Origin of the sequence: Microbacterium paludicola, from assembly GCF_015235415.1 — a bacterium.
Classification (GTDB): domain Bacteria; phylum Actinomycetota; class Actinomycetes; order Actinomycetales; family Microbacteriaceae; genus Microbacterium; species Microbacterium paludicola.
Genome location: NZ_JADGLL010000001.1, coordinates 1 through 55854, shown reverse-complemented (window position 1 = coordinate 55854; position 55854 = coordinate 1). Strand labels below are relative to the sequence as shown.

Annotated in this window: 54 protein-coding genes (1 of these 54 only partly in view); 29 read left to right on the top strand and 25 right to left on the bottom strand. The window is 71.4% G+C overall.

Annotation, left to right across the window (positions count from 1 at the left end; genetic code table 11):
* Positions 1–560, top strand: partial view of a lipoyl(octanoyl) transferase LipB gene (gene lipB, locus IR155_RS00265; protein ID WP_135111998.1) — the 3' portion only. 190 nt of this gene lie to the left of the window's left edge; 560 of the gene's 750 nt are visible here — the last part of the coding sequence; the start codon falls outside the window, past its left edge; its stop codon occupies positions 558–560.
* Positions 557–1576, top strand: a complete 1020-nt coding sequence (gene lipA, locus IR155_RS00260; protein ID WP_194210262.1) for a lipoyl synthase — start codon at positions 557–559, stop codon at positions 1574–1576. The genes lipB and lipA overlap by 4 nt, the downstream gene beginning before the upstream one ends.
* A gap of 103 nt (positions 1577–1679) precedes the next feature.
* Here lipA and IR155_RS00255 read toward each other — a convergent pair whose 3' ends face one another.
* Positions 1680–2240: a TetR/AcrR family transcriptional regulator gene (locus tag IR155_RS00255; RefSeq protein WP_233441042.1), complete on the bottom strand. Its 561-nt coding sequence runs from the start codon at positions 2238–2240 to the stop codon at positions 1680–1682.
* A gap of 159 nt (positions 2241–2399) precedes the next feature.
* Here IR155_RS00255 and IR155_RS00250 point away from each other — a divergent pair, with 159 nt between their 5' ends.
* The 3 genes from IR155_RS00250 to paaZ are packed head-to-tail and all read left to right on the top strand — an operon-like array spanning position 2400 to position 6039.
* Positions 2400–3137 carry an enoyl-CoA hydratase/isomerase family protein gene (locus IR155_RS00250; RefSeq protein ID WP_194210261.1) on the top strand — a complete coding sequence of 246 codons (738 nt, stop codon included), beginning with the start codon at positions 2400–2402 and terminating at the stop codon, positions 3135–3137.
* Positions 3134–3994 (top strand): 3-hydroxyacyl-CoA dehydrogenase family protein, encoded by an 861-nt coding sequence (locus IR155_RS00245; RefSeq protein ID WP_135111994.1) that lies wholly within the window; start codon positions 3134–3136, stop codon positions 3992–3994. The genes IR155_RS00250 and IR155_RS00245 overlap by 4 nt, the downstream gene beginning before the upstream one ends.
* The gene (gene paaZ / locus IR155_RS00240; protein WP_135111992.1) at positions 3991–6039 is read left to right on the top strand and encodes a phenylacetic acid degradation bifunctional protein PaaZ; all 2049 of its coding nucleotides are present in this window, start codon (positions 3991–3993) and stop codon (positions 6037–6039) included. The genes IR155_RS00245 and paaZ overlap by 4 nt, the downstream gene beginning before the upstream one ends.
* A gap of 17 nt (positions 6040–6056) precedes the next feature.
* On the opposite strand, the gene IR155_RS15825 is transcribed toward paaZ, so the two are convergent.
* Positions 6057–6701: an MmyB family transcriptional regulator gene (locus IR155_RS15825; protein WP_209306711.1), complete on the bottom strand. Its 645-nt coding sequence runs from the start codon at positions 6699–6701 to the stop codon at positions 6057–6059.
* Positions 6702–6744: 43 nt separating this feature from the next.
* Here IR155_RS15825 and IR155_RS15820 point away from each other — a divergent pair, with 43 nt between their 5' ends.
* Both IR155_RS15820 and IR155_RS00230 read left to right on the top strand, forming a co-directional pair.
* Complete coding sequence (locus tag IR155_RS15820) at positions 6745–6954, top strand: hypothetical protein (RefSeq protein WP_228066448.1); 210 nt, start codon at positions 6745–6747, stop codon at positions 6952–6954.
* 44 nt (positions 6955–6998) lie between these two features.
* Entirely contained in the window at positions 6999–8012 is a 1014-nt protein-coding gene (locus IR155_RS00230; RefSeq protein WP_135111990.1) for an aldo/keto reductase, read from the top strand.
* 233 nt (positions 8013–8245) lie between these two features.
* On the opposite strand, the gene IR155_RS00225 is transcribed toward IR155_RS00230, so the two are convergent.
* From IR155_RS00225 to paaI, 3 genes are read right to left on the bottom strand one after another with little or no spacing between them, the layout of a single operon-like run.
* Positions 8246–8869 carry a TetR/AcrR family transcriptional regulator gene (locus IR155_RS00225; protein ID WP_135111988.1) on the bottom strand — a complete coding sequence of 208 codons (624 nt, stop codon included), beginning with the start codon at positions 8867–8869 and terminating at the stop codon, positions 8246–8248.
* Positions 8870–8895: 26 nt separating this feature from the next.
* A complete protein-coding gene (gene paaK / locus IR155_RS00220) occupies positions 8896–10224 on the bottom strand; it encodes a phenylacetate--CoA ligase PaaK (protein WP_135111986.1) in 1329 nt (442 codons plus the stop codon).
* Positions 10221–10700 carry a hydroxyphenylacetyl-CoA thioesterase PaaI gene (paaI, locus tag IR155_RS00215; RefSeq protein WP_228066447.1) on the bottom strand — a complete coding sequence of 160 codons (480 nt, stop codon included), beginning with the start codon at positions 10698–10700 and terminating at the stop codon, positions 10221–10223. The genes paaK and paaI overlap by 4 nt, the downstream gene beginning before the upstream one ends.
* A gap of 121 nt (positions 10701–10821) precedes the next feature.
* On the opposite strand from paaI, the gene paaA reads away from it, so the two are divergent.
* From paaA to IR155_RS00160, 11 genes are all read left to right on the top strand, one after another.
* Complete coding sequence (gene paaA / locus IR155_RS00210; protein ID WP_135111984.1) at positions 10822–11796, top strand: 1,2-phenylacetyl-CoA epoxidase subunit PaaA; 975 nt, start codon at positions 10822–10824, stop codon at positions 11794–11796.
* A 30-nt stretch (positions 11797–11826) separates the two neighbouring features.
* A complete protein-coding gene (gene paaB, locus IR155_RS00205; protein WP_135111982.1) occupies positions 11827–12132 on the top strand; it encodes a 1,2-phenylacetyl-CoA epoxidase subunit PaaB in 306 nt (101 codons plus the stop codon).
* Positions 12129–12965 (top strand): 1,2-phenylacetyl-CoA epoxidase subunit PaaC, encoded by an 837-nt coding sequence (gene paaC / locus IR155_RS00200; RefSeq protein WP_135111980.1) that lies wholly within the window; start codon positions 12129–12131, stop codon positions 12963–12965. Before paaB ends, paaC begins: the two co-directional genes overlap by 4 nt.
* On the top strand, positions 12959–13480 hold the full coding sequence (gene paaD / locus IR155_RS00195) for a 1,2-phenylacetyl-CoA epoxidase subunit PaaD (protein ID WP_135111978.1): 522 nt from the start codon (positions 12959–12961) through the stop codon (positions 13478–13480). The genes paaC and paaD overlap by 7 nt, the downstream gene beginning before the upstream one ends.
* The gene (gene paaE / locus IR155_RS00190; RefSeq protein WP_135111976.1) at positions 13480–14598 is read left to right on the top strand and encodes a 1,2-phenylacetyl-CoA epoxidase subunit PaaE; all 1119 of its coding nucleotides are present in this window, start codon (positions 13480–13482) and stop codon (positions 14596–14598) included. Before paaD ends, paaE begins: the two co-directional genes overlap by 1 nt.
* Positions 14599–14618: 20 nt before the next feature.
* Positions 14619–15392, top strand: a complete 774-nt coding sequence (locus IR155_RS00185) for an enoyl-CoA hydratase/isomerase family protein (protein WP_135111974.1) — start codon at positions 14619–14621, stop codon at positions 15390–15392.
* A gap of 41 nt (positions 15393–15433) precedes the next feature.
* Entirely contained in the window at positions 15434–15799 is a 366-nt protein-coding gene (locus IR155_RS00180) for a PaaI family thioesterase (RefSeq protein WP_135112282.1), read from the top strand.
* Positions 15800–15899: 100 nt separating this feature from the next.
* Positions 15900–17537, top strand: coding sequence for an ABC transporter substrate-binding protein (locus IR155_RS00175; protein WP_135111972.1), 1638 nt, complete (start codon positions 15900–15902; stop codon positions 17535–17537).
* Positions 17518–18543, top strand: a complete 1026-nt coding sequence (locus IR155_RS00170) for an ABC transporter permease (RefSeq protein ID WP_135111970.1) — start codon at positions 17518–17520, stop codon at positions 18541–18543. The genes IR155_RS00175 and IR155_RS00170 overlap by 20 nt, the downstream gene beginning before the upstream one ends.
* On the top strand, positions 18540–19379 hold the full coding sequence (locus tag IR155_RS00165) for an ABC transporter permease (protein ID WP_135111968.1): 840 nt from the start codon (positions 18540–18542) through the stop codon (positions 19377–19379). Before IR155_RS00170 ends, IR155_RS00165 begins: the two co-directional genes overlap by 4 nt.
* On the top strand, positions 19376–20905 hold the full coding sequence (locus IR155_RS00160) for an ATP-binding cassette domain-containing protein (RefSeq protein ID WP_135111966.1): 1530 nt from the start codon (positions 19376–19378) through the stop codon (positions 20903–20905). The genes IR155_RS00165 and IR155_RS00160 overlap by 4 nt, the downstream gene beginning before the upstream one ends.
* Here the strand turns inward: IR155_RS00160 and IR155_RS00155 are convergent.
* A complete protein-coding gene (locus IR155_RS00155; protein WP_135111964.1) occupies positions 20889–21389 on the bottom strand; it encodes a DUF2004 domain-containing protein in 501 nt (166 codons plus the stop codon). The genes IR155_RS00160 and IR155_RS00155 overlap by 17 nt on opposite strands.
* A 210-nt stretch (positions 21390–21599) precedes the next feature.
* On the opposite strand from IR155_RS00155, the gene IR155_RS00150 reads away from it, so the two are divergent.
* Positions 21600–23540 carry a potassium transporter Kup gene (locus tag IR155_RS00150; RefSeq protein ID WP_135111962.1) on the top strand — a complete coding sequence of 647 codons (1941 nt, stop codon included), beginning with the start codon at positions 21600–21602 and terminating at the stop codon, positions 23538–23540.
* A gap of 123 nt (positions 23541–23663) precedes the next feature.
* On the opposite strand, the gene ftsY is transcribed toward IR155_RS00150, so the two are convergent.
* Positions 23664–24545 (bottom strand): signal recognition particle-docking protein FtsY, encoded by an 882-nt coding sequence (ftsY, locus tag IR155_RS00145; RefSeq protein ID WP_135111960.1) that lies wholly within the window; start codon positions 24543–24545, stop codon positions 23664–23666.
* Between the two features lie 60 nt (positions 24546–24605).
* Positions 24606–25856 (bottom strand): glucose-1-phosphate adenylyltransferase, encoded by a 1251-nt coding sequence (glgC, locus tag IR155_RS00140; RefSeq protein WP_135111958.1) that lies wholly within the window; start codon positions 25854–25856, stop codon positions 24606–24608.
* A gap of 93 nt (positions 25857–25949) precedes the next feature.
* Between glgC and glgA the strand changes: the two genes are divergently transcribed.
* On the top strand, positions 25950–27137 hold the full coding sequence (glgA, locus tag IR155_RS00135; protein WP_135111956.1) for a glycogen synthase: 1188 nt from the start codon (positions 25950–25952) through the stop codon (positions 27135–27137).
* A gap of 131 nt (positions 27138–27268) precedes the next feature.
* Here the strand turns inward: glgA and IR155_RS00130 are convergent, their stop codons facing one another.
* Entirely contained in the window at positions 27269–28393 is a 1125-nt protein-coding gene (locus IR155_RS00130; protein WP_135111954.1) for a class I SAM-dependent methyltransferase, read from the bottom strand.
* The gene (smc, locus tag IR155_RS00125) at positions 28390–31965 is read right to left on the bottom strand and encodes a chromosome segregation protein SMC (RefSeq protein WP_135111952.1); all 3576 of its coding nucleotides are present in this window, start codon (positions 31963–31965) and stop codon (positions 28390–28392) included. Before smc ends, IR155_RS00130 begins: the two co-directional genes overlap by 4 nt.
* A 573-nt stretch (positions 31966–32538) precedes the next feature.
* On the opposite strand from smc, the gene IR155_RS00120 reads away from it, so the two are divergent.
* The 4 genes from IR155_RS00120 to cofD all read left to right on the top strand — a co-directional run bounded on the left by IR155_RS00120 (position 32539) and on the right by cofD (position 36139).
* Positions 32539–32865, top strand: a complete 327-nt coding sequence (locus IR155_RS00120; protein WP_135111950.1) for a hypothetical protein — start codon at positions 32539–32541, stop codon at positions 32863–32865.
* A 78-nt stretch (positions 32866–32943) separates the two neighbouring features.
* The gene (locus IR155_RS00115) at positions 32944–34044 is read left to right on the top strand and encodes a GNAT family N-acetyltransferase (RefSeq protein WP_135111948.1); all 1101 of its coding nucleotides are present in this window, start codon (positions 32944–32946) and stop codon (positions 34042–34044) included.
* Positions 34044–35135: a GNAT family N-acetyltransferase gene (locus IR155_RS00110; RefSeq protein ID WP_135111946.1), complete on the top strand. Its 1092-nt coding sequence runs from the start codon at positions 34044–34046 to the stop codon at positions 35133–35135. Before IR155_RS00115 ends, IR155_RS00110 begins: the two co-directional genes overlap by 1 nt.
* Positions 35136–35170: 35 nt before the next feature.
* Positions 35171–36139: a 2-phospho-L-lactate transferase gene (cofD, locus tag IR155_RS00105; RefSeq protein WP_135111945.1), complete on the top strand. Its 969-nt coding sequence runs from the start codon at positions 35171–35173 to the stop codon at positions 36137–36139.
* A gap of 1 nt (position 36140) precedes the next feature.
* Here cofD and IR155_RS00100 read toward each other — a convergent pair whose 3' ends face one another.
* The 7 genes from IR155_RS00100 to IR155_RS00070 form a co-directional block, all read right to left on the bottom strand.
* A complete protein-coding gene (locus IR155_RS00100; RefSeq protein WP_135111944.1) occupies positions 36141–36788 on the bottom strand; it encodes a SatD family protein in 648 nt (215 codons plus the stop codon).
* 62 nt (positions 36789–36850) lie between these two features.
* Positions 36851–37795 (bottom strand): bifunctional DNA-formamidopyrimidine glycosylase/DNA-(apurinic or apyrimidinic site) lyase, encoded by a 945-nt coding sequence (mutM, locus tag IR155_RS00095; protein ID WP_135111943.1) that lies wholly within the window; start codon positions 37793–37795, stop codon positions 36851–36853.
* A gap of 6 nt (positions 37796–37801) precedes the next feature.
* Positions 37802–38500, bottom strand: coding sequence for a ribonuclease III (gene rnc / locus IR155_RS00090; RefSeq protein ID WP_135111942.1), 699 nt, complete (start codon positions 38498–38500; stop codon positions 37802–37804).
* A 10-nt stretch (positions 38501–38510) separates the two neighbouring features.
* Positions 38511–38720 carry a 50S ribosomal protein L32 gene (rpmF, locus tag IR155_RS00085; protein ID WP_050721097.1) on the bottom strand — a complete coding sequence of 70 codons (210 nt, stop codon included), beginning with the start codon at positions 38718–38720 and terminating at the stop codon, positions 38511–38513.
* A gap of 3 nt (positions 38721–38723) precedes the next feature.
* Positions 38724–39212 carry a YceD family protein gene (locus IR155_RS00080; RefSeq protein ID WP_135112280.1) on the bottom strand — a complete coding sequence of 163 codons (489 nt, stop codon included), beginning with the start codon at positions 39210–39212 and terminating at the stop codon, positions 38724–38726.
* A gap of 113 nt (positions 39213–39325) precedes the next feature.
* Positions 39326–39826 (bottom strand): pantetheine-phosphate adenylyltransferase, encoded by a 501-nt coding sequence (gene coaD, locus IR155_RS00075; protein ID WP_135111941.1) that lies wholly within the window; start codon positions 39824–39826, stop codon positions 39326–39328.
* Between the two features lie 35 nt (positions 39827–39861).
* Positions 39862–42042, bottom strand: a complete 2181-nt coding sequence (locus IR155_RS00070) for an ATP-dependent DNA helicase RecG (RefSeq protein WP_135111940.1) — start codon at positions 42040–42042, stop codon at positions 39862–39864.
* A gap of 92 nt (positions 42043–42134) precedes the next feature.
* On the opposite strand from IR155_RS00070, the gene rsmD reads away from it, so the two are divergent.
* The gene (gene rsmD / locus IR155_RS00065) at positions 42135–42731 is read left to right on the top strand and encodes a 16S rRNA (guanine(966)-N(2))-methyltransferase RsmD (RefSeq protein ID WP_135111939.1); all 597 of its coding nucleotides are present in this window, start codon (positions 42135–42137) and stop codon (positions 42729–42731) included.
* Here rsmD and thiL read toward each other — a convergent pair.
* Complete coding sequence (gene thiL / locus IR155_RS00060; RefSeq protein ID WP_135111938.1) at positions 42701–43696, bottom strand: thiamine-phosphate kinase; 996 nt, start codon at positions 43694–43696, stop codon at positions 42701–42703. The genes rsmD and thiL overlap by 31 nt on opposite strands.
* A gap of 57 nt (positions 43697–43753) precedes the next feature.
* On the opposite strand from thiL, the gene IR155_RS00055 reads away from it, so the two are divergent.
* On the top strand, positions 43754–44233 hold the full coding sequence (locus IR155_RS00055; protein ID WP_135111937.1) for a DUF3515 family protein: 480 nt from the start codon (positions 43754–43756) through the stop codon (positions 44231–44233).
* A 109-nt stretch (positions 44234–44342) separates the two neighbouring features.
* On the opposite strand, the gene IR155_RS00050 is transcribed toward IR155_RS00055, so the two are convergent.
* From IR155_RS00050 to IR155_RS00020, 7 genes are all read right to left on the bottom strand, one after another.
* Positions 44343–45431, bottom strand: coding sequence for a D-alanine--D-alanine ligase family protein (locus IR155_RS00050; RefSeq protein WP_135111936.1), 1089 nt, complete (start codon positions 45429–45431; stop codon positions 44343–44345).
* Positions 45331–46518: an NAD(P)H-dependent glycerol-3-phosphate dehydrogenase gene (locus IR155_RS00045; protein ID WP_135111935.1), complete on the bottom strand. Its 1188-nt coding sequence runs from the start codon at positions 46516–46518 to the stop codon at positions 45331–45333. Before IR155_RS00045 ends, IR155_RS00050 begins: the two co-directional genes overlap by 101 nt.
* Entirely contained in the window at positions 46473–47216 is a 744-nt protein-coding gene (locus tag IR155_RS00040) for a lysophospholipid acyltransferase family protein (protein WP_233441040.1), read from the bottom strand. Before IR155_RS00040 ends, IR155_RS00045 begins: the two co-directional genes overlap by 46 nt.
* 15 nt (positions 47217–47231) lie before the next feature.
* Positions 47232–48599 carry a UDP-N-acetylglucosamine 1-carboxyvinyltransferase gene (gene murA / locus IR155_RS00035; RefSeq protein ID WP_135111934.1) on the bottom strand — a complete coding sequence of 456 codons (1368 nt, stop codon included), beginning with the start codon at positions 48597–48599 and terminating at the stop codon, positions 47232–47234.
* Between the two features lie 87 nt (positions 48600–48686).
* Positions 48687–49283: a 3-isopropylmalate dehydratase small subunit gene (gene leuD / locus IR155_RS00030; protein WP_135111933.1), complete on the bottom strand. Its 597-nt coding sequence runs from the start codon at positions 49281–49283 to the stop codon at positions 48687–48689.
* 1 nt (position 49284) lies between these two features.
* On the bottom strand, positions 49285–50751 hold the full coding sequence (gene leuC / locus IR155_RS00025; protein WP_135111932.1) for a 3-isopropylmalate dehydratase large subunit: 1467 nt from the start codon (positions 50749–50751) through the stop codon (positions 49285–49287).
* A gap of 243 nt (positions 50752–50994) precedes the next feature.
* Positions 50995–51993, bottom strand: a complete 999-nt coding sequence (locus IR155_RS00020; RefSeq protein WP_135111931.1) for a TerC/Alx family metal homeostasis membrane protein — start codon at positions 51991–51993, stop codon at positions 50995–50997.
* Between the two features lie 293 nt (positions 51994–52286).
* Between IR155_RS00020 and IR155_RS00015 the strand changes: the two genes are divergently transcribed.
* The 3 genes from IR155_RS00015 (at position 52287) to IR155_RS00005 (ending at position 55685) form a co-directional block, all read left to right on the top strand.
* Positions 52287–52835, top strand: coding sequence for an RNA polymerase sigma factor (locus tag IR155_RS00015; protein ID WP_135111930.1), 549 nt, complete (start codon positions 52287–52289; stop codon positions 52833–52835).
* The gene (locus IR155_RS00010) at positions 52832–53908 is read left to right on the top strand and encodes a DUF4349 domain-containing protein (protein WP_135111929.1); all 1077 of its coding nucleotides are present in this window, start codon (positions 52832–52834) and stop codon (positions 53906–53908) included. Before IR155_RS00015 ends, IR155_RS00010 begins: the two co-directional genes overlap by 4 nt.
* Before the next feature lie 76 nt (positions 53909–53984).
* Complete coding sequence (locus IR155_RS00005; protein WP_135111928.1) at positions 53985–55685, top strand: long-chain-fatty-acid--CoA ligase; 1701 nt, start codon at positions 53985–53987, stop codon at positions 55683–55685.
* Positions 55686–55854 lie beyond the last annotated feature (169 nt).

Below are 55854 nucleotides of genomic sequence, written 5' to 3'. Positions count from 1 at the left end.
ACGTCCGCGCCGGCGACAGGCCCGACACACTGCTGCTGCTCGAGCATGAGGCGGTCTACACGGCGGGAGTGCGCACGCAGCCCGAGGACCTGCCGACCGACGGCACCCCCGTCATCGAGGTCGACCGCGGCGGGCGGATCACCTGGCACGGCCCCGGCCAGCTGGTCGGGTACCCCATCGTGAGGCTGCCGGATCCGAACGACGTCGTCGGCCACGTGCGTCGCCTCGAGCGCGCGCTGATCGCCGCCCTCGCCGAGCTCGGCGTCGACGGATCGCAGCTCGAGGGCCGCAGCGGCGTCTGGGTCGAGCGGTCTGGCGCCTCTCCCGCCAAGATCGCGGCGATCGGCGTCCGCGTCGCGGGAGGCGTCACCATGCACGGCTTCGCGATCAACTGCGACAACGCGCTCGACGGGTTCGGCGCGATCGTCCCGTGCGGGATCCGGGACGCCGGCGTGACCACGATCACCGAAGTGGGCGGCCAGCGCGTCTCCCCCGCCGACGTCGTCGACGCCGTCTCTGCCGCGATGACCGCCGAGTTCGCGAAGGAGGTCGCCGCATGAGCGCCTGCGGTGCACCGGGCCCCGCGCCCGCCACGTCCCCCGACGGACGCAGGATGCTGCGCCTAGAGGTGCGCAACGCCGAGACGCCGATCGAGCGCAAGCCCGAGTGGATCAGGACCCGCGCGAAGACCGGGCCCGAGTACACGGCGCTCAAGTCGCTCGTGAAGAGCGAGGACCTCCACACGGTCTGCCAGGAGGCCGGCTGCCCCAACATCTACGAGTGCTGGGAGGACCGCGAGGCGACGTTCCTCATCGGCGGCTCGCAGTGCACGCGGCGGTGCGACTTCTGCCAGATCGACACGGGAAAGCCTGCCGACTACGACACGGACGAGCCGCGCCGCGTGGCAGAGAGCGTGCAGCGGATGGGCCTGAGGTACGCGACCGTCACGTCGGTCGCGCGAGACGATCTGCCCGACACCGGCGCCTGGCTGAACGCGGAGACGGTGCGGAAGATCCACGAGCTCAACCCGAACACCGGCGTCGAGCTGCTCGCGAACGAGCACAACGCCGATCCGGCGTTCCTCGGCCAGATCTTCGACGCGCGGCCCGAGGTCTTCGCCCACAACGTCGAGACGGTGCCGCGGATCTTCAAGCGCATCCGTCCGGCGTTCCGCTACGAGCGCTCGCTCGACGTGATCACGCAGGCGCGGGACGCGGGCCTCATCACCAAGTCGAACCTGATCCTCGGGATGGGCGAGGCACCGGAAGAGGTCATCGCCGCCCTGCACGACCTTCACGAGGCCGGCTGCGACATCATCACGATCACGCAGTACCTGCGCCCGACGCCGCGCCATCTGCCGGTCGCGCGCTGGGTCAAGCCGCAGGAGTTCGTCGAGTTCAAGGCCGAGGCCGAGCGCATCGGGTTCCTCGGCGTGCTCGCGGGACCGCTCGTGCGCTCGTCCTACCGCGCCGGGCGCCTGTGGGCGCAGTCGATGCTGTCGAAGGGGCGCGAGATCCCGTCGCACCTCGCACACATCGCCGAGGGCGCGGACGCCGGCTTCCTGCAGGCGGTCTGACGGCGGGACCGAGAACCGGACGCGTGTGACAGGCGAGGCTGGTGGAGGCCACATGCGTACGGCCCGCATCACGCCTCCGGCGTGCGACGCGGGCGGGGCGCGGTCAGTCGACCGGGATCGTGGCGATCGCCTCGAGGGCCGCATCGAGGGTGGTGGCGAGCTCGACCCGGCCGGGCCCCGCCAGCGCCCAGCGCTCGAGGGCCGCGATCACCGCCCCGCCGTAGGCCGCGCCGGCGACGTCGGCAGCGAGCGGATCCAGTCCGCGACGCCGGAGCGCGCGGGCGACCGACCGGCCGATGCGCGCGCGACGAAGGGCCGCCTCGCGCTCGAGTTCGGCAGCGAGTCCCATCGCCTCGGCGTTCGCGAGGGCGAGGGCGAGGGCGTCGGGAGCGAGCCCGCGTGCGATCTCCCGCACCGCCTCCCGCGGCGTGCCGCGCTCGAGGTCCGAGTCGAGAGCGTCGAGGCGCTCGTCGAGCCCGCCCCACAGCAGGGCCCCCTTCGACGCGGCGTAGTTGAAGAAGCTCGAGCGGCTCACTCCCGCACGCGCCGCGATCTCGGCGATGGAGGTCGCCTCGTAGCCCTGCTCGAGGAACAGCTCACTCGCGGCCTCGGCCAGCATCTCGCGTGAGGACGCCTTCGGCCGGCCCGCGCGGGAGGTGGTCACGTCGCCTCGCTCCGCTCGCTCCATCCGGCCCATGGCTCAAGCGTACGGGCGCGGCGTTTGCGCCGCCGCGCGGCATCCGCCTATCCTGAATTCATCACTGACCGTTCGGTCAGGAATTAGCATTCAGCTCCGTTCCGGTTCGACGAGGAGGTCATCCGGGTGAGCAGGACACTGCGCGTCGAGGTGCACGAGACGCACGTGCGCGCCACGCTCGACCGCCCCGAGAAGCGCAACGCGATCGACCGCGACCTGGTCGACGCGCTCCACTCGCTGTGCGCCGAGCTTGAACGCGAACCCCGCACGCTGATCCTCACCGGCGCGGGCGGCATCTTCGCGGCGGGCGCGGACATCGCCCAGCTTCGCGAGCGCCGCGCGGCCGACGCGCTCGAGGGAATCAACACCCACTGCTTCGCGCGCATCCGGGCCCTCCCCATGCCTGTGATCGCGGTCGTCGACGGGTACGCGCTCGGCGGCGGCGCCGAGCTCGCCTACGCGGCCGACATCCGGATCGGCACACCGGCGCTGCGGATCGGCAACCCCGAGACCGGCCTCGGCATCATCGCCGCCGCCGGGGCGACCTGGCGGCTGCGCGAGATCGTCGGCGAGCCGCTGGCGGCGGAGATCCTGCTGACCGGGCGCGTGCTCGATGCGGCGGAGGCGCTCGCCGCGGGCCTCGTCACCCAGGTGCTCGAGCCCGACGAGGCGCGGGCCGAGGCCGAGCGGATCGCGGCGCGGATCGCGGCCCTGGATCACGCCGCGACGCAGGCGACCAAGCGCGCCCTGCTCGCCCCGCGGGATGCGCACCCGGCCATCGATCTGCACGAGCAGGCGGTGCTGTTCGAGAGCCCGGAGAAGGAGCGACGGATGACGGCCTTCCTTGAGAGGAAGCGGACGTGACCGACCGGACCCCCGCGCGCGTCGGCGTGCTGGGAGGCGGCCGGATGGGCGCCGGGATCGCGCACGCCTTCCTGCTCGCGGGATCGGACGTCACCGTCGTGGAGCGGGACCAGGATGCGGCGGACGCGGCGCGCGCCCGGATCGAGCAGAGCATCGACGCCTCGATCGCGCGCGGCTTCGACGGGAGCGCGGCCCAGCTGCGCCGGCGCCTGACCGTGGCGACGGATGCCGCCGCCTTCGGGCTCCACGGCCTCGTCGTCGAGGCGGTCCCCGAGGACCTCGACCTCAAGCTCGAGGCGCTGCCGCGCGTCGAGGCGCAGCTCGCCGCGGATGCCGTGATCGCCTCGAACACCTCCTCGATCCCGCTCGCGCGCCTGACCGAGACGCTCGAGCGGCCGGAGCAGCTGATCGGCCTCCACTTCTTCAACCCGGTGCCCGCATCGACCCTGGTCGAGATCGTCGTGGGCGCGGACACGGCCCCCGGCCTCGCGGAGACCGCCCGCGGCTGGGTGCGCGCCCTCGGCAAGACGCCCATCACGGTGAGCGACTCCCCCGGCTTCGCCTCCAGCCGGCTCGGCGTCGCGATCGCGCTCGAGGCCATCCGGATGGTGCAGGACGGCGTCGCGAGCGCGGAGGACATCGACCTCGCGATGGAGCTCGGCTACCGGCACCCGACCGGGCCGCTCAAGACCACCGACCTGGTCGGGCTCGACGTGCGCCTCGGCATCGCCGAGCAGCTCGAGCGCGAGCTGGGCCCGCGCTTCGCCCCGCCGCAGCTGCTGCACGACATGGTCGCCGACGGTCGGATCGGCCGGAAGGCGGGACGCGGCTTCTACGACTGGAAGGACGGATCATGACCCGCATGCTGCAGAGCTATGTGCAGGACGCCTGGTGGAGCCCCGCGGAGGGCGTCGACGGCACGGAGGTGCGCGATGCCTCCACGGGCGAGGCGGTGGCGGTCGTGTCGAGCGAGGGCCTCGACGTCGGCGCGGCGCTCGAGCACGGCCGCACGGTGGGCCAGCGGAGCCTCGCTGCGCTCACCTTCCATCAGCGCGCGGTGCTGCTGAAGAAGATGGCGCTCGCCCTGCAGGAGCGCAAGGACGAGCTGTACGCGCTGTCCGCGCGCACCGGCGCGACGAAGAACGACTCCTGGGTCGACATCGAGGGCGGCATCGGGGTGCTGTTCACGTACTCCGGGAAGGGTCGGCGCGAGCTTCCCAACGCCACGATCCAGCTCGACGGCCCCCTCGAGGTGCTTGCGAAGGACGGGTCGTTCCTCGGCCGCCACATCCGCACGACGCTGCCGGGCGTCGCCGTGCAGATCAACGCGTTCAACTTCCCGGTCTGGGGGCCGCTCGAGAAGCTCGCGCCCGCCTTCCTCGCCGGCATGCCGAGCGTGATCAAGCCCGCGACGCCGACGGCCTATGTCACCGAGCACCTCGTGCGCATCCTCGTCGAGTCCGGGCTGCTGCCGGACGGATCCGTGCAGCTGATCACCGGGTCGGTGCGCGAGCTGTTCGAACATGCCCGCCTCGGCGACGTCGTGTCGTTCACCGGGTCGGCCTCCACCGCCGACAGCCTGCGCCGCCACGATGCGGTGCAGCGCGGTGGAGTGATCTTCAACGCCGAGACCGACTCGATCAACGCCTCGGTGCTGGGGCCGGATGCGACGCCCGGAACGCCCGAGTTCGACGCCTACGTGCGCCAGCTGGTGACCGAGATGACGGCCAAGGCGGGACAGAAATGCACCGCCATCCGCAGGGCGATCGTGCCGGCCGCGCTCGCCGACGAGGTCGTCGCGGCCGTCGACGCCAGGATCGCCGAGAAGGTCGTCGTCGGCGACCCGCGCTCCGAGGGCGTCACGATGGGCGCCCTCGCCTCGCTCGAGCAGCGCGACGAGGTGCTGCGCCAGGTGCGCACCCTGGTGGACGGCGGCGGGGAGATCGTGGTGGGCTCCGCCGAGGCACCCGAGGGCGACGGCGCGTTCCTGTCGCCGATCCTGCTCCGCTTCGACGACCCGAGGGCCCCGCGCGCGCACGACACCGAGGCGTTCGGCCCCGTGTCGTCGCTGCTGACCTACGAGACCCCGGCGCAGGCCGCCGACCTCGTCGTCCGCGGCGGCGGGTCGCTCGTCACGAGCGTCGCATCCGCCGATCCGGCCTTCGTGTCGGCCATCACGCGTCGCGTCGCCTCGGCCAACGGGCGCATCCTGCTGCTCGACCGGGATGATGCACGCTCGTCCACCGGGCACGGGTCCCCCCTGCCGATGCTGGTGCACGGCGGCCCGGGCCGTGCCGGCGGCGGTGAGGAGCTCGGCGGCATCCGGAGCGTGTTCCATTACATGCAGCGGACCGCCATCCAGGGCTCCCCTGAGATGCTCACGGCGGTGACGGGCGTGTGGCACACGGGGGCGCGCGTCGTGTCGGACGGCGTCCACCCGTTCCGGAAGTCGCTCGAGGAGCTGCGGATCGGCGACCAGGTGGTGTCCGCGGAGCGCGAGATCACGCTCGCCGACATCGAGCACTTCGCCGAGTTCACGGGCGACACGTTCTACGCGCACATGGACGAGGAGGCCGCCGCCGCCAACCCGTTCTTCCCGGGGCGCGTGGCGCACGGCTACCTGCTCGTGTCGTTCGCCGCGGGGCTGTTCGTCTCGCCTGAGCCTGGTCCCGTGCTGGCGAACTACGGACTCGAGAACCTGCGGTTCCTCACCCCCGTCTCCCCCGGCGACCGGATCCGCGTGACGCTCACCGCGAAGCAGATCATCCCGCGCGAGACCGACGAGTACGGCGAGGTGCACTGGGACGCGGTGCTGACGAACCAGCGCGACGAGACCGTCGCGACCTACGACGTCCTGACCCTGGTGTCGAAGGCGCCGGCGGCGGTGCCGGCGGTCGCCTGACCCGCGGCACCCGTGGATCAGATGGTCGCGCGCAGGTCCTGCGTGCCGATCACGCGCAGCAGCTCGAGCTTGTCGGCGGCGTCCGTCCCCTCCGCGGGGAAGTACGCGAGCAGCTTGATGTCGGAGTCCTCGGCGAGCAGCACCTCGCACCGCACGTCAACCCTTCCCACCTGCGGGTGCAGGAAGGTCTTGCGGTCGGCGCGGCGCACGGCGACGTCGTGCCGCTCCCAGATCTCGCGGAACTCCGCGCTGTCCGCGAGCAGGTCGTCGACGAGGCGCGTGACGTCCTGATCCCCGGCTCGGCGGGCGTGCGTCGCCCGCAGGTCGCTCACGTGCGCGGCGCTCAGCCGCTCCCAGTCGTCCCGCGGCGCGCGGCGCGCCTCGGGATCCGCGAACCAGCGCCAGATGACGTTGTTCGCGCGGCCGGGTCCGTACGGCTCGCCCGCCATCAGCGCCGAGGCGAGGGCGTTGCGCCAGACGATCTCGCCGAGGTCGCTGAACAGGATCACGGGGATGTCGACGAGCCGGCTCGCGAGGCTGATCAGCCCCGGACGCACGTGATGGTCGCCGCCCCGGCGCCGCGGCGGGGCGAGGCCCGCAAGGTGGAAGAGGTGGTCGCGCTGGTCGCGGTCGCACTGCAGCGCCCGGGCGATCGCGTTCACGACCGACTCCGACGGGGCCGACCCGCGGGCCTGCTCGAGGCGCGTGGTCGGTCGAGATGCCGGCGAGCTGCGCGATCTCCTCGCGGCGCAGGCCCGGCGTGCGGCGCCGCGGCCCGGTGGGCACGCCCACGTCGGCCGGGCGCAGCTGTTCGCGGCGGCGGCGCAGGAAGTCGGCGAGGGCCGGTCGATCGATCACCGGGCAATTCTCGTCCCTCGCGGCACGCTCAGCCAGGGAGAGCCCGTCCCTGGATGAACTGCGCCTGCCACGCGGATGCGAGGCGCATGAGGCTCGACACCATGACGAACACACGAACTCAGCCCCAGCTCACCCCGGCGCTGCGGAACCTCGGGCGCACCGGTCCCGCCGTCACGTCCCCCGGCCTCGGCGCCATGGGCCTGTCGGGCGCGTATGGCGCGACCGACGACGACCAGAGCGTCGGCGTCATCCACCGCTACCTCGACGCGGGCGGCACGCTGCTCGACACCGGCGACTTCTACGGCGCCGGCCACAACGAGATGCTGATCGGCCGCGCCCTGCGCGAGCGCTCGCGCGACGACGTTGTGCTCTCGGTGAAGTTCGGGGCGAACCTCGTGCCCGGCGGGATGCCCATCGGCTTCGACGGCAGCCCCCGCTCGGTGCACCGCTCGCTCGCCTACACGCTCACCCGCCTCGGCACCGACCACGTCGATATCTACCGCCCGGCACGGCTCGACCCGACCGTTCCCATCGAGGACACCGTCGGGGCGATCGCCGAGATGGTCGAGAAGGGCTTCGTGCGCCACATCGGCCTCAGCGAGGTCGGCGCCGACACCATCCGTCGCGCCGCCGCGGTCGCGCCCATCAGCGACGTCCAGATCGAGTACTCCCTGCTCAGCCGCGACATCGAGCGCAACGGCATCCTCGACGCGTGCCGCGAGCTCGGGATCGGCATCACGGCGTACGGCGTGCTGTCGCGCGGCCTGATCGGCGGCAGCAGCCCGACCGACGGCCCGCGCAGCCGCTACCCGCGCTTCCAGGGCGAGAACCTCGCCCACAACACCGCGCTCGTCGAGCGCCCGCAGGAGATCGCCGATGCAAAGGGCGTCACGCGCGCGCAGCTCGCGATCGCCTGGGCCGCGGCGCAGCACCCGCACATCGTGCCGATCGTCGGCGCACGCCGGGACGACCAGGTCGACTCGATGCTGGGAAGCGTCGCGGTCGAGCTGGATGCGTCGGATCTCGCGCGGATCGACGAGCTGCTTCCCGTGGGCGCCGCGCGAGGCGAGCGCTACCCGGAGCAGTTCATGGCCGATCTCGACAGCGAGCGCTGACCCGCGCGTCAGCTCGCGGATGGCCCGACCTCCCGAGGGGGTTCGGGCCGTTCGCGGTTCTCGCCGACCCGCGGACCGGCGTCAGAAGGCCGCGCGACGGCGTGGGCCGAGTGCCGACCGGCGATCGGCCCACATGCGCTGGTGCTCGCGCGCCTCGGCGACGACGGCCGGGTCGATAACCGGTTGCTGAGCGAGCGAAGCGAGCCGAAGCGACCGTTCGAGGCAGGTCGCCGTCAGCGGAAGTCGCGGGTCTCGCTGACGCGCAGGCCGCTGCGCACGAACGCGACGACGGCATCCGCGAGCTGCTCGGGGCTCAGGGGGCCCTCGGGGCGGTACCACTCGACGATCGAGTTGACCATGCCGAAGGTGAGTCGCTCGGCGAGGCCCGGATCGATGTCGTCGCGCACCGAGTCGTCGTCGCGCGCGAGTTCGAACAGGCGGCGCAGGCGCTGGTCGAGCTCGCGCCGCCGCTGCATCGCGCGACGTTCGACGTCGGTGTTGCCGCGCAGGCGCAGCAGCAGGGTGAGGTAGGGAAGCTGCCCGCAGGCGACGGTCACGGCACCCCGCAGCACGTGCCGGATGCGCATGTCGATCGGCCCGGAGGCCGCCTCGGGCGCGTCGAACACCTCCTGCAGCGAGCCGAGCGCCTTCTCGAGCGCCAGCTCGAGCATCTCCTCCTTCGAGGAGAAGTGGTGGTAGACGGCCGACTTCGACAGCCCGAGGCGCTGCGCGATGATGCCGAGCGAGGTGGCGTCGTAGCCGTGGTCGTTGAAGGCCTCGACGATCACGGCGAGCATGCCGTCGCGGTCGTAGCCGGGGCGCCCGCGGCGTGCGGGCGCGGCCTCCGTAGTGCTCATCGCTCCATCCTGCCTCAGCGCCCGTGTCAGCCCTGCTCGCGCAGGTCGTAGACGCGCTTGTACTTTCCCTCCGAGCGCGGCAGCGACCCGGTCGGCACGATCTCGACGTCCACCGTGGTGCCGATCCGCTCCTTGATGCGCAGCTGCAGGATGAGCGCGGCCGACTCGCTCGTGTGCCGCTCGACACCCGGCGTGCACTCGATCTTGACCGTCAGCTCGTCCATCCGACCCCGCTTCGTGAGCTCCAGGATGAAGTGCGGCGTGAGGTGCTCGATCTCGAGCGCGATCTCCTCGATCTGCGTCGGGAACAGGTTCACCCCGCGCAGGATGATCATGTCGTCGTTGCGTCCGGTGATCTTCTCGATCCGGCGCATCGCGGGATGCGCCGACCCCGGCAGCAGCCGCGTCAGGTCGCGCGTGCGGTAGCGGATGACGGGGAAGGCCTCCTTGGTGAGGGTCGTGAAAACCAGCTCCCCGTGCTCGCCGTCGGGCAGCCGCTGCAGGTCGTCGCCGATGATCTCGGGGAGGAAGTGGTCCTCCCAGATGTGGGGGCCGTCCTGGGTCTCGACGCTCTCCATCCCGACGCCCGGTCCCATCACCTCGGACAGCCCGTAGATGTCGACGGCCTTCAGCCCCACGCGGTGCTCGAGCTCGCGGCGCATCTCGTTCGTCCAGGGTTCGGCACCGCAGATCGCGACCTTCAGCGTCGTCTGACGCGGGTCGAGCCCCTGCTCCTCGAACGCATCGGCGATCGTCAGCAGGTAGCTCGGCGTGCACATGATCACGTCGGGCTCGAAGTCGCGGATGAGCTGCACCTGACGCGCGGTCTGCCCGCCCGAGACGGGGATCACGACGCAGCCGAGGCGCTCGATGCCGCCGTGCACGCCGAGACCGCCCGTGAACAGGCCGTACCCGTAGGCGTTGTGCACCTTCCACCCGGGCTGCACACCGGCGGCACGCAGCGATCGGGCGATGATGTCGGCCCAGCGGTCGAGGTCGCCCGCGGTGTAGCCGACGACGGTGGGCCGTCCGGTCGTCCCCGAGGACGCGTGGATGCGACGCACCTGGTCCATCGGCACCGCGAACATCCCGAAGGGGTACGCGGATCGCAGATCCTCCTTGGTCGTGAACGGCAGCTTCTCGACGTCGGCGAGCGAGCGGATGTCGTCGGGGACGATCCCCGCCGCCTCGAACTTGGTGCGATAGAGCGGCACGTTGTCGTACGCGTGGCGGACGGTCCACTGCAGCCGCTCCAGCTGGAGGGCCTCGAGCGCGGCCCGATCCATCGCCTCGGGATCGGCCCCGGTCGTCGGCGGGACGGAGTGCTCCGAGCGGAGCGGCATGGTGTCGGTCATCGAGACTCCTTCGTCATCGAGGTGGTGTGGTGGGGCGCCGGGAGCGCACGGGACCGGCCGCGGAACTCCGCCACGACCTCCCCGGCGCCATCCGTCACGGCGATGTCGTAGATGCCGTTGCGGCCGCCTGCCCAGCGGCGCTCGGCGGTGGCGGTGAGCCGATCCCCCGCGTGCGTGGCGCGGAGGAACGTGATGTCCGCGGCCTGCGCCACGACCATGTCCTCGCCCTCGTTGCAGGCGTAGGCGAAGGCCGTGTCGGCGAGCGTGAACACCATTCCGCCGTGAGTGATGCCGAAGCCGTTCGCCATCCAGTCGAGCACGGTCATCGCCAGGACGGCGCGTCCCGGCGCGAGGTCGAGGATCTCGATGCCGAAGTGCTGCTTCGTGAAGTCGGTGGGCGCCATCGTGGTCGCGCGCCACGCGGGGTCGGGGACGATTCCGTCCTCGTAGGTCTGCACCTGCTGATCCGGCGTCATGCGCGCTCCCTTGCGTCGCGGATCGGGCTCCCATTGCGGGCCGATGTCAGCCGAGTATACTCACTGAATGTTCGGTCAGTAATTCCCTCGAGGGAATCCGGATCAGGCGAGGAGGCCACCGATGTCGACGACGACCACGGACGCGACGGCCGCAGACGAGCTCGACGCTCAGCAGCAGTTCGACGCGCTCATCGACGCGGATCAGCGGATCGAGCCTCGCGACTGGATGCCGGACGCCTACCGGCGCACGCTCATCCGCCAGATCTCGCAGCACGCGCACTCCGAGATCATCGGCATGCAGCCCGAGGCGAACTGGATCACGCGCGCCCCGAGCCTGAAGCGCAAGGCGATCCTGATGGCGAAGGTGCAGGATGAGGCCGGCCACGGGCTGTACCTGTACTCCGCCGCCCAGACCCTCGGCATCACGCGCGACGAGATGACCGAGCAGCTCATCGCGGGCCGCGCGCGGTACTCGTCGATCTTCAACTACCTCACCCCGACGTGGGCCGACATGGGCGCGATCGGCTGGCTGGTCGACGGCGCCGCGATCTGCAACCAGGTGCCGCTGTGCCGCGCGTCGTACGGGCCGTACGGCCGCGCGATGGTGCGCATCTGCAAGGAGGAGTCGTTCCACCAGCGGCAGGGCTTCGAGATCCTGCTCGAGCTGGCGCAGGGAACGCCCGCGCAGAAGCGGATGGCGCAGGACGCGGTGAACCGCTGGTACTGGCCGTCGATCATGATGTTCGGCCCACCCGACGACGACTCCCCCAACTCGGCGCAGTCGATGGCGTGGAAGATCAAGCGCTTCTCGAACGACGAGCTCCGCTCGCGCTTCGTGGGAATGCTCGTGCCGCAGTTCGAGGCGCTGGGCCTCGAGTGCCCCGACAAGGACCTGCGGTTCGACGAGGAGAGCGGGCGCTGGATCACCGGCCCGATCGACTGGGACGAGTTCCAGGCGGTGCTCGACGGCCGCGGCCCCATGAACAGCCAGCGCCTTCGCCACCGCCGCGAGGCCCACGAGAGCGGCGCCTGGGTGCGCGAGGCAGCGGCAGAGTACGCCCGCAAGCAGCAGGAGAAGGCGCGCTTCGCCGCCTGACCCGACCGATCCGAACCGCTGGAGACGAAGATGTCGACCCCCGGAGAATCCCCCGCCGAGACCTGGCCGCTGTGGGAGGTGTTCGTCCGCGCGAACCGCGGGCTGAGCCACGTGCACGTCGGTTCGCTTCACGCCCCCGACGAGCAGATGGCGCTGCGCAACGCGCGCGACCTCTACACGCGCCGCGGCGAGGGCGTGTCGATCTGGGTCGTGCCGGCCGCCGCCATCACCACCAGCGACCCGGATGCGAAGGGCGCGTTCTTCGAGTCGCCCGCGGGCAAGAACTACCGCCACGCCGTGTACTACACGCGCGCCGAGGGGGTGAAGCACCTGTGAGTGCCGACACCGCCCACGCCGCGGATCACCACGGAGACGTCGAGGTCGACGCGCTCGACCTCGCGGACGAGCTTCCCGGATCCGGCGGCGTCGCGACCCCGGACGTCGCCGAGTACGCGACGCGACTGGGCGACGACGCGCTCATCCTGTCGCAGCAGCTCGGCTGGTGGATCTCGCGCGCGCCGGAGCTCGAGGAGGATCTGGCGCTCGGCAACATCGCGCTCGATCTGCTGGGTCACGCCCGCGCGCTTCTCCGATACGCGGGAACGGCATCCGAGCGCTCGGAGGACGACCTCGCGTACTGGCGGGACGAGCCGGATTTCCGCTGCTGCTGGGTCGTGCAGCAGCCGAACGGCGACTTCGGCGACACGATCGCGCGGCAGCTGATCGTCTCGGCGTACCAGGTCGAGCTCTACGACGCGCTGACGGACAGCACGGACGCCGGCCTCCGCGCGATCGCCGAGAAGGCGGTGCGAGAGGTGAGCTACCACCGTGACCACGCCGTGCAGTGGACCCGGCGTCTCGCGGGCGGCACGGAGGAGTCTCGCCGGCGCATCACCCGCGCGCTCACGGATCTCTGGCCGTACGTCGAGGAGCTGTTCGTCGACGACGACCTGTCGGACCGGCTCGGCGACGCGGCGCCGCGGCCCTCCGCGCTGCGGGAGGGGTTCGACACCACGATCGACGCGGTCTTCGCCGAGGCGGAACTCGAGCGGCCGCAGGTGAAGCCCGCGATGGCGCAGGGCCGGCTCGGGCGGCACACCTCCCACCTCGGCTACATCCTCGCCGAGATGCAGTGGCTCGCCCGCCGGCACCCGGGGGCGACATGGTGACCGCGACCGCCGCTCGGCTGCGCCCGGCCGACCCCGCGTCGGCCGCCGCGTGGGACATCGCCGCGCGCGTTGCCGACCCCGAGGTGCCGGTGCTCACGATCGAGGATCTCGGCGTCCTGCGCGCCGTGCGCTCCGACGGGCGGCGGGCCGAGGTGATCCTCACTCCGACCTACTCGGGATGCCCCGCGATCGAGCAGATGCGCGACGACGTCATCCTGCAGCTCACGGCCGCGGGGTACGAGCAGGTCGATGTGTCGTTCACGCTCTCCCCCGCCTGGACGACCGACTGGATGAGCGACGAGGGAAAGGCGAAGCTCTCGCGCTACGGCATCGCGCCGCCGAACGGCGAGGCACCCGTCCGCCGCGGTCCCATCCCGGTCGCCCTCGGCGTCGCGTGCCCGCGCTGCCGGTCGCTGCGGACGCGCGAGGTGTCGCGGTACGGCTCGACCTCGTGCAAGGCGCTGTACGAGTGCCTCGCCTGCCAGGAGCCGTTCGACTTCTTCAAGGTGCACTGATGGCGGCCGTGAATCTGGGCGCGGCCGCGAAGAAGCGCGCGACGTTCCATCCGCTCCGGGTGCAGGACATCCGCCCCCTCACGCCCACCAGCGTCGAGGTGACCTTCGAGGTGCCCCCCGAGCTCGCCGACGAGTACCGCTACCTGCCCGGCCAGTACCTGGCGCTGCGCGCGCACATCGAGGGCGAGGAGGTGCGGCGGTCGTACTCGATCTGCCGGCCGCCGACGCCGGGGCGCATCTCCGTCGCGGTCAAGCGCGACGAGCACGGTCTGTTCTCCCCCTGGGTGCACACCACGCTGAAGCCCGGCGACGAGCTCGACGTGATGAGCCCGCAGGGAACCTTCACCTCCAACCTCGACGAGCTGGAGGGCCGGCACGTGGTCGGCATCGCGGCGGGGTCGGGCATCACGCCCGTCATCACGATGGCGCACCGCATCCTCGAGGGAAGCGCCACCGGGCGGTTCACGCTGCTGTACACGAACCGCTCGTCGCTCGACGTGATGTTCGTCGAGGAGCTGGCGGATCTGAAGGACCGCTTCCCCGACCGGCTCGCGCTTCACCACGTGCTCTCGCGCGAGCAGCGCACGGCGCCCCTGCTGTCGGGCCGCCTCGACGAGGCGAAGCTGCGCACGATCCTCGCGGCGCTCATCCCGCCGCACACCGTCGACGAGTGGGCCCTGTGCGGACCGTTCGAGCTCGTGCAGCTGTGCCGCGACCTGCTCGAGGAGCTCGGCGTCGACCCCGCGCACATCCGCTTCGAGCTGTTCACGACCGGCGAGCCGGCAGAGGCCGCGCCGCCCCGTGGGCGGCCCGTCCGGATCGAGGCCGGCGAGAAGACGTACCGCATCGACTTCACGCTCGACGGCACATCGGCATCGGTCGACAGCCCGGTCAGCGCGAACGAGTCGATCCTCAACGCCGCGCTGCGCGTGCGGCCGGATGTGCCGTTCGCGTGCGCGGGCGGCGTCTGCGGCACGTGCCGGGCGCGCGTGCTCGACGGCAGCGTGTCGATGCGCGAGAACTACGCCCTCGAGCCCGAGGAGCTCGAGCGCGGGTACGTGCTCACGTGCCAGTCCCACCCCACATCTGCCCGCGTCGTCGTCGACTACGACGTCTGACCCAACGAACGGAGCGCAGGATGATCGAGCTCACGATCACGGACGACGTCGCCGAAGTCGTGCTCAACGCTCCCGAGCGACTGAACGCGCTCGGGCCGGATGACCTGGAGGAGCTGGGCGACGCCTACGCGGAGGCGGAGCGCGCGGGGGTGCGCGCCCTCGTGCTGCGCGGCGAGGGTCGTGCGTTCTGCGCGGGACGGGACATCTCCGGCGTCGACCCGCGCGACGACGACGTGCTGCGGTACCTGCACGGACGGGTCGAGCCGGTGATGCGCAGGATCGCGGACTTCCCGGCGCCCACGTTCGCCGTCGCGCACGGCGCCTGTCTCGGGGTGGGACTCGGGCTGCTGATCGCCACCGACGTCGTGTACGTCGCCGAGTCGGCGAAGATCGGCAGCCCGTTCAAGAACCTCGGCGCGACGCTCGACTCGGGCGGGCACGCGCTGTTCTTCGAGCGGCTGGGCGCCCACCGCACGCTGGATCTGATCTACTCAGGGCGGCTCATGACCGGCGGTGAGGCGGTCTCGCTCGGGCTGTTCTCGCGCGCTCTGCCCGACGAGGACGTGCTCGAGGCGGCCCGGGCAGCGGCGCGGCAGGCCGCATCCGGCCCGACCGAGGCGTTCGTCGCCTCGAAGCGGCTCATCGCCTCGCTGCGCGACGACCGCGTCGGCTTCTGGCGGTCGATGTCCGACGAGAACCGCGCCCAGGCGGCCCTCTGCGACACCGCCGACTACCGCGAGGGGTTCGCCGCGTTCCAGCAGAAGCGCACGCCGAGCTTCACGGGCCGATCGTGAACCACGTCGCCCAGCAGGGCCCCGGCGAGCTCGCCGAGAAGATGGGAATCGAGTTCCTCGAGCTGACCGTCGATCGCGCCGTCGCGCGCATGCCGGTCCTCGGCAACCGCCAGTCGGTGGGCTTCGTGCACGGCGGCGCCTACGTGGTGCTCGGCGAGTCGCGGGGCTCGGTCGCCGCGAACCTCCACGCCGGCCCCGGCCGCCTCGCCGTCGGCGTGGACGTCAACGCGACGCACACGCGTTCCGCCACCACCGGTCATGTCACGGGCGTCTGCACTCCCCTGCACCTCGGCGCCTCCGTCGCGGTGCACGAGATCGTCATCACCGACGACGAGGGACGGCGGTGCTCGACCGTCCGCATCACCAACCACATCAAGGACATGCCCGCGCACGCGGCGACATCCTGATCGGCCCCGGGCCCGGAGCCGCAGCCCCTCGGCGGGCGTATTCTTGGACGCAGTCCGGTTAACGCCGGCGCCACAGCAGACTCCCCTCACAAAGGCTCCTATGCTTCGCCGCGCCCTTCCCGCCCTCGTCCTCGCCTCCTCGCTCGCGCTCATCGCGACCGCCTGCGCCCCCACCGCCGAACAGGCGGGGCCCAGCGCAGAGCCGCAGGACGGCGGCACGCTCGTCTACGCCACGGGCGACGCCGAGCCCACGTGCCTCGACCCGCACGTCGGCGGCAACTACCCCCAGGCGCTCATCAGCACGCAGTACCTCGAGCCGCTCGTCGGCCGCGACGCCGACGGATCCATCACGCCGTGGCTCGCCGAGGACTGGAAGGTGTCGCCCGACGGCCTCACCTGGGACTTCACGCTCAAGAGCGACGTCGAGTTCACCGACGGAACACCCCTCGACGCGACGGCCGTCAAGGTGAACATCGAGCACCTGCAGGACCCGGAGACCGCCTCGTCGACCGGCTACCTCGCGGTGTCGAAGGTCGCCGAGGTCGAGGTCGTGGACGACACCCACGCGCGCTTCCACCTCTCCGAGCCCGACTCGGCCCTGCTCGAGTCGCTCAGCATGCAGTGGACCGCGATCCAGTCGCCGGCCGGCATCGCGCGCGGCATGGAGGAGAACTGCGCCGCCCCCATCGGCACCGGGCCGTTCATCGTCGAGGAGTGGGTCCCGCAGCAGCAGATCACGCTCGTGCGCAACGACGACTACGCCACCCCCGGGCCGCAGACCGAGAACGACGGCCCCGCGCACATCGACGAGCTCGTGTGGCGCTTCATCCCCGACGCCGCGACCCGTCAGGCGGCGCTGGCCTCGGGCGAGGTCCACGTGATCGACAACCCGCAGCCCGACGCGATCGTCGCGGCCGAGCAGGGCGACGAGATCACGCACATCGACGCCCCGCGCCCCGGCTCGGTGAACCGCATCGAGCTCAACGCGGGCCAGGCGCCGTTCGACGACGAGCGCGTGCGCGAGGCGTTCATCCGGGCCGCCGACCCGAACCCCGGGATCGAGTCGCTCTACCTCGGCACCGTCACCCGCTCCTACTCGCCGCTCGGCAGCACCGAGCCCATGGGCGTCTCGGACGAGTCGCTCTTCGCGACCGATCCGGAGGAGGCCAACGCGCTGCTGGACGAGGCCGGCTGGACCGAGAAGGACGAGGACGGCATCCGGATGAAGGAGGGCAAGCGCCTGACCGTCCGCTTCCCGGTGAGCACGAACCAGTCGGTCGCCGCCGAGCAGTCGCTGTTCGAGCAGATCCAGGCGAACGTCTCCGAGGTCGGCTTCGACGTGCAGCTCTCGCCCGTCGACCTGTCCGCCTGGTACGAGGCGCTCGGCGCGAACGAGTACGAGGCCGTGAGCGCTCCGTACACGCGAGTGGGGGCCGAGGTGCTGCGCGTGCTGTACCACTCGGACGCGATCACCCCCGCGCCCTCAGGCTACTTCGCGAACCACGCGCAGCTGTCCGACCCCGAGCTCGACGCGCTGCTGGATCAGGCATCCGCCACGCAGGAGGAGGCCGCGCGCGCCGACCTGTACGCGCAGGCGCAGCAGCGCGTGCTCGAGAGCTTCACGGTCCTGCCGCTGTACGACCAGCAGAACCACTTCCTGACCCGCGGTGTGACCGGCGTCACGACGCTCGGCACCGTGGCCACGCCCACGTTCGTCGATGCCCGGATCGCCGGCTAGGAGGCGCCGGCTCGTCGCCGTCGCGCGCTGGCTGGCGGGCCGGGTCGGATCCGCGCTGCTGGTGGTCTGGATCGTCGCGACGGTCGTCTTCTTCGCCCTGCGCGCCTCGGGCGACCCGCTCGAGGCGATCCTCGGCGGGCCCGGTTCGCAGGCGGGCCCCGAGGCCGTGGCGCGGGCGCGGGAGACCTACGGGCTCGACCAGCCGCTCATCCTCCAGTACCTGACCCAGCTGTGGCGGGTGGCGACGTTCCAGCTCGGCGACTCGTACGCGCGCCGCCAGCCGGTCGCCGACCTCATCGCCGACCAGCTGCCCGGCACCCTGCTGCTCGCCGCCCTCGCGCTCCTTCTCGCGTGGGCGCTCGCGCTCGCGGGCTCGACGATCGCGGCGACCGCGCGCGGCAGGCTCGGACGCGCCGCCGTGGGCGTTCTGCGCGGCGTCGAGCTCGTGGCGACGGTCATGCCCCAGTTCTGGCTCGGGGCCGTGCTGATCCTCGTCTTCGCGGCGTCGCTGCGCATCCTTCCCGCCACGAGCGGCGGCGACGACCCGGCGGGGCTCATCCTGCCGGTGGTGACGCTGGCGATCCCGATCGCCGGGTTCCTCGCGCAGCTCTCGCGCGATGCGCTGCTCGAGGCCGACCGCGCGCCCTTCGCCACGACGGCCCGCTCGCGCGGCGCGAGCGAATCGCGGGTGCTGCTCCACCACACCCTCCGCCACGCGAGCCTGCCGGCGCTGTCCCTGTCGGGGTGGGCGTTCGGCCATCTGCTGAGCGGCGCGGTCGTCGTCGAGTCGCTGTTCGCCCGCCCGGGCCTCGGACGCCTGCTGCTGGACGCCGCCCTGAGCCGCGACGTGCCCGTCGTGATCGGCGCCGTGGTCGTCGTGGCGGTGATGTACGTGGTGGTCGTGACGGCCGTCGACGCGGTGGAGCTGATCGTGGATCCGCGTCTGCGCCGCCCCCGCGCGGCTCACGCCGCCGAGCGCACGCCCGAGCTGGCGGTGGGATCGTGACCGCCGCACGCGAGCCCCTCCGCCGGGCCCTCCGCACCCTCGGCCCCGGCGGCGTGATCGCCGGCGTCGGCCTGATCCTGATCCTGATCGCGGTGGTCAGCCCCGGCGTGATCGCGCCCCGCGATCCCCTCGCGATCGCGCCGTCCGAGGCCTTCTCGCCGCCCTCGTTCGCGCATCCGTTCGGCACGGACGAATCCGGGAGGGACCTGTTCACCCGGGTCGTGCACGGCGCGGCGGCCTCGGCCGGCATCGGCCTCGCCGCGACGGGCATCGGCATCGCCGCCGGCCTCGTCCTCGGCTTCGCCGGCGCGCTCGGCCCGCGGTGGCTCGACGCGGCGATCGCGCGCGTCGTCGAGGTGCTGTTCGCCCTCCCCACGCTCGTCCTGGCCCTGCTCCTGGTCGCGGTGATCGGCCCGGGCACCCAGGCCTCGATCCTCGCGATCGGCGTGGCGACGGCACCCGGCTACGCGCGCATCCTGCGCTCGCGTGTGCGGGGCGTGGCCCGCAGCGACTACGTCGGCTACGCGCGCCACGAGGGCGCGGGACCCGTGACGGTCTTCGTCCGCCACATCGCTCCGAACACCCTCTGGCCCCTCGTCGCCACCGCGACGCTCGGCGTCGGGCAGGCGATCGTCTGGGTGTCGGCGCTCAGCTTCCTGGGCCTCGGTGCGCTGCCGCCCTCGCCCGAGTGGGGCGCGATGCTGAACGCCGGGCGCGTGTACATCTCGACGGCGTGGTGGATGACCGTGCTGCCGGGTCTCGCCATCGTCGCGACCGCGACCGTGCTCACGGTGCTCGGGCGCCGCGCCTCGGGCGCCGGATCGGAGGCGACGTGAGCCTCCTGCGGATCCGGGATCTCCGCGTCGCCCTCGGCGGCGCCGAGGTGCTGCGCGGGATCGACCTCGACGTGGCGCCGGGCGAGGTGCTCGCCATCGTCGGCGAATCGGGGGCGGGGAAATCGGTCCTCGCCCGTACGATCCTCGGCCTCGTCCGCAGGGAACGCGCCCGCGTCACGGCCGACGCGTTCGAGATCGGCGACCGCGACATGCTGCGCGCGTCGGAGGCTTCCTGGCGCACCCTGCGCGGCGGCCAGGTGTCGCTCGTCCTGCAGGATGCCCTGCAATCGCTCGACCCGCTCCGCACGATCGGCGCCGAGGTCGGCGAGACGCTCGCGGTGCGCGGCATGCGACGCGCCGAGCGGCGAGGCAGGGTGCTGGATGCCCTCGACGCCGCCGGGCTCCCCCTCGGTGGCCCCGGGCGCCCGGAGGCCGCGGCCCGCCTGCGTCAGCGTCCCGGCGACCTCTCCGGGGGGATGCGACAGCGCAGTCTGATCGCCTCGGCGATCGTCGGCGGCGCGCCCCTCGTCATCGCCGACGAGCCCACCACGGCGCTGGATGCGACCACCGCGGTGCGCGTGCTCCACCTCCTCGGCCGCCTCCGGGACGAGGGCACGGGCCTCATCCTGATCAGCCACGACCTCACGGCCGTCGCCCGCATCGCCGACCGGATCGCGGTGCTCGCGGAGGGCCGCGTCGTCGAGCAGGGGCCGGCGGATCGGCTCCTCACCGCGCCCGAGCAGGAGGCGACGCGCGCTCTGCTCGCCGCGGCGCCGCGCGGGCCGAAGCAGGGGCACGCCACCGAGCCCGGCCCCGCGGTGCTCGACGGGCACGGCCTCGTCCGCCGCTACGCCGGGCCCGGCGGCGCGGTGCCGGCGGTCGACGAGGTCGACGTCACGGTGCGCGCCGGAGAGGTGCTCGGCGTGGTCGGCGAATCCGGATCGGGCAAGTCGACCCTCGCGCGGCTGCTCATCGGGCTCGAACGGCCCGATGCCGGCGCCGTCGAGCGCGCTGAGGACGTGCGCGTGCGGCTCGTGCCGCAGGATCCGCTGGGTGCATTCGATCCGCGCCACACGGTCGAGCGCATCCTGCGTCACGCGCGCCGCGACGACGCTCTGGCACCCGCCGAGCTGCTCGCCCGCGTCGGCCTCGACGCGTCGCTCCTGCGGCGGCGCCCCGCGTCGCTCTCCGGCGGCCAGCGCCAGCGCGTGGCGATCGCGCGCGCCCTCGCCGCCCGGCCCGATGTCCTCGTGTGCGACGAACCGGTGTCGGCCCTCGACGTGACGACCCAGGCGGGCATCCTCGACCTGCTGCTGGACCTGCAGCGCCGGGATGGCCTGACGATCGTGTTCATCTCGCACGACCTCGCCGTCGTGCGACGGGTCAGCGACCGCATCGTCGTGATGCGCCACGGCCGGATCGTCGAGCGGGGTGAGACCGAGGCCGTGTTCGCCGCCCCGGCTCACGCGTTCACGCGCGAGCTGATCGCCGCGGCGACGGCCTCGCGCGTCAGTCGGCGCTGGTGACCGACAGCACCGTGCCGTCCGAGCTGAGGTTGATAAGCAGCACGTCGTCGGCCGCGTCGGGGTCGAGGGCGTACTCGAGCACCGCGAACGGATCCTGCCCGCCGTGCTCGTCGGCGAGGATCGTCATGCTCATCAGCTGCAGCGAGCGGATGATGTCGACCGCCGGATCGCCGCTGATGTCGACGAGGAAGTCCTCGAGTTCGTCCCCCAGCGTGGTCTGCTGCATCAGGATGTACTCGGTCACCTCGCTGGCGCGGTTGTCCACCTCGGCGAGCATCGCCTCGCGCGCGCGCCGGTCGAGCTCCTCGAGGGCGGACACCATGGAGGCGGCCGCATCCAGGGCCGCCGGGGACACGTCGTTCTGGTCGGGTGCGGTCAGATCGACGGTCACGCTCTGGTCGCCGAGCTCGACGTTCTCCGACCAGAAGATGGAGCCGTCCGGGCCGGACTCCAGAAGGCCGAAGAAGTCGTGTTCGATCGCCATATCCCTATGAAACCAGCAGGGCGACTCCACCGGTAGGCCGCGCCGTTCACGCGGTGGCCGGGCGTGTCGCCCGCGGTCGCGATCACGGCGTGCGCGGGGCGTCGATGCGGCACCGCGGGCGTGAGGATTTCGTGAGGATGCGCGGCCGCGCCGTGTGGATTCCGTGCGATAGGCCCGCCACGGTGTGAGCGCGGCGTAGGTTCCTCATCCGTGACACAACTGCTCGAGCGCACCCCCACGACGACCCCGCAGACCGTGCGCGAGCGTGTCCGCTTCGCGCTGGTCCTCGGGGCGCTCGGCGTCGTGTTCGGCGACATCGGCACGAGCCCGATCTACACGCTGCAGACGATCTTCAACCCCGAGGATCCGCACCCGGTTCCCGTCGACCCCGAGAACGTCTACGGCGTCGTGTCCCTCATCTTCTGGTCGATGATGATCATCGTCACGCTCACGTACGTGTCGCTCGCGATGCGCATCGAAAACCACGGCGAGGGCGGCATCATGGCGCTCATCACGCTGATCCGGTCGTGGGCGATGAAGAGCAGGGTCCGCGTCATGGCGAGCCTCGCGGTGCTCGGCATCTTCGGCGCCTCCCTGTTCCTCGGCGACGGGATGATCACTCCCGCCATCTCGGTCATGTCCGCCGTCGAGGGCCTGAAGGTCGTCAACCCCGATCTCGAGGCCTTCGTCATCCCTATCGTGGTCGTGATCATCGTCGTGCTGTTCGCGGCGCAGAAGTTCGGCACCGCCGCGGTCGGCCGCCTGTTCGGGCCCGTCACGACCGTGTGGTTCGCCGCCATCGCGCTGTTCGGCATCGGCGGCATCCTGATGGAGCCCGGGATCCTCGTCGCGCTGTCGCCGACCTACGCGTTCGGCTTCCTCATCGGCCACTTCCACTACGCGTTCTTCGCGCTGGCGGCCATCGTGCTGTGCTTCACCGGCGCCGAGGCGCTGTACGCCGACATGGGCCACTTCGGGCGCAAGCCGATCACGGTCGGCTGGCTCTTCGTGGTGCTTCCCGCCGTCACGCTCAACTACATGGGCCAGGGCGCCCTCATCCTGCACGACAAGGATGCGCTCGCGTCGCCGTTCTTCCTGCTGATCCCGGATGCCCTGCGCGTGCCGATGATCATCCTCGCGACGGCCGCCACCGTGATCGCCTCGCAGGCGGTGATCAGCGGCGCGTTCTCGGTGGCGTCGCAGGCCGCCGAACTCGGCTACCTGCCGCGGCTGCGCATCCTGCACACGTCGACCGACACGTACGGCCAGATCTACGTGCCGTGGGTGAACTGGATCATCCTCGCCGCCGTGCTCGTGCTCGTCTTCACGTTCCAGAGCTCGACCGCGCTCGCCTACGCGTACGGGATGACGGCCATCGGCACGAACACGATCACGACGATCCTGTTCTTCTTCGTCGCGTTCCGCGCGTGGAGGGCGCCGCGCTGGCTGCTGTGGACGGGGCTCGCGCTCATCCTGTCGTTCGAGCTGCTGTTCGTCGCCGCGAACCTGACGAAGATCCTGCACGGCGCGTGGCTGCCGCTGGCGATCGCGCTGGCGTCGTTCGCTGTCATGGCCACGTGGCAGAAGGGCCGCCAGATCATCACGGGCAAGCGGACGAAGATGGAGGGCTCGCTGTCGGACTTCATGGCCGAGATCACCGCAGGTCCGGATCGGATCGCCACGGTGCCGGGAACGGCGATCTTCCTGAACCGCGGCAAGACGACGGTCCCGCTCGCGCTGCGCGACAACGTCCGGCACAACCATGTGCGCCACGAGAACATCGTGATCGTGTCCGTCGATATCGCGACGGTTCCGCGCGTGCCGTCCACTCAGCGCGTGGTCGTCGACGACCTCGGCGATCCGCGCGACGGCATCACGCACGTCACCGTGAACTTCGGCTACGCCGAGGTGACGGATGTGCCCCGCGCACTGGCGCTCGTGTCGCCGAAGGCCGCCTGCGGCCGGCTCGACCTCGACCAGGCGATCTACTACCTCTCGAAGATCGAGCTGCGCGCGGGCCGGAAGCCGCGCATGATGACGTGGCGCAAGAAGCTGTTCCTCGCCACGTCGCGGATCACCGTCGACGCGGCCGAGCACTTCAACCTGCCGCTGAACCGCACCGTGGTGCTGGGCGAGGTCGTCGAGATCTGACGCGGCAGGCCCTCATCCGGTTCCGAACTCCGGACCGATGGGGCCGATGTGGCCGGTGAGGCGCGACACGCGCACAAGCATCACGCGCGTCCGGTGTTCGGGACGCGCCGGTCGCCCGCCGGATCAGTCGACGGCGCCCTCGACAAGGGCCTGCACGAACACGTGCGGGGTGAAGCCCGTGAGGTCGCCGATCCCCTCGCCCTGACCGAGGAGCTTGACGGGGATCCCGGTCCGCTCCTGCACGGCGAGCACGAACCCACCCTTGGCGGAGCCGTCGAGCTTCGAGATGACGAGGCCCGTGACGCCCGCGTGCTGCAGGAATGCCTCGGCCTGCATCACGCCGTTCTGACCCGTGGTGGCATCGAGCACCAGCAGCACCTCGCTGATCGGCGCCTGCTTCTCGATCACGCGCCGGATCTTGGTGAGCTCGTCCATGAGGCCGCCCTTCGTGTGGAGGCGGCCGGCAGTGTCGACGAGCACGATCTCGGTGCCCGTGCGCTTGGCGAAATCGATCGTCTGGAAGGCGACGGATGCCGGATCCTGGCCCTCGCGATCCGGACGCACGATCGTCGCGCCCCCGCGCTCGGCCCACGTCGCGAGCTGGTCGACGGCCGCCGCGCGGAACGTGTCCGCCGCGCCGACGACGACCGTGCGGTCGTAGCGGCGCAGGAAGTGCGCGAACTTGCCGATCGTGGTGGTCTTGCCGACGCCGTTGACGCCGACGACGAGAACGACCGCGGGCCGCTCCGTGAGCTTCAGCGTGGTGTCGTACTTCGCGAAGCGCTCCTCGAGCGTCTCCTGCAGCATGCGGTTCAGGTCACGCGGGTCCGTCGTGCGGTAGCGCTCGACGTTCGCTCGCAGCTCATCGACGATGCGCTCGGTGATGTCCGGCCCGAAGTCGGCCTGGATGAGCGCGGTCTCCAGCGTCTCCCACGTGTCCTCGTCGATCGTCGGCCTGACGAACACACCGCGCAGCGCGCGACCCAGCGACCACTTCTCAGCCATGCCTCAAGCCTACGTGGGCGTTCGTGCGCCTCGATCGCCCCAGCGCGGCCGCCCGGCGCGTCAGTCGCGCGTGACGCGCACGCCCTTGCCGACCACGGTGATCCCGGTCTCGGTGACGGTGAAGCCGCGCGAGCGATCCAGCTCGGCATCGACGCCGATGCTCGCGCCCGGCTCGACGATCGCACTCTTGTCGACGATCGCGCGGCGCACCGTCGCGCCCGCCGCGATGCGGGACTGCTCGAAGACGATCGAATCCGTCAGCATGGCGCCCGACTCGACGCTCGAGCGCGCCCCGAGCACGCTCCGCTCGATGTGCGCGCCCGAGATCACCGAGCCGAGCGACACGATCGAATCGATCACCGTGCTCAGCGTGCCGCGCGCATCGCGCGTGAACTTCGCCGGCGGCATGTTGTCCTGGCGGCTGAAGATCGGCCACTCGTCGTTGTACAGGTTGAACACCGGCAGCACCGAGATAAGGTCCTGGTGCGCGTCGAAGTACGACTCGATCGTCCCCACGTCGCGCCAGTAGTACCGGTCGCGCGAGGTGCTTCCCGGCACGTCGTTGTTCTTCATGTCGTACACGCCCGCGCTGCCGCGTCCGACGAAGTAGGGCACGATGTCGCCGCCCATGTCGTGGTTGGATTCCGTGTTCTCGCCGTCGGCGCGCACGGCCTCGATCAGCGCCTCGGTCGTGAAGACGTAGTTGCCCATCGACGCGAGCACCTCGCCGGGCGAGTCGGGAAGCCCCTGGGGAGCGGCCGGCTTCTCCAGGAACTCGCGGATGGTCGCGGGGTCCTCCGGGTCGACGTCGATCACGCCGAACTGGTTGGCGAGGCCGATCGGCTGGCGGATCGCGGCGACCGTGCAGTCGGCGCCCGACGCGATGTGCGCGTCGATCATCTGCTCGAAGTCCATCCGGTAGACGTGGTCGGCACCCACCACGACGACGTAGTCGGGTTTCTCGTCATAGATGAGATTGAGGCTCTGCAGGATGGCATCGGCCGAGCCGAGGTACCAGCGCTTGCCGAGCCGCTGCTGCGCCGGCACCGAGGTGACATAGGAGTTGAACAGCCCGCTCATGCGCCACAGGGTCGAGATGTGCCGGTCGAGGCTGTGCGACTTGTACTGGGTCAGCACGACCACCTGCCGCAGGCCCGAGTTCATCAGGTTCGACAACGCGAAGTCGATCAGCCGGTAGTGCCCTCCGAACGGGACCGCCGGCTTCGCGCGATCCAGCGTGAGCGGCATGAGCCGCTTGCCCTCTCCCCCCGCGAGGACGATGCCCAACACCTTCTTCGTCGTCGCCGCCATACGGCCGACACTAGTGTGATATCCCCTCTCGCCGACACGGGTTTTCGCCAAAACGGTCACTTCTGCTCGCGCCGGCGGCGCTAGGTTTGCAGCATGCGCGTCGACCTCCTCACCCGCGAGTACCCGCCCGAGATCTACGGCGGGGCCGGCGTCCACGTCGCCGAGCTCGTCACGGCGCTGCGGCGCGACATCGAGGTCGTGGTGCGCTGCTTCGGCGCCGCACGCGACGAGCACGGCGTGCACGCCTACGACGTGCCTGCCGAGCTCAAGGCCGCGAATGGCGCGCTCCAGACGATGGGCGTCGATCTCGCGATCGCGCGCGACGCCGTCGGCGCCGACCTCGTCCACTCGCACACGTGGTACGCCAACTTCGCCGGGCACGTGGCGAAGATGCTCCACGGCATCCCGCACGTCGCGACGGCGCACAGCCTCGAGCCGCTGCGGCCGTGGAAGGCCGAGCAGCTGGGCGGCGGCTACCGCCTCTCCAGCTGGATCGAGCGCGACGCGCTCACCTCCGCCGATGCGGTCGTCGCCGTCAGCGAGGGGATGCGCCGCGACCTGCTGCGCGTGTACCCGGATCTCGATCCGGAACGCGTGAAGGTGATCTACAACGGCATCGACCTGACCTCGTGGCGGCGGGTGGACGATCCGGACACGGCGCGGTCGCTCGGCATGGATCCGGATCGCCCGTCGATCGTGTTCGTCGGGCGCATCACGCGGCAGAAGGGCCTTCCCTACCTGCTGCGCGCCGCGCGCCTGCTGCCGCCCGAGGTGCAGCTCGTGCTTTGCGCCGGTGCCCCGGACACCCCCGAGATCATGGCCGAGGTCCAGGCGCTGGTGGCCGAGCTGCGCCAGACCCGCGAGGGCGTGGTGTGGATCGACCGCCACCTCCCCCGTCACGAGCTGTGCGCGCTGCTGAGCGCCGCGACGACGTTCGTCTGCCCGTCGGTGTACGAGCCGCTCGGCATCGTGAACCTCGAGGCCATGGCCTGCGGCGCCCCGGTCGTCGGCACCGGCACGGGAGGCATCCCCGAGGTCGTCGTCCACGGCGAGACCGGCACGATCGTGCCGCTCGAGCAGCTCGACGACGGCACCGGCACGCCGATCGATCCCGAGCGCTTCGTCTCGGACCTCGCGGCCGCCCTCACGGAGATGGTCGCGGATCCGGATCGCGCACGCGCGCTGGGCGAGGCGGGCCGCCTGCGCGCCGAGCGCGAGTTCTCGTGGCTGTCGATCGCCGACCGCACCCGCGCCCTCTACGCCGACGTGCTCGCCGGCTGAGCGGCGGGGCGGCGGGGCGGCGTCGAGACACGCCGACCGAAGGATCGACCCCCACCGGTCGTTGAGCGAGCGAAGCGAGTCGAAACGGGCCGAGCGAGCGAAGCGAGTCGAAGCCGCGCCGCTACTCCGCCTCAGCGCCCGGTGCTCACCGTCACCGTGAACTTCGGGTTGCGGCCGGCCTGACGCGTCGGGCCCACCGTGCGCTCGAGGATCGGGCGATAGCCGAGGTGCGAGTTGAACACGCACCACAGCTCGCCGCCGGGCCGCAGCACGCGCGCCGCATCCGCGAACAGCTTCGGCGCGATCTCGTCGGTGACGGCGGCGCCGGAGTGGAACGGCGGATTGAGCAGGATGAGGTCGGCGGATGCGTCCGGCTGCGAGGCGAGGCCGTCGTCGCGCACGACGTCGATCCGGTCCGCGACGCCGTTCGCCGCGGCGGTCGCACGGGCCGACGCGACGGCGGCCGCCGACTGGTCGGTGGCGATGACCCGGATCCCTGGGCGCGTCTTCGCGAGCATCGTCGCGAGCACGCCCGTGCCGCACGCGAGATCGATCGCCGTCTCGGCCTCGCGCATATCGGGGAGGAACCCGAGCAGGAACCTCGTGCCGATGTCGATCGACGTCCCGGCGAACGCGGCGCCGTGCGCGCACACCGTCAGGCCCGGATCCGGATGATCCTGCGCCCGCGGCCAGCCGCCGCCGGTCGTGCGGATCGGCCCGGCGGCGCGCAGCACGCGCGACTTGCTCACCCCGCGGCTCGCTGCCACGGCCTGGAAGTGCCGTGCGAGCACGTCGTTCATGCCGAGCGTCATGTGCTTGACCCGGCCGCCCGCCACCACGCGCACTACGTCGGCGGCGCCCGACGCGATGACGCCGGCGATCTCGTCGAGCGCATCGAGCGAGCGCGGCAGCTGCAGCAGCACGGTCTCGGCGTCGGCGACGAGACCAACGTCGAGCGCGTGCGACGTGACCCGGTCGAGCGCCATCCCCAGCTCCTCGGCATTCGCCGCCAGGGCGCGCTCCCCCGTGATCGCGTCCTGATGCACGCGGATCCGCACGTCGGGGTCTGCCGCCAGCAATGACAGCGTGAGCGCGCCGTAGCGGTCGCCGATCACGACCACCTCGCCCCCGACGTCGCCCGCCTCCGACAGGATCAGGCGATCGCTCGCGTCGGCGGCGACGAGGTCGTGCGCCTCGACGTCCGGCCACCGCCGCAGCCGCGGCGCCAGCTCGTCGAACCGCTCGACGGCCGTCACGACGCGGCGCGCTCGGAGATCCGCTGGCCCACCACGGCCGAGACGCCGTCCTGGCGCATCGACACACCGTAGAGCGCGTCGGCGATCTCCATCGTGCGCTTCTGGTGCGTGATGACGATGAGCTGGCTCGACTCCCGCAGCTGCTCGAACACACCGAGCAGGCGACCGAGGTTCGCGTCGTCGAGGGCTGCCTCGACCTCGTCGAGGATGTAGAAGGGGCTGGGACGCGCCTTGAAGATCGCGGTCAGGAACGCCACGGCCGCGAGCGACCGCTCGCCGCCCGACAACAGGGACAGCCGCTCGATCTTCTTGCCGACCGGGCGCACCGAGACCTCGATGCCGGTCGTCAGCAGATCATCCGGATTGGTGAGCGCGATGGATCCGGTGCCGCCGGGGAACAGGATCGGGAACACCTCGGTGAACGCCGCCTTCGTGTCCTCGAACGCCGCCTCGAAGATGACCTGCATGCGCTCGTCGAGGTCGGCGATGATCGTCATCAGGTCCTTGCGGGTCTGGACGAGGTCGTCGAGCTGCTCCGTGAGGAACTTGTGGCGCTGCTCGAGAGCGGCGAACTCCTCGAGCGCGAGCGGATTCACCCGGCCGAGCTGGGCGAGCTTGCGCTCCGCGTCGCGCAGACGCCGCTCCTGCATGCGCCGGTCGTACGGGATCGTCGCGGGCATGCCGGAATCGGCATGCGCGCTGTTCTCGGCGTGCTCGACGAGATCGTCCGCGACCCGGATATCGGCCGTATCCCGCGGAACCGGCTGATCCGGGCCATATTCCGAAACCAGGATGTCCTCGCCCATGCCGAGCTCGCTCGAGACGCGCTCCAGCAGGCTCGTGACGTGCAGCTTCTTCTCGTGGATCTGCAGCTCGAGTCCGTGGACGCTCTCGGTGAGCCCGGAGAGCCGCTCGCGGAGCCCCGCCTCCTTGCCGCGGAGGTCACGCAGCTCGCTGGTCACCATCGCGCGGGCGCTCTCGGCCTCGGCGAGGGCGAGACGCGCCTCGGTGACCGAGCGGTCGACCGAGTCGAGCAGGTGCGGCAGCTCGGCCGCGACGCCCTCCGCGATCTCGCGCTGCTGTCGGCGGACGACCGCCCGACGGGCCGCGGCGGCGGCCGCCTCGCGCTCGCGTTCGCGCTGTCGCTCCAGACTCACGGCCCTCGCCTCGGCGGCGCGGACGCGCTCGCGCAGCGTCTCGACCTCAAGCCGGGCGCGCATCTCCTGCTCACGCGCTGCCTCGAGCGCGGCGAGGTAGTCGTCGCGCGCCGAGGCGTCGAGGATGGGGCGCGGCTTCTCGAGCGCCGCGTTCAGCTCGTCGGTGGCCGCCTTCGCCTTCGCCTCGGCCTCGGCGACGGCGCCCTGCGCCTGGGCGAGCCCCGTGCGCAGCCGCTCGCACTCAGCGACCGCGGCCTCATGCCGCACCGTCGCCTTGTTCAGCCGCTCGGCGTGCTGCGCAAGCTGCGCGTCGTGCTCGCGCAGCTCCTGCAGCGACTCCTTGGCGACCCGCCGCGCGGTCTGCAGCCGCTCGTTAGCCTCCGCGCGCAGCACGGTGTACTCCTCGACCTGCACGCGCACCTCGGCGAGGCGGGCGGCCGCGGCATCGCGCTCGGCCTGCAGCTCGAGCCGGGAGCGCTCCCCCGTGCCGGCGCGCACCGTCTGCGCGGTGCAGACCTCGCCTGCCCGCGTCACGACCGTCACGCGCGATGCGGCCTCCGGCGCTGCCTCGAACGCCGCGCGGGCGGCCTCGAGGTCGTCGGCGACTGCCACGTGGGAGAGGATCCTCAGCACGCCTTCGGGGGCGCGCACGATCTGCCGGGCCGGAACCACCCCGGGCAGTTCGGGGAGCTCTGCGTCCCCGCCGCCCGCCTCCGCGATCACGATGTCGACAACGCCGAACTCACCGGCCCCCTGCGCGACCGAGAACGCGGCCGCACGCGAGTCGACGAGCACGCCCTCGGCGAGCGGGCCGAGCACCGCGGCGATCGCCGCCTCGTAGCCGGCGTCCACATGCACCTCGTCGCCGACGAGTCCGCGCACGCCGTCTCCCCCGCGGGCGATCAGCGCCGCGGCGCCGTTCTGCACGTCGAGGGCGCTCGAGAGTGCGGCGACCTTCGCCGTCAGGGCGTCGGCCTCACGCTCCGCCGAGCGGTGCACCTCGCGGATGCGCTCGAGCTCCGCTTCGGCCTCGCTCGTCTCCCGCTGCGCGGCCTCGTACGCGGCCTGGTGCTCGGCGGCCGATCCCTCCGACACGACGCCCTCGGCGCCGTGATCCGGGTCGATGCGCTCGAGCTCCTCCGCGGCCTCGATACGCCGCTGATCGGCCGCGTCGAGGGCGTTCTGCTGGCGGAGCACCCCGCCGCGCACCGCAGCGAGCGTCGACTGGGCGGCCTCGGCCGAGCCGCGGAGGGCCGTGAGCGTCATGTCGTGCTCCGACACCAGGGCGCTCTGCTCGGCGATGTCCGCGTCGAGCGCGTCGAGCTCGCCGCGGGCACGCACGACGGCTCGGGCTGCCTCCTGCACCGCGTCCTGCGCGGCGCCGAGCCCATCCGAGATCTCGGTGATCTCCTCGCGGGCCTCGTCGATCGCCGCCTGCGTCACGGTGATCGCGACCGCGTCGGGATCCTCGTCCGCCCCCAGCAGCGCCAGGCGCTGGTTCGCGAGCGTGAACAGGCCGCGCAACCGCTCCTGCACCTGCTCGAGCGCGAATGCGACGCGGCGCGCCTCGTCCACGGCCTCGGCGTTCTGCTCGCGCTCGAGCTGAGCGATGCGGGCGCGCACGCCGTCCACCTCGTCCTGCAGCACAAGTCGCTCGGTGTGCCGCTCCTGCTCGCTGCGGGCGTGGTCGGCCAGCGCGGCGCGCAGCTGCACGACCTCGTCGGCGAGCAGACGCGCCTTCGCGTCGCGCACGATCGCGGCGATCGTCTGCGCCTCGCGAGCGATCTCCGCCTGCTTGCCGAGGGGCTTCAGCTGTCGCCGGATCTCGCCGGCGAGGTCGCTCAGCCGCGTGAGGTTCTGCTCCATCGCCTCGAGCTTGCGGAGGGTCTTCTCCTTGCGACGCCGGTGCTTCAGGATCCCGGCCGCCTCCTCGATGAAGCCGCGCCGGTCCTCGGGCGTCGCCTGGAGGACCGCGTCGAGCCGGCCCTGACCCACGATCACGTGCATCTCGCGGCCGAGGCCCGAGTCGCTCAGCAGCTCCTGGACGTCCAGCAGCCGGCACGACTCTCCGTTGATCGCGTACTCGCTCGCGCCGTTGCGGAACAGCGTCCGGCTGATCGTGACCTCGCTGTACTCGATCGGCAGCGCGCCGTCCGAGTTGTCGATCGTGAGCTGCACCTCGGCGCGGCCGAGCGGGCCGCGCGTGGCGGTGCCGGCGAAGATGACGTCCTCCATCTTTCCGCCGCGCAGCGTCTTGGCGCCCTGCTCGCCCATGACCCAGGCGAGGGCGTCGACGACGTTCGACTTGCCGGATCCGTTGGGCCCGACGATCGCGGTCACCCCCGGCTCGAGCGCGAAGGTCGTCGGCTGCGCGAACGACTTGAAGCCCTTGAGCGTCACGCTCTTCAGGTGCATCCGCGCTCCTTCCTCGACCAGATTCCGCGGGGCGCGATGTCCCCCTCGGTCGACCCCGCCACCCGCGGAATCGTGCGGATTTCACGCTACCCGACGCCTCGCCCCGCCCCGTGCGCCACGCGACACGTCCGCAGACACGCCTGGGAGAAGGCTTGACGAACGCTGAAAGGCGTCGCTAGTGTCAGTTTCCGCGACTCACGCATGATCGAGAGGAGGGGCGCGATGATCACCGAATTCACTCCGGCATTCCGCGCCACCCGACTCGCTGCGGCCACCCCGTTCATGGGGCTCGGCACCGCTGATCGGGCGTACTCTCGCGGACTCCGCGCGGCCATCTGACGCCTGCGCACTCCCCGTCTGCCCGCTGAGGGCTCCGTCTGAGGCGTTGCCTCACGGCCCCTCGCTCGGCACGCCGCTCGCACTCTCGCGCTGATCGGCTCTCTCGATCCGCGGCCATCTCCGGCCGCGTCGATCGACACCATCCCCCTGTCCGTTTCGCGACAGGATCCCCTCCCCGCTTGGGGAGACGACCCCATCCGCGTCCCCGCCCGGGGACCACACCCAGGAGAAGACATGTCGAACTCGACGATCAGCACCAACCGCCGCGACGCTCTCGTACAGGGCTCGGAGGCGCAGGCGGTGCGCACCTCGCATCCGCCGCAACCCCCGTGGATAGCGAAGGAGCTGCAGAACCGTCATGCACGCACCTCGCTTCCCGACCGGGTGGCGATGAAGATCGGTCTCTGGCTGCTGCTGTGGGGCACCCGCCCGGCGACAGGCCGACCGAACACCAGCGATCTGCACCAGCGTCACCTCGAGCGCGCGCTCCTCGAGCACCAGATGGAGCTCGACCGCATCCGCGCATGGGCCGGACTGCACGGCACGCAGTTCGGACGCTGAGCACAACCCCACCCGGGCCGGGCGGGTCGACGACCCGCCCGGCCCCCACTCTCCACCCGTGAAGGAAGCACCACCCTCATGTTCGACACGATCGACATCACCCATCCGGGCGTGCGCATCGCCGCGCTGCCCCTCCCCGCGACGACGGATGCGGCAGACGCCGCTGATCTCCTCGCCGCGGCAGACATCATCACCGCCGCCGGTCGGCACGACAGCGGCACCGACCTGTTCGACGTCGAGCCCGCCGAATGGCTCGTCGGGCTCCAGTCGACGAAGTACGCCGAGCGGGTCGTCCAGGTGGCACGCGACGGCGACGACAGGATCGTCGGCGTCCTGATCCTCGAGTGCCAGCGCGACGGCGAGAAGAACGCCAGCGGCAGCGTGTTCGTGCATCCGGATCTCCGCGGCCGCGGCATCGAAGACGCCCTGCTCGCTGAATGCGAGCGGCTCGCGCGAGAGCACGGGCGCACGGTGCTGCACACGTGGAACCTCGTGCGCGCCGACCTTCCCGGCGAGCGACTCGCCTCGCCGGCGGGGCTCGGCGCTGTTCCGCTCGCGGCCGACACCACACAGCTCCTGCTGCGCCGCGGCTTCACGCTCGGCCAGGTGGAGCGCGTGAGCGTCTTCGACTTCGCCGACTCCCTCGACCACGCCCGCCGCATGCTCGACGAAGCCCTCGCGAAGGCGGGCCCCGACTACCGCGCGGTGTGGTGGAAGTCCCCCGCGCCCGACGAGCACGTCGACGGCTACGCGTACGCCGTGTCCCGCATGGCGACGGACGTGCCGAGCGGCGAGCTCGAGTGGGAGGAGGAGGTCTGGGACGCCGAGCGCATCCGCTACCGCGAGCAGCTCAAGGCCACGGCCGGCCAGATCATGGCGGTCACCGCCGTCGTCCACGAGCCCACGGGAGCCATCGCCGCCTTCAACGAACTGGTGATCGGCCGCGACCGCCATCGCCGGTCGGAGAACTACGGCACGCTCGTGCTCCCCGAGCACCGCGGGCACCGCCTCGGCACGATCGTGAAGTGCCTGGGCCTCATCCGATGGCACGAGCTCGTGCCGACCTCCCCGAGCGTGATGACCTTCAACGCCGAGGAGAACCGTTACATGCTTGACGTCAACGAGGCGGTCGGATTCCGCCCCGCGGTTACGTCCGGCGAGTGGAAGAAGGAGCTGTGATGGAGAAGGACGCTCTGACGGACGTGGCGATCGAGCCGCTCATCCTGCCGGGATCGCTCGAGGGGCCGGATGCCGCCGACTTCCTGGACGTGGTCCGGATCGGCAACGAGGCCTGGCGCCGGGCATCCGGCACCGACCTGCACGACGACGACCCGGCCGAGATGCTCGTCCGCTGGCGGGAGACGCCCTACCGCGTGAGCCACGTCGTCGTCGCGCGTCTCGACGGCCGCATCGTAGGCGCCGGCCGGGTCGAGATCGACAAGACGACCCGCGAATCGGCGGAGATCGACGTGGTCCTCGTCGAGGAGCACGAGGAGGGCCCCGTCGCGGAGGCCCTGATGGCCGCGGTCGAGGCGCTCGCCCACGAGAACGGCCGCACCGTCCTCCAGGCGTGGACGATCCACCGGCCCGATCCGGTCGAGCGCCGGCTCGTGCCGCCGACCGGCGCGGGATGGATCCCTGAGGACGACCCGACCACGCGCCTCATGCGGGGCGCCGGGTTCCGGCTCGGGCAGGTCGAGCGCAACAGCGTGTTCGAGCTGAACGGCTCGTACGAGGCCGTGGACCGGCTGCTCGAGCAGGCGGTCGCCGCCGCCGGCGCCGACTACCGCCCGGTGTGGTGGGCGGGTCCGACCCCGCCCGAGTACGCCGACGGCTATGCGGCGGCGATCGCCCGGATGTACACCGATGTGCCGGTCGGCGACATGGTGAACGAGGAGGCGAGCTGGGACGCCGGTCGCGTGTTCGAGCGGGACGAGCGCTTCGCCGAGTCGGGGACGCTCATCGGCGTGACGCTGGTGATCCACGAGCCGACGGGCGCCGTGGCGGCGTTCAACGAGCTCACCATCGGCGCCGACCGCAGCCGCCCCACCGCCCAGTGGGGAACGCTCGTCATGCCCGAGCACCGCGGTCACCGCCTCGGGGCCATCGTGAAGTGCATCGGCCTGAAGCGGTGGCACGAGCGCGTGCCCGAGTCGCCGCGGGTGTCGACGTTCAACGCCGAGGAGAACCGCTACATGCTCGACGTCAACGAGGCCGTCGGCTTCGTGCCGGCGTCGTACGCGGGGGCGTGGGAGAAGAAGCTCGCGTGATCCTCGCCGCCGCCGATCACCCATACGGTTGAACCGTGAGATATGTGGTGATCGGCGGCGGTGTCGGCTGTGCGCGCTTCGTGAAGGGGCTGCGCGAGCACGTGCGGCGAACGGGTCAGGGCGACCGGATCGACGTGGTCGTCAACACCGCGGACGACTGGTGGGTCTCGGGCCTGCGCATCGCACCGGACCACGACAGCCTGCTGTACGCGCTCGCCGGAGTGAACGACACCGAGCGCGGCTGGGGCCGGGCGGACGAGACCGAACGGGTCGCGGCCGAACTGCACATGTGGGGCACGGCGCCCGACTGGTTCACACTCGGCGACCTGGATCTCGGCACCCACATCGCCCGCACGTCCTGGCTGCGCGAGGGCCTGACTGTGTCCGAGGTGTACCGCCGCCTGGGTGCGCGGTGGCCCCTCGACGTCACGCTGCACCCCGCCACCGATGCCGAGATCGACACTCACGTGCTGCTCGCCGACCGCGATCCGATCCACTTCCAGGAGTGGTGGGTGCGTCACCGCGCGCAGTTGCCGGCGACCGGCTTCGTGCAGCGCGACATCGATCGGGCCACGCCGTCGGAAGGCGCTCTCGATGCGATCACGCGGGCGGACGTCATCCTGATCGCCCCGTCCAACCCCGTCGTCTCGGTCGGCCCGGTGCTCGCCGTTCCCGGGATGCGCGAGGCGCTGCGCGCCGCCGTGGCGCCGATCGTCGGTGTGTCGGGGATCATCTCGGGTGCCGTCGTGCGGGGAATGGCCGACGCATGTCTCGCGGCCATCGGCGTGGACACCTCCGCCGAGGCGGTCGCCCGTCACTACGGCGCGCGCCGCGGCGCGGGGCTGCTCGACGGCTGGCTCGTCGACGAGTCGGATGCCTCCGCGCTCGATCCGCTGCAGGCCGCGGGCATCACCGCGCGGGCCGTGCCGCTGTGGATGCGCGACGCCGATACGTCGGCGCAGCTCGCGTCCGACGCGATTGCGCTGGCCCGCTCGCTCGGCTGACTCAGCGGAAGGCGCGCTCGAGGTCCTTCGCCCCGACGCGCAGCGCCCGCACGAGGGGCTTGTTGATCGCCTGCGACACCGCCGCCTGGGTGATGCCCTCGTCGGCGGCGATCTCCTTCTGCTGCCGTCCCCGCCAGGTGTCGTACATCGCCCGCCGTGCCCGGGGGCTCATGTCGGCGACGACCTGATCGCGCAGCAGCAGGTACGCGTTGACGACGGCGGCCCGGGCCCTGCGTTCCGGGGGCTCGGTGTCATGCACCACGAGCCACGAGCGGGTTCCGGGCAGCTTCCCCTGTTCCAGCTCCTCCGCGTGCTCGATCGCGTTGCGCGCCGCCCACCATCCCGGCCCGTCCTGGATGGCGTCGGTGAGGCTGGATTCGACCGGGCCGATCTCGCCCACGCCGAGTCCGAAGCGGCAGGCGACGCCCTCGGGCAGCGCGAGCTGGAGGTACAGGGTCGCGACGAGGGCGTCCTCAAGCGTCTCGTACACCGCCTGGAACTCGTCGGCGACGGTCGGCCACCAGCGCTGCGTCGCGCGGGGACGCACCTCCTCCACGGTCACCGTGGCGGATTCGATCGCACGCTGAACCGCGTCCCGGTCCTGTGCGGAACGCGAGGCGACGATGTCGGCGATGACGGCGATGGTCATGTCATCACCATACCACTAATATCCAGCTTCGAATAAGCCTTAGAGCTTAATTAGCGTGGATATCAGTGATCTGCTGAAGCGGCCTCGCGGCCCTGCACTGCGCGAACACGCTGACAGAACGGGCAGAAGTGGCTGCTGCGGTTCGTGAACGAGGTGCGCACGATCATCCGGCCGCACCTCGGACACGGCTTCCCGTGCCGGCCGTACGCGTTCAGGCTGTGGGCGAAGTACCCCGCCTCGCCGTTGACGTTGACGTACTGGGCGTCGAAGCTCGTGCCGCCTTCCGCCAGGGCCTTCGCGAGCACCGCCCGCACCTCCGCGAGCAGCCGGTTCACCGTGCGGGTCGCCAGGCCGCGGGCGAGCGATTCAGGATGGATGCGCGCCGCCCACAGCGCCTCGTCCGCGTAGATGTTGCCGATCCCGCTCACCACGGTCTGATCCAGCAGCACGCGCTTGATCGCCGACGACTTCATCACCAGACGCCGTCGGAACAGCGCGTCGTCGAACGCCGGATCCAGCGGGTCGCGTGCGATGTGCGCCGCCTGCTGCGGCACGAGAGGGGCGTCGTGGCCGGAGCCTCCCGCGCGTCCGTCCGGCGTCGGGATGAGCGCGTCGATCGCGAGCGAGCCGAAGGTCCGCTGATCCGCGAACACAACGGCGAGCTCGCCGTGATCCGGATGCTCGATGGCGATCCGGATGCGCTCGTGCCGCTCGGGCGGCGCCCCCGCCGCGCGCAGAAGCATCTGGCCGCTCATGCCGAGGTGCACCATCACCGCCTCGGGCGCGCCCGCCGGAGACGCCTCGTCCAGGGGAAGCCAGAGGAACTTTCCGCGCCGCGCCGTCCCCCCGAAGGTGCGACCGGTCAGCCGCGCCTCGAACTCGGCGGGAGTGCCGGCATGCCGGGTCAGCGCCCGCGCATCGTGCGCCTCGACGCCGACGACGCGCGCGCCGACCACGGCGGGAGCAAGCCCCGCCCGCACCACCTCGACCTCGGGAAGCTCGGGCATCGACGGTCAGGCCCGGGCGCGCTCGCTGAGGCCGCGCCACAGGTCGAGCGCCGCGGCCATCTCGGCCGTCTTCTTGCTCGTGCCCTCACCGGTCGCGGAGTGCTCCCCCACCGACACGGTCGCGACGAAGCGCCGCTCGTGGTCCGGACCGCTCGCCGTGACGACATAGATGGGCGGCGTCAGGCCCTGCCGCGCGGCGATCTCCTGCAGCGCCGTCTTCGGGTCCATGGCGGCACCGTAGCGCTCGGGATCCTCGAGCAGGGGCTCGATGAGCCGCAGCACCATCGCCGTCGCGGCCTCGCTGCCGGCGGACAGATACGCCGCGCCGATCACTGCCTCCATCGCATCGGCGAGGATCGAGTCCTTGTCGCGTCCCCCGGTGAGCTCCTCGCCGCGCCCGAGCCGGATGTGCCCGCCGAGCCCGATGCCGCGGGCGACCTCGGCGAGAGCCACGGTCGACACGACGCTGGCGCGCCGCTTGGCGAGGGCGCCCTCCTCGAGGTCGGGATGACGGGTGTAGAGCATCGTCGTCACGGCGAGCCCGAGCACGGAGTCGCCGAGGAACTCGAGGCGCTCGTTGTGCGGGAGTCCGCCGTTCTCGTAGGCGAAGGAGCGGTGCGTCAGCGCCAAGCCGAGAAGCTCGGCGTCGATCTCGACGCCGAGCTTCTCGGTGAGGTGCTGGGGCCCGCGACTGCTGTCGGTCACGGGGAGCCGATCAGACGTCGGCGACCTTGCGGCCCTTGTACTCCAGGAACAGCTCGGTGCCCTGCGAGTCGGTGACGACCTTGGCCTGGTGGGGACGGCTGTAGACGACCTTGCCGTTCTCGACCGTCTTGACGAGCGCGGGGGCCTCGGCCTTCCACTGCGCGCGGCGCGAACGGGTGTTGGAGCGGGAGACCTTCCGCTTCGGGGGGTTACCAGCCATGAGTTAGCTCTCTTCTGTGTCGCGGGCGGCGTCGTGCGCCGCTCCGTGGTCGGTGAGGTTCTGGAGCGCTGCCCATCGCGGGTCGACGGGCGACTGCTGGGCGCTTGCCGGTTCGGTCAGACGCTCACCCGTGGCCGGATCAAGGCCGGGGCAATCCGGCTGACAGACCGGCTGAAACGGAAGCGCCAGAACGGTCGCATCCCTGACCAGAGTTTCAAGATCCACGTGGTCGTCTTGAACCTCGAAGTCAGCTGTTTCCTCCCCAGGATACTCGAAAAGCTCCTGAAACTCGACTTCGAGCGGCTCGGCGATGTCGCGCAGGCAGCGTCCGCACACGCCCTCGTACCGTGTGTCGACCGTGCCGGATACGAGGATGCCCTCGTGGACCGACTCCAGACGGACGTCCAGCTCGAGCGGTTCGCCCTGCGGCACGGAGACGATCCCCTCGCCCCAGCGCTCGGGAGCGGGGATGGTCAGGGAGTGCTCGCGCATCTCGCCCGGCTTGCGCACGATGTCGCGCGCGGGCAGCACGAAGGGTCCGGAAAGTCGCGATCTCACCCTTCGATGCTACTCGCGTCGTCCTGGGACGGCGCCGGGCACCCGGGTCAGAAGTCCTTCGCCCCGGCCTTGGCGAGGAAGCGCGCGACGGCCGGCGGGACGTACGGCGACACATCGCCGCCGAGACCCGCGACCTGGCGCACGAGCGAGCTGGACACCAGAGCGTGCGAGGGCTCCGGCAGCAGGAACACCGTCTCGATGTCCGCGAGGTGCCGGTTCACGACCGCCATCGGCGTCTCGTAGGCGACATCCACCTGCGAGCGGATGCCCTTGACCAGCACGCCGGCGCCGACCTCCTGCGCGTAGTCGACGAGCAGCCCCACGCTCCAGGATCCGACGATCACGTTGCCCGGCATGCCGTCCTCGCGGATCGACTGCTCGAGCAGCGCCACGCGCTGGGCCGCCGGCAGCATGCCGGCCTTGTCGGGGTTGTGCACCACGACGACGTGCAGTTCGTCGTAGAGCCGGGCCGCGCGCCGGATGACGTCGAGGTGGCCGAGGGTCGGCGGGTCGAAGGATCCGGGGACGACGGCGATCCGGCTGCTCATGTCCAGAAGCCTATCCGCCACGGTGTCGGGCCCGGCTACGACTTGGACAGCGCCGCCCGTTCCTCCTGCGTGACGCGGCGGGCAAGCGCCTCCGCGAGATCCGGATGGGCATCGAGCGTGGGATCCTGCACCAGGATGCGCTCCGCCTCGCCGCGCGCGCGGGCGATGAGGTCGGCGTCCTTGACCACGCGCAGCAGGCGCAGCGACGAGCGCACGCCCGACTGGGCGTCGCCGAGGACATCTCCCTCGCCGCGCAGCTCGAGGTCGATCTCCGCCAGCTCGAAGCCGTCGAGCGTCGAGGCGACGGCCTCCACCCGCTCGCGCGCCATCGTGCCCGGCTGCGCCTCGGTCACCAGGAGGCAGAGACCGGGGACGCCACCGCGTCCCACCCGGCCACGCAGCTGGTGCAGCTGCGAGACGCCGAAGCGATCGGCGTCGAGGATCACCATCGTCGACGCGTTCGGCACGTCGACGCCGACCTCGATCACGGTGGTGGCGACGAGCACGTCGATCTGCCCGCGGGCGAAGTCCTGCATGATGCGGTCCTTCTCATCCGACGGCAGCTTGCCGTGAAGCGTCGCGATCCGCAGGGATCCCACTCGGGGGTGCCGCTGCAGCATCTCGGCGACCTGGACGACTCCCCAATGGGGACGCGCCGCCTCGCCCTCGACGAGCGCGGCGATGCCGCCCGTGCCATCGTCGGCGCCGGGGGCGGCCGTCGCCTTCTCGGCGTCGATCGCCGAGCACACGACGAACACCTGGTGGCCCTTCTCGACCTCCTCGGCGACGCGATCCCAGACCCGGCCGAACCAGCCGGGCTTCTCGGCGATCGGCGCGACGAAGCTCTGGATGCCCGCGCGACCCGCCGGCATCGTGCGGATGGTCGACACGTCGAGATCGCCGAACACCGTCATCGCGACCGTGCGCGGGATGGGCGTCGCGGTCAGGACGAGCGCGTGAGGGCTCGACCCCTTCGCGCGCAGGGTCTCGCGCTGCTCGACGCCGAAGCGGTGCTGCTCGTCGACGACGACGAGGCCGAGGTCGGCGAACGTTGTGCTCTCGCTCAGCAGGGCGTGGGTGCCCACGACGATCAGCGCCTGGCCGGACGCCACGCGGAGGGCGGCCTTCCGCCGCTCGGCGGCCGGCATCTGACCGGTGAGGAGCGTCGGCATCAGATCGGGCGCGAGGTCGGGTCCGAGCATCCGCGCGATCGAGCGCAGGTGCTGCCCTGCGAGCACCTCCGTCGGGGCGATGAGGGCCGACTGCCCGCCCGACTCGGCGACCTGCAGCATCGCCCGCAGCGCGACGAGCGTCTTGCCCGACCCGACCTCACCCTGCACCAGTCGGTTCATCGGCCACTCGGCGGTCAGATCCGCGGCGATCTGCCGGCCGACGGTCTCCTGGTCGGGCGTGCGCTCGAAGGGCAGCGCCGCGTCGAAGCGCGCGAGCAGGCCGCCGTCGCGGGTGGGGCGCTTCGTCGCCGACATCATCCGCACGAACTGCCGCTGCTGCGCCAGCGCCGTCTGCAGCACGAGTGCCTCGTGCATCCGCAGCGTCCCGCGCGCGGCGTCGATCTGCGGCCGCGTCTGCGGCCGGTGCACCCACTCCAGCGCCTCGCGCGCGGTGAGCAGCGACTCGCGGAAGCGGAGCTCGTCCGGCACAGGATCCGGCACATCCCCCAGGCGGTCGAGAACTTCGCAGATCCACTTCTGGATCGCCCAGGTCGCCACGGTCGACGTCGCCGGATAGATCGGGATCGGGGTGCGCACCATCTCGTCTGCCTCGGCGATGCCGCTCGTGCGCTCGTCGTCGAACAGCTGGTAGTCGGGGTGCGAGAACTGCAGCTTGTCGCGGAAGGCGCTGACCTTCCCCGAGAACACTCCACGCCGGCCTGGCCGCAGCTCCTTCTCGCGCCAGGCCTGGCCGAAGAACGTCAGCGTGAGCTGCCCGTCGCCGTCGCCGATGACAACCTCGAGCATCCTGCCGCCCCGGTTGCGCATCGGGCGGGCCGACACCGACTTGACCTCGGCGATCACGGTGGCGAGCTCGCCGATCGGCAGACCCCGGATCGGCGTGAGTTCGCCGCGCACCGCATACCGCCGCGGATAGTGCGCGAGCAGATCGCCGACCGTCGCCATCCCGAACGCGCGCGACAGCGCCTTGGCGGCCTTGTCGCCGAGCGCGACGAGCAGCGGCGTGTCGAGGGTGAGCGACATGCGTCGAGTCTAGGTCGGGGCGCCGACACGCCCGTCGCCGAGCCGGCGCCCGCGGCGCCGAAGGGTTCGAGAAGGGCCGATAACGTGAAGAGGTGACAAGGATCATCGCGGGGGCCGCCGGCGGCGTGCGCCTGGACGTGCCCTCCTCCGGCACGCGTCCCACGAGCGACCGCGTGCGCGAGTCGCTGTTCGGTGCGCTGGAGTCGAGCGGGGCCCTGGATGGCGCGCGCGTCGTCGACCTCTATGCCGGATCGGGGGCGCTCGGTCTCGAGGCCGCGAGCCGGGGCGCATCCTCGGTCGACCTCGTCGAGCGCGCGAAGCAGGCGGCCGCGATCGCGCGGCGCAACGCCGACGCCGTCCGTCGCTCGATCGGCACCGGCGCGGCTCCGGTGCGGGTCCACGCCATCGCGGTCGGCACGTGGCTTCGCGGCGCCGCGGGACCGTTCGACCTCGTCTTCCTGGACCCGCCCTACGACCTCAGCGACGACGAGCTCACCGAGAACCTCGCGGCGCTCGCACCCGCGCTCGCGCCCGACGCCCTCGTGATCGTCGAGCGCTCGTCGCGCTCCGGACCTCCGAACTGGAACGCCGCGGGCCTCGAGCCGCTTCGCGACCGGGCGTACGGCGACACCGCGCTGTGGTGGGGCGCTCCCCCGGCTCAGCCGGAGACCGAGTCCCAGTCGCGATAGGGATCCCAGCCGCCGGGCCCCGCATACGGGCGCCCGTCGACCAGCAGCGGCGCCTCGCCGCGCGCGACGACCCGGCCGATCGCCCGGAAGCCGGGCGGCAGCACGTCATCGGCGAAGGTCGCGAGCAGCGCGTGGTCCTCCCCGCCCTCGATCGCCGAGACGACATCCGGCCCCAGGGTCGCCGCCATCAGGTCGATCGTCACGTCCGAGGCGTCGGCCATCCGCCGCGCGTCGAGGCCGAGGCCGTCGGAGACGTCCATCATCGCGTGGGCGCCGGCCGTTGCCGCCATCGGCCCGAGCCCGATCGGCGGCGAGGGGCGCAGCTGTCCGCGCAGGATGTCCGCCTCGCCGGCTCCCAGGCGCGCGGGGTCCACGGGGACCGGCGAGCCCGACGCGTCGCGGAACCGGTCGAAGAGCACCGACAGCCCGCGCGCGGCGACGCCGAGCTCCCCCGCGACAGCCACGACGTCGCCTTCTCGCGCGCCGGAGCGCAGCACCGCCTGGCGCCCCTCGAGGTCGCCGAGCGCCGTCACCGCCACGGTCAGCGTGGCCGACACGGTCAGGTCGCCGCCGACCACGGCGCACCCGGGCGCGAGGGCGTCGCACGCGTCGCGGAGCCCGTCCGCAAGGGCCTCGACGAACGAGACCCGGGTGTCGTTCGGCATGGCGAGGGCCACAAGCAGCGCCGTGGGGCGCGCCCCCATCGCGGCGACGTCGGCGAGGTTCACCGCGGCGGCCTTCCAGCCGAGGTCGTACCCGCTCGACCACGCAAGGCGGAAGTCCGGGCCGTGCACGAGGGTGTCGGTGGTGGCGACGACGGATCCGCTGAGCGCGGCCACAACCGCCGCGTCGTCCCCCGGCCCGACGATCGCGGAAGCGGCCCGTCCGGTGCGGGCCGCGATGCGGGCGAGGATCTCGCCCTCGCTCAGCTCGCCGATCGTGGGGTCCGCGGGGGCCTGATGCATCCCCTCAGCCTACGGGCGGGGAGCCGGCGCACAGGATCGGCGACCTAGGGTGGACGGGTGATCCGTCGACTCGCCGCCGCGACCGCGGTGATCCTCCCCCTCGCCCTCGCCGGATGCGCCTCGACCGTCTCGGTCCCCGCGGCGGAGGATGCCAACGATCCGCTGTGTGCCGAGGTGAGCGTCCGCCTTCCCGACGCGATCGGCGACCTCGACCGCCGCTGGACGGATGCGCAGGCGACGGGTGCCTGGGGCGATCCGACCGCGGTCATCGTGAGCTGCGGCGTCACTCCCCCCGGCCCGACCACGCTGCAGTGCGTGACGTTCGAGGGCGTCGACTGGATCGTCGACGCCTCGGAGCTGCCGATGCAGCGCATCACGACCTACGGCCGCACGCCGGCGACGCAGGTGTACGTGAACACCGAGGTGATCAGCCCCTCCGACGTGCTCACCCCGATCAGTCGGATCGTCTCGTCCATCCCCGTCGACGCATCCTGCGTCGGACTCGAAGACGCCACGCCCGTTCCCGACGCCGGCTGACCGACCCCGCACAGGCTGAGCCGCCCGGCCGTAGGCTCACGCGCCGCAGGCCTTCACTCGCGTCACAGCGAGCCTGTTCACGGGCGCGAAGGCGCCACCGGCCACCGGATCAGGCCGCGCGGGCCAGCCCCAGCTCGATGAGCTCGGTGATCAGCTCGGCGTAGGTCATCCCCGACGCGATCCAGCACTTGGGGTACATCGAGATCGGCGTGAAGCCGGGCATCGTGTTGAGCTCGTTGATCACGACCTCGCCGTCGGCCGTGAGGAACACGTCCACGCGGGCAAGACCCCGGCCGTCGACGGCCTCGAACGCGCGGCGACCGACCTCGCGGATGCGCTCGGTCTCGTCGTCGGTGAGCGACGCGGGGCAGACGACCTCGGCGCCGTCGCCGCCGAGGTACTTCCCCTCGAAGTCGTAGAACTCGCGGGTGGTCAGCACGATCTCGCCAGGGAGCGAGGCGCGCGGGCGTCCGCCGTCCCGTCCCTCGAGGATCGCGACCTCGATCTCGCGGCCGACGATGCCGACCTCGACGAGCACCTTGTCGTCCTCGGCCAGCGCCACGCGCATCGCCTCGTCGAGCTCGGTGGCGTCGTGCGCCTTGGAGACGCCGACGCTCGAGCCGGCGCGCGCCGGCTTCACGAAGACCGGGTATCCCAGGGCCGCGACGTCGTCGCGCACGGCGTCGGGCTCCGAGGCCCAGCGCGCGGCGCGCACGGTCACCCACGGGGCGACGGGCAGGCCCTCTGCCTGCAGCGCGATCTTCATGAAGTGCTTGTCCATGCAGACGGCCGAGTCGAGCACCCCGCCGCCGGCGTACGGCAGCTCCAGGATGTCGAGGAAGCCCTGGATGGTGCCGTCCTCGCCGTGAAGACCGTGCAGGATGGGCAGCACCACGTCGACCTCGCCGAGGTCCTCGACGGATCCGTCCTCGTGCTGAGCGCGCAGCGCACGTCCGCCCGTGGGCCACACGATGCGGGTGCCGTTGTCGACGACCTCGGGCAGCTTGGCCGCGTCGAGCGCGAAGCGCTGCGGGTCGTCCTGCTCGAGCACGAACACGCCGTCGCGCGTGATCCCGACGGGGATCACGCGGAAGCGGTCACGGTCGATCGCTCCGAGAACCCCGCCCGCCGTCGCGGAGGAGATCGAGTGCTCGCTCGAGCGTCCTCCGAAGAGCACCGCCACGGTCGTCCTGGCCATTCTGCGTCCCTTCGCCCTGCGGCGTGTCGTCGTCTGTCGTGAGGTGGGGCGCGATCTCGCGCGGGCGCATCCGGCCGTCCAGCACCATCTTCACCTGCTGGACGATCGGCATCTCGACGCCGGCGTCCTTCGCGAGGGCCAGGATGGGGCCGACGGATGCGAGACCCTCCGCCGTCTGGTTCATCTGCGCGATGACCTCTTGGTACTTGTACCCCTGGCCGAGCAGGCGCCCCGCCGTGTTGTTGCGGCTGAGCGGCGACTGGCATGTCGCGATCAGGTCGCCGAGGCCCGCGAGGCCCTGGAGCGTTCCCGGCTGCGCGCCGTAGGCGACGGCGAAGTCGGTCATCTCGACGAGGCCGCGCGTGATGATCGACGCCTTCGTGTTCTCGCCGTAGCCGACGCCGTCGACGATGCCGATCGCGACGGCGATGAGGTTCTTGAGCACGCCGCCGAACTCGGTGCCCGTGACGTCGGTGTTCACGAAGCTGCGGAAGTACTCGTTGCGCGAGCGCCGGGCGACCGCGTCGGCGGTGTCCTGGCTGCTCGATGCGATGACGGCGGCGGTCGGCTGCTCCTTGGCGATCTCGAGCGCGAGATTGGGTCCGCTGGCCACCGCGATCCGGGCGGGGTCGCAGCGGAGCTCCTGCTCGATGACCTGGCTCATCCGCAGGTTCGTCTTCTTCTCGACGCCCTTCATCAGGCTGACGACGGGCACCGCCTCGTTCGCGAGGTACGGCCGCATCGCGCGCAGGGTCTCGCGCGCCGACTGGCTCGGCACCGACAGGTACACCTGCTCGGCGCCGTCGATGGCCCGCGCGAGATCGTGCGTCGCGTGCATCGAGCGCGGCAGGTTGATGCCGGGAAGGTACTTCGAGTTGCGCTTCGCCTCGTCGATCTCGTGGGCCTGCTCGGGGCGGCGGGCCCACATCGTGACCTGCGCTCCCCCGTCGGCGAGCACCTTGCCGAACGTGGTGCCCCAGCTGCCCGAGCCGATGACGACGACCTTCGGTCCGTCGTGGCGGCGACCGGCGGCCGGGCGGCTCACAGGCGTCCCGTCTCTGCCTGGCCGTGCGACGACGGATCCCATCGCTTCGGCGGCGCCTTCTCGTCGCGGATCCCCTCGAGCAGCGCGGTGATCGCCTGCATGAGGCGCTCCGTGGCCTCGGAGATCGCCGCGGGGTCGGTCGGCCGGCTCTTCAGGTCCGACAGGTCGACGGGGTCGCCGATCGCCACGCGGACGAGCTTGCGCGGCGGCCAGAGGCTCAGGCCGCGCTGGTAGCGGCCCATGATGTTCTGCACGCCCCAGTGGGCGACGGGGATGAGCGGCAGGTCGCCGGCGAGGGCGAGGCGGGCGGCGCCCGACTTGCCCCGCATCGGCCACAGGTCCGGGTCGCGGGTGAGCGTCCCCTCGGGGTACACGATGACGCCGCGTCCGTCGGCGACGAGCTCCGACGCCTGCCGCATGGTCTGCGCCGCCGAGTCGCGCGACGACGTCCGCGCCACGGGGATCATGCCGGTCGCGCGCAGCGCGGCGCCCAGCACCGGCACGCGGAACAGGCTGTCCTTCGCCATGAAGCGCGGCGCGCGGCCGAGGCGCCACACGGCGACGGCGACGAGCACCGGGTCGAGCTCGCTGACGTGGTTCGGCGACAGGATGTACGCGCCCTCGCGGGGAAGCTTGTGCCCGTCGGTGATGCGCACCTTCGCCATCAGACCCGCGAGCGGGACCACGATCGCGGCGAGCGGCCAGAACGCGCTGGGCCGACTCTTCTCGGAAGAGCTCACGTCGACTCGCTTCGCTCAGCCGACGACGTCGAAGTCGGCCCCGAGGGCCGTCAGCTTCTCGAAGAACTTCTCGTACCCGCGGCGGATGATCCCGACGCCGGAGACGCGCGACGTGCCCTCGGCCGCGAGGGCCGCGACGACGTAGCTGAAGCCACCGCGAAGGTCGGGCACCACGATGTCGGCGCCGTGCAGCGGAGTGGGGCCGTTGATGACCGCGGCCTGCTCGAGGGCCCGACGCGGAACGCGGCGGTACTCGCCCTCGAGGCCGTCCTCGTGCACGACGATGTCGGCGCCCATCTGCACGAGCGCGCGGGTGAAGCCGAGGCGGTTCTCGTAGACGGTCTCGTGCACGACCGACTGGCCGTTCGCCTGGGTCAGCGCGACGATCAGCGGCTGCTGCCAGTCGGTCATGAACCCGGGGTGCACGTCGGTCTCGACAGTGATCGCCTTCAGCGGCGCCTTGCCGCGGCGGAAGCGGATTCCCTCGTCGGTGATGTCGAAGTCGCCGCCGACCTTGCGGTACACGTTGAGGAACGTCAGCATCTCGTACTGGCGGGCGCCCTTGACGAAGATGTCGCCGTCGGTGGCCAGGGCGGCGCAGGCCCACGAGGCCGCCTCGTTGCGGTCGAAGAGCGAGCGGTGGTCGTAGCCGCGCAGCTCGTCCACGCCCTCGATGAAGATCACGCGGTTCGGCTCGTACGAGATGATGGCGCCCATCTTCTGCAGCACGCCGATGAGGTCCATGATCTCGGGCTCGATCGCCGCGTTGCGCAGCTCGGTGACGCCCTTCGCCCGCACCGCCGTGAGCAGCACCTGCTCCGTCGCGCCGACGCTCGGGTACGGAAGCTCGATGTGCGCGCCGTGAAGCCCCTCGGGGGCGGAGAGCCGGATGCCGCTCGGCTGCTTGTCGACGATCGCGCCGAACTTGCGAAGCGCATCGAGGTGGAAGTCGATCGGGCGGTCGCCGATGCGGCAGCCGCCGAGGTCCGGGATGAACGCCTGGCCGAGCAGGTGAAGCAGCGGACCGCAGAACAGGATCGGGATGCGCGACGAGCCGGCGTGGGCGTCGATCTCCTCGAAGTTCGCCGACTTCGCGTCGGCGGGGTCGAGCACGAGCGCACCCGGCTCGTCGCCCTCGGTCACGTGCACACCGTGCACCTCGAGCAGCGAGCGCACCACCTCGACGTCGCGGATGTCCGGGACGTCGCGCAGGATGCTCGGGGTCTCGCCGAGGAGGGAGGCGACCATCGCCTTCGTCGCGAGGTTCTTCGCGCCGCGGACGTCGACCTGACCCTTCAGCGAGCGGCCGCCGCGGATCTCGAGGACTTCACCGGATGCGTAGGCCGGGGTGCCGGGGGTCTTGGCGTCGCCGATCAGAGTCATGTGGTGGTGCCTCGCTAGGGATCTCGCAGCTGTGGGCCGCTCGGTGATGTGAGGCGAGTCCGGGGCCTCAAGAGGCCCCGGAAGGGCTCACGGAACCGGGGTGGTCCGTGGCCGCCACGCCTCGCGGCGGGCCTCGAACTGCGCGATCTTGTCTTCGTTGCGCAGCGTGAGCCCGATGTCATCGAGCCCTTCGAGGAGCCGCCACCTAGTGTAATCGTCGATGTCGAACGCGGCCGTGAAGTCGCCAAGAGTGGCTGTTCGAGCGATCAGATCGACCGTCATCTCCACGCCGGGCTGCGCGTCGATCGCGGCCCAGAAGCGCTCGACGTCGTCCTCCGAGATCACGCCGGTGACGAGGCCCTGCTTGCCCGAGTTGCCGCGGAAGATGTCCGCGAAGCGGGGGCTCAGCACCACCTTGAAGCCGTAGTCGCGCAGCGCCCACACGGCGTGCTCCCTGCTCGATCCGGTGCCGAAGTCGGGCCCCGCCACGAGGACGGAGGCGCCGCGGAACGGCTCCTGGTTCAGCACGAAGTCGGGGTCCTGGCGCCAGCCGTGGAACAGCGCGTCCTCGAAGCCGGTCTTGGTGACGCGCTTCAGGAAGACGGCGGGGATGATCTGGTCGGTGTCGACGTTGGAGCGCTTGAGGGGCGCTGCCACACCGGTGTGCGTCGTGAACTTCTCCATGTCAGGCCTCCGCTCCGGTCGTCGCGAACGCGGCGTCCGCCGCATCCAGATCCGCGGGGCTCGCGAGCGTGCCACGGATGGCCGTCGCCGCCGCGACGAGCGGCGACACCAGGTGGGTGCGACCGCCCTTGCCCTGACGGCCCTCGAAGTTGCGGTTGCTGGTGGACGCGCAGCGCTCCCCTGGCGCGAGCTGATCGGGGTTCATGCCCAGGCACATCGAGCACCCCGCGAAGCGCCACTCGGCGCCGAAGTCCTTCACGATCTTGTCGATGCCCTCGGCCTCTGCCTCGAGCCGCACGCGCGCGGATCCCGGCACGACCATAACGCGCACGCCCTCGGCCTTCTTGCGGCCCTTGATGATCGACGCGAACGCGCGCAGATCCTCGATGCGGCTGTTCGTGCACGACCCCATGAACACGGCGTCGACGGGGATCTCCTTCATCGGAGTCCCGGGGGTCAGATCCATGTACTCCAGCGCCCGCTCGGCCGCGGCGCGCTCGTTGGGGTCGGTGATCTCGGCGGGGGTCGGCACCGCGTCGCTCAGCGACACACCCTGACCCGGGTTGGTGCCCCACGTCACGAACGGCTCGAGCTCGTTCGCGTCGATGAACACCTCGGCGTCGAACACCGCACCCTCGTCGGTGGGAAGCGTCCGCCAGTACGCGACGGCCTCGTCCCAGTCCGCGCCCTTCGGCGCGTGCGGGCGGCCCTCGAGGTACGCGAACGTCGTCTCGTCGGGCGCGACCATGCCGGCGCGGGCGCCGGCCTCGATCGACATGTTGCAGATCGTCATCCTGCCCTCCATGGAGAGCGACCGGATGGCGCTGCCGCGGTACTCGAGGACGTAGCCCTGTCCGCCGCCGGTGCCGATCTTGGCGATGACGGCCAGGATGATGTCCTTCGCGGTGACGCCGGGCTTCAGCTGGCCCTCGACCGTGATCGCCATCGTCTTGAAGGGCTTCAGCGGCAGCGTCTGCGTGGCCATGACATGCTCGACCTCGCTCGTGCCGATGCCGAACGCCATGGCGCCGAACGCGCCGTGCGTCGAGGTGTGGCTGTCGCCGCAGACGACCGTGATGCCCGGCATCGTGAGGCCGAGCTGCGGGCCGACGACGTGGACGATCCCCTGCTCCTTGTCGCCCAGCGAGTGAAGGCGAACGCCGAACTCGGCGGCGTTGCGGCGCAGCGCCTCGATCTGGGTGCGGCTGGTCAGGTCGGCGATCGGCTTGTCGATGTCGATCGTGGGGGTGTTGTGATCCTCGGTCGCGATCGTCAGGTCGAGGCGGCGCACGGGACGTCCCTCGGCGCGCAGGCCGTCGAACGCCTGCGGGCTGGTGACCTCGTGCACGAGGTGCAGGTCGATGTAGATCAGGTCGGGCTGACCGTCTTCGCCCTTGACCACGAGGTGGTCTTCCCAGACCTTCTCGGCCAGGGTGCGGGGGCGGTCGGGGATCGTGATGTCGCTCATTGTTCTTCTCCGGGGGTTCGCGATGTCGGCCTGCGCGACGGACTCCGCGACGGGGAGAGGCCTAGAGCGGGATCCCGTCGCGGCGCAGAAGGAGAAGGACTCCGGCGAACCGCATGGGGCAAGCGTAGCATCCTGCACGCGAAGCGGGCGTTCCCCGCACAGAGTGCACAGACAGAGGCGGCGCGGAGATCCTGCCTCTCAGCAGAACTCCGCGCCGCCTGTCAGATTGCGCAGATCGGGCGATCAGCTCTCGATCGTCTCGCGCTTCTTCTCGCGCGACGAGGAGATGAGGCTCGCGATGGTGGCGACCGTCATCGACACGACGATGACGCCGAGCGAGACCCAGTTGTTGATCTCGGGCGCCCACTCGATGTGCTGACCGCCGTTGATGAACGGCAGCTCGTTCTCGTGCATCGCGTGGAAGAACAGCTTCACGCCGATGAAGAACAGGATGAACGCCACGCCGTAGTGGAGGTACTTCAGGCGCTCGAGCAGGTCGCCCAGCAGGAAGTAGAGCTGGCGCAGACCCATCAGGGCGAAGATGTTCGCGGTGAACACGATGAACGGGCTCTGGGTGAGGCCGTAGATCGCCGGGATCGAGTCGATCGCGAACATCAGGTCGGTCACGCCGATCGCGACGAACACCAGCAGCAGCGGGGTGAAGAAGCGCTTGCCGTTCACGACCGTGCGGATCTTGTTGCCGTCGTACTCGTCGCTGATGTCGATGAAGCGACGCAGGAACCGCACGATCGCGGTCTCCTCCTTCTCGTCGTCCTCGAGCTTCTCCGGCATCGCCTGGCGGATGGCGGTGTAGATGAGGAACGCGCCGAAGAGGTAGAAGATCGCCGAGAAGTTCTCGATCAGCGTCGCACCCAGCAGGATGAATGCACCGCGCAGCACGAGCGCGATGATGATGCCGACCATCAGCACCTCCTGCTGCAGCTTCCGCGGCACGGAGAACTGGGCCATGATCAGCACGAAGACGAACAGGTTGTCGATCGACAGGCTGTACTCGGTCATCCAGCCGAGCAGGAACTCCTGGGCCGGCGTCGCGCCGGCGAAGATCCACATCAGCACCGCGAAGATCAGCGCGAGCACCACGTAGAAGACGACCCACAGGGTCGACTCCCTGGTGGAGGGGATGTGCGGACGCTTCAGGATGAGCAGCAGGTCCGCGAGCAGGATGGCCGTCAGCACGACGAGCGATCCCACCTCGAACCAGATGGGCAGAGCGAGGTCCATTCAGGGCCTTTCCGGTACGGCCTCGATCGAGGCGCGACGATTGTCGAGAGTCTCTCCCCCGCGTGGATGGCGGTGCGGCCCGGGACTCCACCGTCGAAGTCCGTGATGACGAGCGCGCGCTGACGGGATACTCCCTCTCGCTCCCCCAGGATAACGGCCGGGAGGCCCGATCCCTTCCCGCGCGAGCACGGAAGACGGCGAACGACTCGTTAGCGAACCGAGACGATCCGGCGTCGCCGGACACTGACAGGGTGAGAGACGACGGCCCACCCGGGTCTGGAGGATCGGACGCCATGGACATTCCCGGCACGAGCGACGCCGAACTCGTCGCGCGCGCAGCCGACGGGAGCGAGCACGCGTTCCGGCAGCTGTACCGCCGGCACGCGCGACCCGTGTACTGGATCGCGCACGGCCTCGTGCATTCGGCGGCGGATGCCGAGGACGTCACGCAGGAGACGTTCGTCGTGGCGTGGCGGAAGCTGTCGGGCTTCGAGCTCGCCGGCGACTCGCTCCTGCCGTGGCTGGCGACCATCTGCCGGTTCCAGGCGGCGAACCGCCTGCGCGCGCTGCGCCGGGCGGAGGCCGACCAGCTGGACGAGCGCTCCGCCGACACGGTAGACGTTGAGCAGCAGGTGATCGACGCCGACCTCGCGGAGCGCATCCTGCAGGCCGTCGAGGGGCTGAGCCCGCTCGACCAGCGCATCTTCCGGCTGTGCGTCGGCGAGGGATACGCCTATCAGGCCGCCGCCGACGAGCTCGGCGTCGCGCACGGCGTCGTCCGCAATCGTCTCTCCCGCATCCGCACACGGCTGCGGACGGCAGTGCGAGAGGAGGCGTCATGAACACGCAGAGGACGACGGACCACGCCGGTCTTCCCGAGGTGTCCGACGAGACGCTCGCGCGGATGGAGGCGCGGGTGTTCGAGGCCATCGACGAGGAGCGGGTCACGCACACCTCCCGCTCTCGACGGCGCCGGCGCGTGTGGCAGGCCGTCGGGATCGCGGCGACGTTCGTCGTCGTGGGCGCCGTCGCGACGCCCGTCGTGCTGCAGCTCGGCCAGGGCGGAAGCGGAGCCACCTCCGCGGACTCCGCGGAGGTGGCTCCCGCCGCTCCCGAGGAGCAGAGCGCGGCAGACGGCGGCGGCGCGGAAGCGGTGGGGCCGCTCTCGGCATCGACGCGCGACACCGTGGCGCAGGCAGCCGACCGCGAGATCATCCGCACCGGATCGGCGAGCATCGTCGTCGACGACGCCGCGGCTGCGGCCGAGGCGATCACGCAGCTGACCTCGGAGCACGACGGGTGGGTCGAGCAGCTGTCGATCGGCGCCGACCGCTCCTACACCGGCGAGACGGGTGACTCCACCGTCTGGGTGCCCGACGACGGCGGCTACATCTCCGTCCGCGTGCCCGCCGACGAGCTCGATCCGCTCATGGACTCCCTCGACGAGATCGGCGAGGTGGCGAGCTCCCGCGTGCAGACGCAGGATGTCACCTCGCAGGCGGTCGACCTGCGGGCGAGGATCGACGCCGCGCGGGCCTCGGTCGACCGGCTCACCGAGCTGCTCGCGCAGTCGGGCAGCGTCGGCGACCTCGTCGAGGTCGAGACGACGCTGTCGGAGCGACAGGCCGAGCTCGAGTCGCTCGAGTCGCAGCTCGAGTCGCTCGAGGGCCAGGTGGCGATGTCGACGCTGTCGGTCTCGCTGCTCGCGGAGGCGCCCCCGGTCGAACCGGATCCCGCGGGATTCGGCGATGGGCTGGAGACCGGCTGGAACGGCCTGCTCGCCGTGATCAACGGCCTCGTCGTCGCCCTCGGCTTCGCGCTCCCCTGGCTCGGCGTGATCGCCGTCGCCTGGCTTGTCGTCTGGCTCGTGCTCCGTCTCATCCGCCGGCGCCGGGAGTCTCACACCACCGGCTGACGAGCGCAAGGCCCAGGGAGCACCGCATCCGGCCCACGTAGCATTGTCGGACCCTGCGCGCCCCTGAGGAGGACCGGTGACTTCTTCCCACCCGTACGCATCGAAGCCGTGGCTTGCCGCGTATCCGCCGGATGTGCCCGCCGAGATCGGCGAGGTCACGCAGACCCTGCCCGGCATGCTCATGCAGAGCGTGAAGACCCACAGGCGCAAGACGGCGCTCGAGTTCTTCGGGGCGTCGGTGACCTACCGCGACCTCTGGCACGAGATCGAGCTCGCGGCCGAGGGACTGCGCCGCCGCGGCGTCGGCAAGGGCGACCGGGTGGCGATCGTGCTGCCGAACTGCCCGCAGCACGTCGTCGCCTACTACGCCGTGCTGCGTCTCGGGGCGATCGTCGTCGAGCACAACCCGATCTACACCGCGCGCGAGCTGCGCCACCAGTTCGAGGATCACGGCGCACAGCACGCGATCGTGTGGGACAAGGTGCACGACACCGTGTCCGACTTCCCGGCGGACGTCCGCCCCCGGGTGATCGTCAGCGTCGACATCACGGCGGGGATGCCGCTGGCGAAGCGACTCGCCCTGCGGCTTCCCGTGCCGAAGGCGCGCGAGGCGCGCGCCAAGCTGACGGCGCGCCCGTCGGCGCGACGCGTCCTGACCTGGAAGACCCTCACCGGCGGCCGCCGCCTTCGCCGCTCCGTTCCGGGGCCGGGGCTCGATGACGTCGCGCTGCTGCAGTACACGAGCGGCACGACCGGCACGCCGAAGGGGGCGATGCTCACCCATCGCAACCTCCGCGCCAACGCGATGCAGGGCGAGGCCTGGGTGCCGGGCCTGCGGAAGGGCGCCGAGACGTTCTACGCCGTCCTGCCTCTGTTCCACGCGTACGGCATGACGCTCTGCCTCACGTTCGCCATGAGCATCGGCGCGAAGCTCGTGCTGTTCCCGGCGTTCGACGTCGGGCTCGTCGCGGATGCCGCGCGCAAGAGCCCGCCGACGTTCCTCCCGGCCGTGCCGCCGATCTACGACCAGCTCTCGCGCGCAGCGACGCAGGGGCGGCTCGACCTGTCGAGCGTGCGCTTCGCGATCTCGGGCGCCATGAGCCTGCCGGTGTCCACCGTGAAACGCTGGGAGGATGCGTCGGGCGGTCTGCTCGTCGAGGGCTACGGGATGACCGAGACCTCGCCCGTCGCCCTCGGCAATCCGATGGGCCCGACCCGCCGCCCCGGGACGGTGGGCGTGCCGTTCCCGAGCACGGGCATCCGGATCGTCGACCCGGAGGACTCCGCCAGGGATCTCCCCGCGGGCGAGCCCGGCGAACTGCTTGTGCGGGGTCCGCAGGTCTTCGGCGGCTACTGGCAGCGCCCCGAGGAGACGCAGGAGGTGCTGCTCGCCGACGGATGGCTGCGGACGGGAGACATCGCGACCGTGTCGCCGGACGGCTTCGTCACGATCGTCGACAGGCTCAAGGAGCTGATCATCACGGGCGGCTTCAACGTCTCTCCCACCGAGGTCGAGCAGACGCTCGAGTCGCACCCGGACGTCAGCGCGGCCGCCGTCGTCGCCGTGCCGCGTGGCGAGGGCGGCGAGGCGGTGGCGGCCGCCGTGGTGCTGCGGGAGGGGGCCGAGGTCGACCTCGACGGGCTGCGCGACTTCTGCCGCGCTCACCTCGCCGACTACAAGGTGCCGCGCCGGATCGTCGTCATGGACGACCTTCCGCGGTCGCTGATCGGCAAGGTCCTGCGTCGCGAGGTGCGTCAGCGCATCACCGGCAAGTGAGCGGGTGAGCGGCGGCGGGTGCCGCCGCTCACCCGCCGGCGCGGGTTATAGGCCAAAACGAGTGGATGGATGACTGATCCTGCCGCGTGATTACGCGGTGAAACGGGGTTCGTCATGGTCCGCGACCCTTAGTCGTGGACCTTCCGTCGAACACGACGACCTGTCTGGT

Bases quoted from the DNA above. Each gene is read 5' to 3' on its own strand.
- lipA (WP_194210262.1), top strand. From the start codon at position 557: ATGAGCGCCTGCGGTGCACCGGGCCCCGCGCCCGCCACGTCCCCCGAC.
- paaZ (WP_135111992.1), top strand. From the start codon at position 3,991: ATGACCCGCATGCTGCAGAGCTATGTGCAGGACGCCTGGTGGAGCCCC.
- IR155_RS00230 (WP_135111990.1), top strand. From the start codon at position 6,999: ATGACGAACACACGAACTCAGCCCCAGCTCACCCCGGCGCTGCGGAAC.
- IR155_RS00225 (WP_135111988.1), bottom strand. From the start codon at position 8,869: ATGAGCACTACGGAGGCCGCGCCCGCACGCCGCGGGCGCCCCGGCTAC.
- paaK (WP_135111986.1), bottom strand. From the start codon at position 10,224: ATGACCGACACCATGCCGCTCCGCTCGGAGCACTCCGTCCCGCCGACG.
- paaI (WP_228066447.1), bottom strand. From the start codon at position 10,700: ATGACGCCGGATCAGCAGGTGCAGACCTACGAGGACGGAATCGTCCCC.
- paaA (WP_135111984.1), top strand. From the start codon at position 10,822: ATGTCGACGACGACCACGGACGCGACGGCCGCAGACGAGCTCGACGCT.
- paaB (WP_135111982.1), top strand. From the start codon at position 11,827: ATGTCGACCCCCGGAGAATCCCCCGCCGAGACCTGGCCGCTGTGGGAG.
- paaD (WP_135111978.1), top strand. From the start codon at position 12,959: ATGGTGACCGCGACCGCCGCTCGGCTGCGCCCGGCCGACCCCGCGTCG.
- paaE (WP_135111976.1), top strand. From the start codon at position 13,480: ATGGCGGCCGTGAATCTGGGCGCGGCCGCGAAGAAGCGCGCGACGTTC.
- IR155_RS00185 (WP_135111974.1), top strand. From the start codon at position 14,619: ATGATCGAGCTCACGATCACGGACGACGTCGCCGAAGTCGTGCTCAAC.
- IR155_RS00180 (WP_135112282.1), top strand. From the start codon at position 15,434: ATGGGAATCGAGTTCCTCGAGCTGACCGTCGATCGCGCCGTCGCGCGC.
- IR155_RS00175 (WP_135111972.1), top strand. From the start codon at position 15,900: ATGCTTCGCCGCGCCCTTCCCGCCCTCGTCCTCGCCTCCTCGCTCGCG.
- IR155_RS00170 (WP_135111970.1), top strand. From the start codon at position 17,518: ATGCCCGGATCGCCGGCTAGGAGGCGCCGGCTCGTCGCCGTCGCGCGC.
- IR155_RS00155 (WP_135111964.1), bottom strand. From the start codon at position 21,389: ATGGCGATCGAACACGACTTCTTCGGCCTTCTGGAGTCCGGCCCGGAC.
- ftsY (WP_135111960.1), bottom strand. From the start codon at position 24,545: ATGGCTGAGAAGTGGTCGCTGGGTCGCGCGCTGCGCGGTGTGTTCGTC.
- glgC (WP_135111958.1), bottom strand. From the start codon at position 25,856: ATGGCGGCGACGACGAAGAAGGTGTTGGGCATCGTCCTCGCGGGGGGA.
- glgA (WP_135111956.1), top strand. From the start codon at position 25,950: ATGCGCGTCGACCTCCTCACCCGCGAGTACCCGCCCGAGATCTACGGC.
- smc (WP_135111952.1), bottom strand. From the start codon at position 31,965: ATGCACCTGAAGAGCGTGACGCTCAAGGGCTTCAAGTCGTTCGCGCAG.
- IR155_RS00120 (WP_135111950.1), top strand. From the start codon at position 32,539: ATGTCGAACTCGACGATCAGCACCAACCGCCGCGACGCTCTCGTACAG.
- IR155_RS00115 (WP_135111948.1), top strand. From the start codon at position 32,944: ATGTTCGACACGATCGACATCACCCATCCGGGCGTGCGCATCGCCGCG.
- IR155_RS00110 (WP_135111946.1), top strand. From the start codon at position 34,044: ATGGAGAAGGACGCTCTGACGGACGTGGCGATCGAGCCGCTCATCCTG.
- IR155_RS00100 (WP_135111944.1), bottom strand. From the start codon at position 36,788: ATGACCATCGCCGTCATCGCCGACATCGTCGCCTCGCGTTCCGCACAG.
- mutM (WP_135111943.1), bottom strand. From the start codon at position 37,795: ATGCCCGAGCTTCCCGAGGTCGAGGTGGTGCGGGCGGGGCTTGCTCCC.
- rpmF (WP_050721097.1), bottom strand. From the start codon at position 38,720: ATGGCTGGTAACCCCCCGAAGCGGAAGGTCTCCCGCTCCAACACCCGT.
- IR155_RS00080 (WP_135112280.1), bottom strand. From the start codon at position 39,212: ATGCGCGAGCACTCCCTGACCATCCCCGCTCCCGAGCGCTGGGGCGAG.
- coaD (WP_135111941.1), bottom strand. From the start codon at position 39,826: ATGAGCAGCCGGATCGCCGTCGTCCCCGGATCCTTCGACCCGCCGACC.
- IR155_RS00070 (WP_135111940.1), bottom strand. From the start codon at position 42,042: ATGTCGCTCACCCTCGACACGCCGCTGCTCGTCGCGCTCGGCGACAAG.
- thiL (WP_135111938.1), bottom strand. From the start codon at position 43,696: ATGCATCAGGCCCCCGCGGACCCCACGATCGGCGAGCTGAGCGAGGGC.
- IR155_RS00050 (WP_135111936.1), bottom strand. From the start codon at position 45,431: ATGGCCAGGACGACCGTGGCGGTGCTCTTCGGAGGACGCTCGAGCGAG.
- IR155_RS00045 (WP_135111935.1), bottom strand. From the start codon at position 46,518: ATGGGATCCGTCGTCGCACGGCCAGGCAGAGACGGGACGCCTGTGAGC.
- murA (WP_135111934.1), bottom strand. From the start codon at position 48,599: ATGACTCTGATCGGCGACGCCAAGACCCCCGGCACCCCGGCCTACGCA.
- leuD (WP_135111933.1), bottom strand. From the start codon at position 49,283: ATGGAGAAGTTCACGACGCACACCGGTGTGGCAGCGCCCCTCAAGCGC.
- leuC (WP_135111932.1), bottom strand. From the start codon at position 50,751: ATGAGCGACATCACGATCCCCGACCGCCCCCGCACCCTGGCCGAGAAG.
- IR155_RS00020 (WP_135111931.1), bottom strand. From the start codon at position 51,993: ATGGACCTCGCTCTGCCCATCTGGTTCGAGGTGGGATCGCTCGTCGTG.
- IR155_RS00015 (WP_135111930.1), top strand. From the start codon at position 52,287: ATGGACATTCCCGGCACGAGCGACGCCGAACTCGTCGCGCGCGCAGCC.
- IR155_RS00010 (WP_135111929.1), top strand. From the start codon at position 52,832: ATGAACACGCAGAGGACGACGGACCACGCCGGTCTTCCCGAGGTGTCC.